The sequence below is a fragment of the uncultured Campylobacter sp. genome, from assembly GCF_938045625.1.
Lineage (GTDB): Bacteria > Campylobacterota > Campylobacteria > Campylobacterales > Campylobacteraceae > Campylobacter_A.
In genome coordinates this window covers 1-55,940 of sequence record NZ_CALIAV010000055.1, presented here as the reverse complement: position 1 = coordinate 55,940, position 55,940 = coordinate 1, and the positions used below count along the sequence as shown (strand labels likewise).

The 55,940-nt window shown below is 46.4% G+C and carries 58 protein-coding genes, 1 tRNA gene and 1 pseudogene (1 of these 60 running past the window's edge); 22 read left to right on the top strand and 38 right to left on the bottom strand.

What is annotated here, in order from left to right; all coding sequences use genetic code 11:
* Positions 1-394 carry the 5' portion of a glutamate--tRNA ligase gene (gene gltX / locus Q0386_RS05675; RefSeq protein ID WP_299028309.1) on the bottom strand. 908 nt of this gene lie to the left of the window's left edge, so only the first 394 of its 1,302 coding nucleotides appear in the window; its start codon is at positions 392-394; its stop codon lies off the left edge, out of view.
* Positions 395-519: 125 nt separating this feature from the next.
* Here gltX and mscL point away from each other — a divergent pair, with 125 nt between their 5' ends.
* On the top strand, positions 520-927 hold the full coding sequence (gene mscL, locus Q0386_RS05670; protein WP_299028306.1) for a large-conductance mechanosensitive channel protein MscL: 408 nt from the start codon (positions 520-522) through the stop codon (positions 925-927).
* 9 nt (positions 928-936) lie between these two features.
* Positions 937-1,575: a Crp/Fnr family transcriptional regulator gene (locus Q0386_RS05665; protein WP_299028303.1), complete on the top strand. Its 639-nt coding sequence runs from the start codon at positions 937-939 to the stop codon at positions 1,573-1,575.
* A 96-nt stretch (positions 1,576-1,671) separates the two neighbouring features.
* On the opposite strand, the gene mrdA is transcribed toward Q0386_RS05665, so the two are convergent.
* The 13 genes from mrdA to Q0386_RS05600 all read right to left on the bottom strand — a co-directional run bounded on the left by mrdA (position 1,672) and on the right by Q0386_RS05600 (position 13,401).
* Entirely contained in the window at positions 1,672-3,516 is a 1,845-nt protein-coding gene (gene mrdA / locus Q0386_RS05660) for a penicillin-binding protein 2 (protein ID WP_299028300.1), read from the bottom strand.
* Positions 3,513-3,998, bottom strand: coding sequence for a hypothetical protein (locus Q0386_RS05655; protein WP_299028297.1), 486 nt, complete (start codon positions 3,996-3,998; stop codon positions 3,513-3,515). Before Q0386_RS05655 ends, mrdA begins: the two co-directional genes overlap by 4 nt.
* A gap of 136 nt (positions 3,999-4,134) precedes the next feature.
* Positions 4,135-4,758, bottom strand: a complete 624-nt coding sequence (gene yihA, locus Q0386_RS05650) for a ribosome biogenesis GTP-binding protein YihA/YsxC (protein ID WP_299028294.1) — start codon at positions 4,756-4,758, stop codon at positions 4,135-4,137.
* Complete coding sequence (lptA, locus tag Q0386_RS05645; RefSeq protein WP_299028291.1) at positions 4,755-5,231, bottom strand: lipopolysaccharide transport periplasmic protein LptA; 477 nt, start codon at positions 5,229-5,231, stop codon at positions 4,755-4,757. Before lptA ends, yihA begins: the two co-directional genes overlap by 4 nt.
* A gap of 8 nt (positions 5,232-5,239) precedes the next feature.
* Positions 5,240-5,767 (bottom strand): LPS export ABC transporter periplasmic protein LptC, encoded by a 528-nt coding sequence (lptC, locus tag Q0386_RS05640; protein ID WP_122874194.1) that lies wholly within the window; start codon positions 5,765-5,767, stop codon positions 5,240-5,242.
* A complete protein-coding gene (locus Q0386_RS05635) occupies positions 5,758-6,246 on the bottom strand; it encodes an HAD family hydrolase (protein ID WP_299028281.1) in 489 nt (162 codons plus the stop codon). The genes lptC and Q0386_RS05635 overlap by 10 nt, the downstream gene beginning before the upstream one ends.
* The gene (gene hisB / locus Q0386_RS05630) at positions 6,243-6,806 is read right to left on the bottom strand and encodes an imidazoleglycerol-phosphate dehydratase HisB (RefSeq protein ID WP_299028279.1); all 564 of its coding nucleotides are present in this window, start codon (positions 6,804-6,806) and stop codon (positions 6,243-6,245) included. Before hisB ends, Q0386_RS05635 begins: the two co-directional genes overlap by 4 nt.
* A gap of 1 nt (position 6,807) precedes the next feature.
* The gene (locus tag Q0386_RS05625; RefSeq protein WP_299028338.1) at positions 6,808-7,674 is read right to left on the bottom strand and encodes a septal ring lytic transglycosylase RlpA family protein; all 867 of its coding nucleotides are present in this window, start codon (positions 7,672-7,674) and stop codon (positions 6,808-6,810) included.
* Positions 7,658-8,869 carry a lytic transglycosylase domain-containing protein gene (locus Q0386_RS05620; protein WP_299028276.1) on the bottom strand — a complete coding sequence of 404 codons (1,212 nt, stop codon included), beginning with the start codon at positions 8,867-8,869 and terminating at the stop codon, positions 7,658-7,660. Before Q0386_RS05620 ends, Q0386_RS05625 begins: the two co-directional genes overlap by 17 nt.
* A 12-nt stretch (positions 8,870-8,881) precedes the next feature.
* Positions 8,882-9,667: a TatD family hydrolase gene (locus Q0386_RS05615; RefSeq protein ID WP_299028272.1), complete on the bottom strand. Its 786-nt coding sequence runs from the start codon at positions 9,665-9,667 to the stop codon at positions 8,882-8,884.
* Complete coding sequence (locus tag Q0386_RS05610; RefSeq protein WP_299028269.1) at positions 9,667-10,920, bottom strand: diguanylate cyclase; 1,254 nt, start codon at positions 10,918-10,920, stop codon at positions 9,667-9,669. Before Q0386_RS05610 ends, Q0386_RS05615 begins: the two co-directional genes overlap by 1 nt.
* Before the next feature lie 71 nt (positions 10,921-10,991).
* Entirely contained in the window at positions 10,992-12,515 is a 1,524-nt protein-coding gene (locus tag Q0386_RS05605) for an AAA family ATPase (RefSeq protein ID WP_299028266.1), read from the bottom strand.
* Complete coding sequence (locus tag Q0386_RS05600) at positions 12,508-13,401, bottom strand: NAD(+) kinase (protein WP_299028263.1); 894 nt, start codon at positions 13,399-13,401, stop codon at positions 12,508-12,510. The genes Q0386_RS05605 and Q0386_RS05600 overlap by 8 nt, the downstream gene beginning before the upstream one ends.
* A gap of 93 nt (positions 13,402-13,494) precedes the next feature.
* Between Q0386_RS05600 and aspS the strand changes: the two genes are divergently transcribed.
* The 5 genes from aspS to Q0386_RS05575 all read left to right on the top strand — a co-directional run bounded on the left by aspS (position 13,495) and on the right by Q0386_RS05575 (position 17,980).
* The gene (gene aspS / locus Q0386_RS05595) at positions 13,495-15,246 is read left to right on the top strand and encodes an aspartate--tRNA ligase (protein ID WP_299028260.1); all 1,752 of its coding nucleotides are present in this window, start codon (positions 13,495-13,497) and stop codon (positions 15,244-15,246) included.
* Between the two features lie 298 nt (positions 15,247-15,544).
* Positions 15,545-16,111 (top strand): adenylate kinase, encoded by a 567-nt coding sequence (locus Q0386_RS05590; RefSeq protein WP_122874202.1) that lies wholly within the window; start codon positions 15,545-15,547, stop codon positions 16,109-16,111.
* Between the two features lie 137 nt (positions 16,112-16,248).
* Positions 16,249-16,590 carry a YgiW/YdeI family stress tolerance OB fold protein gene (locus tag Q0386_RS05585; RefSeq protein ID WP_299028257.1) on the top strand — a complete coding sequence of 114 codons (342 nt, stop codon included), beginning with the start codon at positions 16,249-16,251 and terminating at the stop codon, positions 16,588-16,590.
* Positions 16,591-16,838: 248 nt separating this feature from the next.
* The gene (gene ppa / locus Q0386_RS05580) at positions 16,839-17,357 is read left to right on the top strand and encodes an inorganic diphosphatase (protein ID WP_295142531.1); all 519 of its coding nucleotides are present in this window, start codon (positions 16,839-16,841) and stop codon (positions 17,355-17,357) included.
* 89 nt (positions 17,358-17,446) lie between these two features.
* Positions 17,447-17,980 (top strand): DUF937 domain-containing protein, encoded by a 534-nt coding sequence (locus Q0386_RS05575; RefSeq protein ID WP_299028253.1) that lies wholly within the window; start codon positions 17,447-17,449, stop codon positions 17,978-17,980.
* A gap of 271 nt (positions 17,981-18,251) precedes the next feature.
* Here the strand turns inward: Q0386_RS05575 and mnmC are convergent, their stop codons facing one another.
* From mnmC to Q0386_RS05510, 13 genes are all read right to left on the bottom strand, one after another.
* Positions 18,252-20,348 (bottom strand): bifunctional tRNA (5-methylaminomethyl-2-thiouridine)(34)-methyltransferase MnmD/FAD-dependent 5-carboxymethylaminomethyl-2-thiouridine(34) oxidoreductase MnmC, encoded by a 2,097-nt coding sequence (gene mnmC, locus Q0386_RS05570; RefSeq protein ID WP_299028250.1) that lies wholly within the window; start codon positions 20,346-20,348, stop codon positions 18,252-18,254.
* Positions 20,345-22,066, bottom strand: a complete 1,722-nt coding sequence (locus Q0386_RS05565) for an N-acetylmuramoyl-L-alanine amidase (RefSeq protein ID WP_299028247.1) — start codon at positions 22,064-22,066, stop codon at positions 20,345-20,347. Before Q0386_RS05565 ends, mnmC begins: the two co-directional genes overlap by 4 nt.
* Positions 22,050-23,141 (bottom strand): nitronate monooxygenase, encoded by a 1,092-nt coding sequence (locus Q0386_RS05560; RefSeq protein ID WP_299028244.1) that lies wholly within the window; start codon positions 23,139-23,141, stop codon positions 22,050-22,052. The genes Q0386_RS05565 and Q0386_RS05560 overlap by 17 nt, the downstream gene beginning before the upstream one ends.
* Positions 23,141-24,349: a tyrosine--tRNA ligase gene (tyrS, locus tag Q0386_RS05555; RefSeq protein ID WP_299028241.1), complete on the bottom strand. Its 1,209-nt coding sequence runs from the start codon at positions 24,347-24,349 to the stop codon at positions 23,141-23,143. Before tyrS ends, Q0386_RS05560 begins: the two co-directional genes overlap by 1 nt.
* A gap of 17 nt (positions 24,350-24,366) precedes the next feature.
* Positions 24,367-26,565 (bottom strand): RelA/SpoT family protein, encoded by a 2,199-nt coding sequence (locus tag Q0386_RS05550; protein WP_299028238.1) that lies wholly within the window; start codon positions 26,563-26,565, stop codon positions 24,367-24,369.
* Complete coding sequence (locus Q0386_RS05545; RefSeq protein ID WP_185898514.1) at positions 26,549-26,767, bottom strand: DNA-directed RNA polymerase subunit omega; 219 nt, start codon at positions 26,765-26,767, stop codon at positions 26,549-26,551. The genes Q0386_RS05550 and Q0386_RS05545 overlap by 17 nt, the downstream gene beginning before the upstream one ends.
* Before the next feature lie 15 nt (positions 26,768-26,782).
* Positions 26,783-27,502: a UMP kinase gene (pyrH, locus tag Q0386_RS05540; protein ID WP_299028235.1), complete on the bottom strand. Its 720-nt coding sequence runs from the start codon at positions 27,500-27,502 to the stop codon at positions 26,783-26,785.
* 71 nt (positions 27,503-27,573) lie between these two features.
* Positions 27,574-28,824 (bottom strand): peptidoglycan DD-metalloendopeptidase family protein, encoded by a 1,251-nt coding sequence (locus tag Q0386_RS05535; RefSeq protein ID WP_299028232.1) that lies wholly within the window; start codon positions 28,822-28,824, stop codon positions 27,574-27,576.
* Positions 28,821-29,630, bottom strand: coding sequence for an FtsX-like permease family protein (locus Q0386_RS05530; RefSeq protein WP_299028230.1), 810 nt, complete (start codon positions 29,628-29,630; stop codon positions 28,821-28,823). Before Q0386_RS05530 ends, Q0386_RS05535 begins: the two co-directional genes overlap by 4 nt.
* Positions 29,617-30,288, bottom strand: a complete 672-nt coding sequence (locus Q0386_RS05525) for a cell division ATP-binding protein FtsE (protein WP_299028227.1) — start codon at positions 30,286-30,288, stop codon at positions 29,617-29,619. The genes Q0386_RS05530 and Q0386_RS05525 overlap by 14 nt, the downstream gene beginning before the upstream one ends.
* Complete coding sequence (gene trmB / locus Q0386_RS05520; RefSeq protein WP_299028224.1) at positions 30,272-31,447, bottom strand: tRNA (guanosine(46)-N7)-methyltransferase TrmB; 1,176 nt, start codon at positions 31,445-31,447, stop codon at positions 30,272-30,274. The genes Q0386_RS05525 and trmB overlap by 17 nt, the downstream gene beginning before the upstream one ends.
* The gene (locus Q0386_RS05515) at positions 31,447-32,664 is read right to left on the bottom strand and encodes a hypothetical protein (protein WP_299028221.1); all 1,218 of its coding nucleotides are present in this window, start codon (positions 32,662-32,664) and stop codon (positions 31,447-31,449) included. Before Q0386_RS05515 ends, trmB begins: the two co-directional genes overlap by 1 nt.
* Positions 32,594-33,610, bottom strand: coding sequence for an RluA family pseudouridine synthase (locus Q0386_RS05510; RefSeq protein ID WP_299028218.1), 1,017 nt, complete (start codon positions 33,608-33,610; stop codon positions 32,594-32,596). Before Q0386_RS05510 ends, Q0386_RS05515 begins: the two co-directional genes overlap by 71 nt.
* A gap of 52 nt (positions 33,611-33,662) precedes the next feature.
* Here Q0386_RS05510 and Q0386_RS05505 point away from each other — a divergent pair, with 52 nt between their 5' ends.
* Entirely contained in the window at positions 33,663-34,769 is a 1,107-nt protein-coding gene (locus Q0386_RS05505) for an FtsW/RodA/SpoVE family cell cycle protein (RefSeq protein WP_299028215.1), read from the top strand.
* A gap of 246 nt (positions 34,770-35,015) precedes the next feature.
* Here the strand turns inward: Q0386_RS05505 and Q0386_RS05500 are convergent.
* Positions 35,016-35,092: transfer RNA gene (locus tag Q0386_RS05500), tRNA-Ile, on the bottom strand.
* A 110-nt stretch (positions 35,093-35,202) separates the two neighbouring features.
* Between Q0386_RS05500 and Q0386_RS05495 the strand changes: the two genes are divergently transcribed.
* Together Q0386_RS05495 and Q0386_RS10195 are read left to right on the top strand one after the other, a co-directional pair.
* The gene (locus Q0386_RS05495; RefSeq protein WP_299028212.1) at positions 35,203-35,619 is read left to right on the top strand and encodes an SseB family protein; all 417 of its coding nucleotides are present in this window, start codon (positions 35,203-35,205) and stop codon (positions 35,617-35,619) included.
* A gap of 217 nt (positions 35,620-35,836) precedes the next feature.
* A pseudogene (locus tag Q0386_RS10195) lies at positions 35,837-36,565 on the top strand (CbrC family protein).
* Positions 36,566-37,322: 757 nt separating this feature from the next.
* On the opposite strand, the gene Q0386_RS05485 reads toward Q0386_RS10195, so the two are convergent.
* Together Q0386_RS05485 and putP are read right to left on the bottom strand one after the other, a co-directional pair.
* A complete protein-coding gene (locus tag Q0386_RS05485; protein WP_299028209.1) occupies positions 37,323-38,570 on the bottom strand; it encodes a DUF2130 domain-containing protein in 1,248 nt (415 codons plus the stop codon).
* Positions 38,571-40,061 carry a sodium/proline symporter PutP gene (gene putP / locus Q0386_RS05480; RefSeq protein WP_299028206.1) on the bottom strand — a complete coding sequence of 497 codons (1,491 nt, stop codon included), beginning with the start codon at positions 40,059-40,061 and terminating at the stop codon, positions 38,571-38,573. It lies immediately after the preceding gene.
* A gap of 140 nt (positions 40,062-40,201) precedes the next feature.
* On the opposite strand from putP, the gene Q0386_RS05475 reads away from it, so the two are divergent.
* The 8 genes from Q0386_RS05475 to Q0386_RS05440 all read left to right on the top strand — a co-directional run bounded on the left by Q0386_RS05475 (position 40,202) and on the right by Q0386_RS05440 (position 46,020).
* The gene (locus Q0386_RS05475; protein WP_002948422.1) at positions 40,202-40,912 is read left to right on the top strand and encodes an amino acid ABC transporter permease; all 711 of its coding nucleotides are present in this window, start codon (positions 40,202-40,204) and stop codon (positions 40,910-40,912) included.
* A complete protein-coding gene (locus Q0386_RS05470; RefSeq protein ID WP_002948421.1) occupies positions 40,905-41,633 on the top strand; it encodes an amino acid ABC transporter ATP-binding protein in 729 nt (242 codons plus the stop codon). The genes Q0386_RS05475 and Q0386_RS05470 overlap by 8 nt, the downstream gene beginning before the upstream one ends.
* Before the next feature lie 12 nt (positions 41,634-41,645).
* Positions 41,646-42,467, top strand: coding sequence for a transporter substrate-binding domain-containing protein (locus tag Q0386_RS05465; RefSeq protein WP_299028202.1), 822 nt, complete (start codon positions 41,646-41,648; stop codon positions 42,465-42,467).
* 60 nt (positions 42,468-42,527) lie between these two features.
* Positions 42,528-43,244 carry a basic amino acid ABC transporter substrate-binding protein gene (locus Q0386_RS05460; RefSeq protein ID WP_299028199.1) on the top strand — a complete coding sequence of 239 codons (717 nt, stop codon included), beginning with the start codon at positions 42,528-42,530 and terminating at the stop codon, positions 43,242-43,244.
* The gene (locus Q0386_RS05455) at positions 43,244-43,978 is read left to right on the top strand and encodes a hypothetical protein (RefSeq protein ID WP_299028196.1); all 735 of its coding nucleotides are present in this window, start codon (positions 43,244-43,246) and stop codon (positions 43,976-43,978) included. The genes Q0386_RS05460 and Q0386_RS05455 overlap by 1 nt, the downstream gene beginning before the upstream one ends.
* A gap of 44 nt (positions 43,979-44,022) precedes the next feature.
* Positions 44,023-44,781 carry a hydroxymethylpyrimidine/phosphomethylpyrimidine kinase gene (locus Q0386_RS05450; protein ID WP_299028193.1) on the top strand — a complete coding sequence of 253 codons (759 nt, stop codon included), beginning with the start codon at positions 44,023-44,025 and terminating at the stop codon, positions 44,779-44,781.
* On the top strand, positions 44,774-45,376 hold the full coding sequence (thiE, locus tag Q0386_RS05445; protein WP_299028190.1) for a thiamine phosphate synthase: 603 nt from the start codon (positions 44,774-44,776) through the stop codon (positions 45,374-45,376). The genes Q0386_RS05450 and thiE overlap by 8 nt, the downstream gene beginning before the upstream one ends.
* A 92-nt stretch (positions 45,377-45,468) precedes the next feature.
* On the top strand, positions 45,469-46,020 hold the full coding sequence (locus Q0386_RS05440; RefSeq protein WP_299028186.1) for an NAD(P)H-dependent oxidoreductase: 552 nt from the start codon (positions 45,469-45,471) through the stop codon (positions 46,018-46,020).
* Here Q0386_RS05440 and Q0386_RS05435 read toward each other — a convergent pair.
* The 6 genes from Q0386_RS05435 to Q0386_RS05410 all read right to left on the bottom strand — a co-directional run bounded on the left by Q0386_RS05435 (position 45,983) and on the right by Q0386_RS05410 (position 50,100).
* Positions 45,983-46,120 (bottom strand): hypothetical protein, encoded by a 138-nt coding sequence (locus Q0386_RS05435; protein ID WP_299028183.1) that lies wholly within the window; start codon positions 46,118-46,120, stop codon positions 45,983-45,985. The two genes, Q0386_RS05440 and Q0386_RS05435, sit on opposite strands and share 38 nt — an antisense overlap.
* Before the next feature lie 156 nt (positions 46,121-46,276).
* Entirely contained in the window at positions 46,277-47,152 is an 876-nt protein-coding gene (locus Q0386_RS05430) for a hypothetical protein (RefSeq protein WP_299028180.1), read from the bottom strand.
* A gap of 28 nt (positions 47,153-47,180) precedes the next feature.
* Positions 47,181-47,681, bottom strand: coding sequence for a hypothetical protein (locus Q0386_RS05425; protein ID WP_299028177.1), 501 nt, complete (start codon positions 47,679-47,681; stop codon positions 47,181-47,183).
* A gap of 194 nt (positions 47,682-47,875) precedes the next feature.
* Positions 47,876-48,019, bottom strand: coding sequence for a hypothetical protein (locus tag Q0386_RS05420; protein ID WP_299028174.1), 144 nt, complete (start codon positions 48,017-48,019; stop codon positions 47,876-47,878).
* A 159-nt stretch (positions 48,020-48,178) separates the two neighbouring features.
* Positions 48,179-48,811 (bottom strand): hypothetical protein, encoded by a 633-nt coding sequence (locus Q0386_RS05415; protein ID WP_299028171.1) that lies wholly within the window; start codon positions 48,809-48,811, stop codon positions 48,179-48,181.
* Entirely contained in the window at positions 48,808-50,100 is a 1,293-nt protein-coding gene (locus tag Q0386_RS05410) for an aminotransferase class V-fold PLP-dependent enzyme (RefSeq protein ID WP_299028168.1), read from the bottom strand. Before Q0386_RS05410 ends, Q0386_RS05415 begins: the two co-directional genes overlap by 4 nt.
* 328 nt (positions 50,101-50,428) lie before the next feature.
* Between Q0386_RS05410 and Q0386_RS05405 the strand changes: the two genes are divergently transcribed.
* The 4 genes from Q0386_RS05405 (at position 50,429) to Q0386_RS05390 (ending at position 53,811) form a co-directional block, all read left to right on the top strand.
* Positions 50,429-51,031 (top strand): DUF234 domain-containing protein, encoded by a 603-nt coding sequence (locus tag Q0386_RS05405; RefSeq protein ID WP_299028165.1) that lies wholly within the window; start codon positions 50,429-50,431, stop codon positions 51,029-51,031.
* A complete protein-coding gene (locus Q0386_RS05400) occupies positions 51,028-52,026 on the top strand; it encodes a PAS domain-containing sensor histidine kinase (protein WP_299028162.1) in 999 nt (332 codons plus the stop codon). Before Q0386_RS05405 ends, Q0386_RS05400 begins: the two co-directional genes overlap by 4 nt.
* 135 nt (positions 52,027-52,161) lie before the next feature.
* Positions 52,162-52,833 carry a cysteine hydrolase family protein gene (locus Q0386_RS05395; protein ID WP_299028159.1) on the top strand — a complete coding sequence of 224 codons (672 nt, stop codon included), beginning with the start codon at positions 52,162-52,164 and terminating at the stop codon, positions 52,831-52,833.
* A 255-nt stretch (positions 52,834-53,088) separates the two neighbouring features.
* A complete protein-coding gene (locus Q0386_RS05390) occupies positions 53,089-53,811 on the top strand; it encodes a DUF6683 family protein (RefSeq protein ID WP_299028157.1) in 723 nt (240 codons plus the stop codon).
* A gap of 316 nt (positions 53,812-54,127) precedes the next feature.
* Here the strand turns inward: Q0386_RS05390 and Q0386_RS05385 are convergent, their stop codons facing one another.
* Together Q0386_RS05385 and Q0386_RS05380 are read right to left on the bottom strand one after the other, a co-directional pair.
* Positions 54,128-54,763, bottom strand: coding sequence for an NAD-dependent epimerase/dehydratase family protein (locus Q0386_RS05385; RefSeq protein ID WP_299028154.1), 636 nt, complete (start codon positions 54,761-54,763; stop codon positions 54,128-54,130).
* Positions 54,764-55,013: 250 nt separating this feature from the next.
* Positions 55,014-55,775: an SDR family oxidoreductase gene (locus Q0386_RS05380; protein WP_299028151.1), complete on the bottom strand. Its 762-nt coding sequence runs from the start codon at positions 55,773-55,775 to the stop codon at positions 55,014-55,016.
* Positions 55,776-55,940 lie beyond the last annotated feature (165 nt).

The window sequence follows — 55,940 nt, the reverse complement described above, 5'->3', positions numbered from 1 at the left end:
TATTTAGCACTTCGTTGTCGCTTAGGTGCTCGCATGTGCCGTCGTAGCGGTAGGCTTCACCTCTAGCCTTTGCGGCTTCTTTTTTAGCCTCCAGCTCGCTTTCCGTGCAAAAGCACGAAAACGCCTTTTTATCTATCAAAAGCTTTGCAGCAAACTCGCGGTGAAATTTTAAATTTTTACTTTGATAATAAAGCGTGTCCCATTTGATACCGAAAAGCTCTAAAATTTCTAAAATTTCCTTGTCTTTTCCGGGGATATTGCGCTCCTTGTCGGTATCCTCGATGCGGATGATAAAGCCGCTTTTATCCTGGAGCGAGCAGACGTAGTTTAGGATCGCAACCCTCAAATTTCCCAGATGCATATCGCCTGTCGGCGACGGCGCAAAACGATACATTTTTGCTTCCTTATTGATTTTTAGGGGCGATTATAGCATTTTAAGCATTTAACTTGGCTTTTTTATCTTTTGTGAAGCTAAAATAAATATAATTGATATCTAATTTTAAAATGCAAAGGAAAAAGATGAGTTTCATCAAGGAATTTAAAGAATTCGCGATGCGCGGTAACGTCATCGATATGGCTGTGGGCGTCGTGATCGGTGGCGCTTTCGGTAAGATCGTTAGCTCGCTAGTGGGCGACGTTATCATGCCAATCGTAGGCGTACTAACGGGCGGGGTAAATTTTTCCGACCTAAAAATCACCCTAAAAGACGCGGTCGGCGATACGGCTGCCGTAACCGTAAACTACGGCTCATTTATACAAACGATGGTCGATTTTACTATTATCGCGTTTTGTATTTTCTGCGTCGTTAAAGCTATAAATTCGCTCAAAAAACCAAAAATCGAGGAGCCAAAAGCCGAAGAGCCTGCGCCGATACCTGAGGACGTTGCACTTCTAACCGAGATCAGAGATCTTTTAAAAAATAAATAAGAAAAGCAAATGCTAGAGCAAATCCCGTTTTTTCAGGGGCTAAACGAGGCCGAGTTAAAAAGGCTAGAAGATATCAGCATCCTAAAAAAGTATAAAAAGGGCGAGTTTTTATTTATGGAGGGCGAGGAGTCAAAGTGGCTCCACCTCCTCATAAAAGGCTCGCTCAAGCTCTATAAAATCGGCCCCAAAGGCAAAGAAATTTTTATGCATCAGTTTAACGGGATTAGCTTCGTAGCCGAACTTGCCAACTTTGAAAATATCAAATTTCCGGCGACTGCGATATTTTTAACGGGCGGCGAAGTGCTAAAAATAGACTACGATAAATTTTACGCCGAGTTTTTATCAAACCCGCGCGTATCGCTACAAGTCATCAAATCGCTCTCACAAAAGCTAAAAATCGCAAGCGAGCTGATACATCAAGAGCTTGTACTAAACTCCGAGGCCAAGGTCGCGAGATTTCTCGTTAATCACGCCGATCTTTTTGATGAGCTAAAACACATCAAAATTGCCTCCATCCTAAACATCACGCCAGAGACATTTTCGAGGATTTTGGCGAAATTTAAAACCCAAAATTTGATCGAACTAGACTCAAATAATAAAATCGTAAATATCGCTATAAACGAGCTTTCGGAGATGTTTGAGGGATAGCTGCGGCTACTTGCTCATTTGTTAAATTGAACTCTCAATTTGCTCAAATCTTAATCAAATTTGACACTATTTAACGCCAAATTTAAGCACAGATTTTTAATTTTTCTTCTTTTGCGCAGCTTCGGTATCTGCTATAGAAGTGATTTCGTATTTTTGATCGATGTAGCCCATTTCTAGTAGCTTATTAAAGATTTTAGCCGTTAGAGGTCCCGCAGCCAGACCGCCGTGTCCGCCGTGCTCGATGATAACGGTAACGGCATATCTAGGCTCTTCGTACGGCCCGTAGGTAGTCACCCATGCATGCGAGCGGCGCAGATACTCCATGTCCTCTTCTTTCATACGCTTTTTTTCAGCCTGCGAGATACCCACGACCTGCGCTGTACCAGTTTTTGCCGCTAGCGTGAGTTTTGCTTCTTTAAAATACTTATGCGCGGTGCCTTTTTTGTGATTTACGACCTCATACATCGCTCTTTGGATGTACGGTAGCTGCTTTTTCTCAAACGGCGTTAGTATATCGTCGGCAGGCTCAAATTTAACCTCCTCGCCGTTTACGCTACGTAAAAAATGCGGAACGATATTTTTCCCCGTCGCTAGTATGCCCGTATAACGCACCACCTGCATCGGCGTTACGAGGAAGTTGCCCTGCCCGATCGATGTTATGAGCGTCTCGCCCTGATACCACGGCTGAGCGTACTTTTGCATCTTCCACTCGCGTCCAGGCACGATACCGACAAATTCATTTGGCAGATCCACTCCGCTCTTTTGCCCAAACCCCAGCCGCTCTAAAACCGGCGAGATGGCGTCTATACCGACTTTTAAGCTGCCCTTATAAAAATAATCGTCGCAGCTCTCGCGGATGGCCGAGTTCATATCTATAAAGCCGTGCCCGTAGACGTTCCAGCAGCGAAAATTTCGCCCTCCAAGCTCAAATGAGCCCGAGCAAAAATATCCGTCGGCGCGGCTCATCTTGCCAGTATCCAAAAACGCCATCGCTACGCCCATTTTTATAACCGAGCCCGGCGGATAAAGACCGTTTACGAGCTTGTTCGTAAACGGATGATCGATACTCTTAACGAGCTCGTCCCATTTAGCCTGCGAAAGACCGGTCACAAACGGGTTTAGATCATACTCTGGGAAGCTGCCCGCAGCCAGTATCGAGCCGTCTCTCACGTCCATCACGATGATGACGCCCGCGTTATTACCAAAAATTTCCTCGATATACCTTTGCATCTCAAGGTCGATCGTGAGCGAGATGTCCGAGCTTTGAGGATAGCTCACCGAGATCTCCTCGACCTCCTGATTTAGCGCGTTTACTTTTACCTTTCGCACGCCCTCTTGACCCTGCAAGACGGAGTTATAAAAGCGCTCCGTGCCGCTTCTGCCCGTGTGATTGGTTAGTTTTGCGACGGGATCGGACTCGACGTCTTGCTGATTTGCGCGGCCGACGTAGCCGATGATGTGCGAAGCTAGGTTATTGTATGGATAGTGGCGCTTGGAGGCTGGCTTGACCTCTAAATTTTCTCGCAGCGAGAGTTCGGCGATGCGCGGTATCATCTTATCGTAGTCCATAAAATCGATAATCTGAATAAAATCCTGATTATAAGGCGAGTCGGCTTTGATGTATTCGCGCTTTAGCTTCGTGACGTTTAGGTCCTCGAATAAATTTTGCAAATTTGCAAGCTCAGCGTCTAAAATCTCCGCCCTTTTTCCGTTTAAGTGTGGCTTTAAAGCAACGGAAAAGCCGAGGCGATTTACCGCCATCGGACGGCCTTTGGCGTCTAAAATCAGTCCGCGCACAGGGGCTAGATACTGCGTTTTTACCGCATTTTGCTCGGCGATCTCCTCGTAAAAATCGTTTGATTTGACGCTAAGGTAATAAACGCGCACCAGCAAAAGCACCCAGACGCTAAATATGATGCCAAAGACTATGCGCATCCTCATAGGCGCCCCCTAAACAAAATCACCGCCAAAACAGACTCTACGCCCACGTAGATCAGGTACTCGTAGTCAAATTTGAGTATAGGCAAATTTGCCGCGTAAGATATAAAAGAGCTCGTCGCGCACGTCCAAACATAGCCGCTGGCGACGAATCCCGCTGCCAAAAGCTCCCTTGATTTTAGCGTAACGATGAGCCAGTCGGACATAAAATGATAAAAAAGCATAAACGCAATCACCGCCGAAAACAGCGAAAACCCGTGCGCCTGCTCGGCAAAAGTGAGGTAAAACAGACAAAAATACCACTCCTTGCCAAACTCCTTGAGCGTCTTTTGTTTCTGCAAGGTTAGCATGATCATATAGGTAAAAAATATCCCGATAAGAGGCGGCAAGTACGCAAATATAGTCGTTAGGCTCTGATAAAAAATGAGAAACGCAACCCAAACAAGCTGCTTTAAAAATCGCTTCTCTGCTCCCAGTCTTCGCATCGCCGCACTCGTTTGCATTGTTATATGTTTTTGGCTAAATTTGCAAATTTAGCCTTGGCGGCGCTTAAATTTGTAAATTTACTTAGAAAATTTGATGATAAAAATGCCAAAATTTGCTTGCGGCTTTTTGATTTCATTACAGCCCCAGCGCGTTTAAATATATAAGCTCGTTTGCCTTTTCTACGCCTGTTTTTTTAAGCGCCGAAACGAAATGTGCGCCCGGATAGACCTTTAAAACCGCGCTTTTTTGGCTTTGATTTAGCTTGTCTGATTTGGTGAGGAAATTTAAAATCTTTTGATCGGGGCGCAAGAAGCTTTGCAAATAGTCGTTTACGTCTTTATCTATCTGCATATCAAACTGGCGCGAGTCGATGAGATGTACGAAAAGCTTGATGTTGGCTCTAAATTTTAGATATTCGTCAAGATTTTTTCTCCACTGCGCATGCATGCTTTTAGCCACTTTGGCATATCCAAAGCCCGGTAAATCAACGAAGGTCAAATTTGCCCTCTCCTCGCTTAGCTCGCCTTGCTCGTTTTTGATGCCGCGCGCATACTCGACCTCGAAAAAATTTATGAGGCGCGTTTTGCCTGGCGTCGAGCTGCTCTTGGCCAGGCCTTTTTGATTTACGAGAGCGTTTATGAGGCTGCTTTTGCCCACGTTTGAGCGCCCCAGAAACGCCACTTCGCTAGAGTTTGCAGGCGGAGCTAGCGAGATGTCGGGCGCTGAAACTAGAAATTTTGCGTTTAAAACGCGGATCACTTTTTGTCCTCAACCTGGAATATAAATTTGACCGGCTCTTTTTTGCCGCTGTTTACGTTGTACGTGCCGCTGTTTTGATTGACCGTGATCTTTTCGCCATAGACTTTTTTATCAGTCTCTATCTCGTGCAAAAAGCCGTTGCCGTTTATCGTATATAAATTTGGCGCAGGTTCGTAAATAAGCTCGCTACCGCTACCGTCGTATGTTTTATTTTTGATAAATGCTCTAAATTTGGCATTGCCGGAAGCGACGTATTTTAGCGGATTTCGCTTTTTGTCGAAATATATCACTACCAAATTTGCAGTGAGCGTATCCTTGCCTTTTTTAATATTTACATTGCCTTTAAATTCGCTTATTTGTTTGCCTTCGTCAGCATAAAACTCGTCCGCTGTGATCTCCACCTGCTCTGCTAAAAGCGGTAAAGCGCTAAGCGCCAAAACTAAAGCCACTTTTTTAAAACCAAAATTTATCATTTTCCGTCCTATCTTTTTCTATCTTGCTCTATCAAAGCAAAGGCCTTTTTGATATAAGCTTTTTTTAACTCAAAGTCATAAACCAGGGCTTTGCCGACTATTTTATCTTCGTTCTTCGTTAGCGTAAAAGGCGTTTGCGTAGTAGCTACTTTAGTGGCAGTACTATAAATGACCTCGTCTGATAAAAAGGTCAAATTTTCATTATTTGCATAGCGCGCGTTACCCTTAAGTATAATTCGACCGCCGTTATAAAACGCTTTATCGGAGCTCACGTTATGCTCTTTGTTATCTTTAAAAATTTCCGCTCTAAATTTGATAAATTCGTCAAATTCCGAGTATCTATTCCACGTATCGGCTTCATATCTAGCATTTACTACAGTAGCATTCATCTCGTAGTCAGTGACTGCGTTCATCTGCATGTTTGTAGTCACTTCGCCGCCCTTTAAGAGCTCGCTATAGTAAGGCTCCTCAATCGCCAAATAAACCATCGCCACGCTAAAAACGCTGACGACTAGGTAAAAAATCCTTATAACCAACGCTTAGCCCACTCTTGCATTAAGCCCTCGCTGCGGATAAGTATCTCTATCATCTCGCGCACCGCGCCGTTGCCGCCTTTGTAGTTGAGCCTCGTTCTTACTTCAAGCTCTTTGATCGCATTTTTCGGTTTAAAGCTCCATCCGACGCTTTTTAGTAGCTTGTAGTCGTTGTAATCGTCACCTATTGCTGCTGCATTTTCAAACTCGAGTCCTTCAAATTTAAGTATCTGTTTTGCGGTTTCAAATTTATCGCTAATGCCTTGATAGACGTGCGTTATCTTTAGATCCTGCGCCCTTTTTTCGACGATAGGCGAGCTTCTGCCGGTGATGATCGCGACTTTTTTACCGAGCTTTAGCCAGCTCTCGATAGCGTATCCATCCTTAACGTCAAAAAATTTAAGCTCGTCGCCGTTTGGGCCATAAATGATCTTGCCGTTGGTTAGGCACCCGTCGACGTCTAAAAATATAATCTCTATCATAGCACGCCTTTCGTGCTAGGCACGCCGACTCTAGCGTTTTTGGCTAGAGCTCTTCTTAGCGCGACGGCACAGGCTTTAAAGCTCGCCTCCAAAATATGATGAGAGTTTCGTCCGCGGATTTTAGCGATATGCAAGGTAATTGCGGCATTAAACGCTAGGGCTTGGAAAAACTCATTCGCTAGCTCTATGTCGAATTCGCCGACTTTGCCATCGCTTATGCTTTCGTAGACCAAAAACGGGCGATTTGAAAGATCAAGAGCGCAGTTTACCGCCGCCTCGTCCATCACCACCGTCGCCTCACCAAATCTCTCCACGCCGCTAAGCGGATAAATTTTCTCGCGCAAAGCTAGCCCAATAACGATACCCACGTCCTCAACGCTGTGATGAAAATCCACGTGCAAATCACCCTTGCAGACAAGCTTCATATCAAAAAGCGCGTGCTTACAAAAGGCCTCAAGCATGTGGTCAAAAAATCCTATGCCAGTGCTTATCTCGGATTTGCCACTGCCGTAAATTTCAAGCTCTAGGCTGATATCCGTCTCTTTTGTCTTTCTTTGCATCTTATTCCCTCACGAAAAATGCGCCCGAGATATGCCCTGCGCTTATGAAGTCTTTTGCTTCCTCTTCGCTTCTAAAGCCGCTTATAAATACCCTGTAAATTTTACCGCCGTCAAGATCATACGACTTTATAACAGTATCATAGGCACCGTTGCCGTATTGTCCAGCGTGCTGCCGTTTATGAGCGTTTGCGCCACTTAAATTTTTAAATGCGCCGATTTGCACCATAAAAATACCGCCGACAAAAGACTGTTGTTGCGGTTGCGCTTTAGTTTGAGTGCTCGTTTTTAGCGAGCCGCTAGGTTGTTTTGAGCTAGGCTGAGAGGATGCTACAACAGCTCCGCCGACGTTGCCGTTAAAGCCAACGACCTCTAGTAAAACGGGGGCTGTGCCGGCGTTAAATACATCAAGCTTAACCGCGCCAGTTTTTGACAAATCTATCACGCGACCTGCCATGAAAGGGCCTCGGTCGTTTATACGCACGATGATGTTTTTACCGTTTTTTATATTCGTCACGCGCACCATAGTGTTCATCGGCAGAGTCTTATGCGCCGCCGTCATAGCGTGCATATCGTAAGTCTCGCCGTTTGACGTTTTTTTGCCGTGAAAATCCGGACCATACCAACTGGCTATACCGCTAGCCCTATCACCGACCTTGACTACGGTCGGATAATAGGTTTTTCCGTTTATGGTATACGGGCGCATAGTAGCCTCATGCACACCTTTTGAACTATTTATTTTGCCGCTCTTCTTTGAGCCGCCGCTAGCGGTAATACCGCCGGAAGGCGAGGTCAAGAACGAACAGCCGCTCATAAAAAATATGAAAAATAGACTAAAAAATATAAATTTAGCCCTACTCGGTTGCGGCAAGTTTGGCTCCAATCGAGCTGTTTGAGCTCATAAGAGTATTGGCTTCTTTTAAATCCTCAAGCGCTACATCAAATTTCTGTGAAACTTCTCCGAGCGTATCGCCGCTTTTTACCATATACTCAGCTAGATAGTTTACGTTTTGCTCACTTGGGATAACTAGCTTTTGACTAGGCTTGATCTCGTTTGAAGCAAGTCCGTTGTACTCTTTTATGATCTTATGATTTACGCCGGTTTTTTCCGCTATAGTTAGTAGCGTATCGTTCTCTTTGGCAGTATAAATTTCAAATTTTCTATTTTGCGCTACTTCGAAATTATCGCTAAACATTTTCTTTTTGTTTAATGGAATATAAAGATAATAAGGTTTTTCCGTAGGCGGAGTATAGACGAATTTTAGATGCATATTGTACTCCTTCATCTTTTTTAGACTAAGACCTATGCTGTCTCCTACCTCCATTAGCGTTGTACCACCGGGGACGTCTATCTTTGATAGCTCTATACCTTTCGTTTCGCTTAAGGCCTGCGTTTTAGCCAGCAAATTTTCCTGCTCTTTTGCTATATGTGCAATGACTAAAATTTTCTTGACAAAATTTTTAGTTTCTTTTGGAATATAGCTTTTTTTATCGTCTAGCAATGTTGCCAGATCGGTAGTTCCGGCTTTTTTAATGCCTTCCCTTAATCTAGTGTCGCCGCAGTTGTAAGCCATCATTGCAAGATACCACTTACCAAAGTCATTTTTTAGACTCTGTAGGTATTTTGTAGCTGCAAGGGTAGCCGCCATCGGGTCTTTTCGCTCGTCGGTGTATTTATCGACTCTAAGACCATAAAGTTTTGCCGTAGACTCCATAAACTGCCAAATTCCGATGGCTTTTTTGCTAGAAACTATGTGATTTGAAAAACCGGACTCCGTCATAGCAAGATACAAAAACGACTCCGGGATACCTGAGTCTTTTATAATCTTTTGAAGCATTGGGATATGTTTATAGCCGCCTTTAACGGTATCTATAAACTCTTTTCTTTTACTATCTTTAATGGAATTTTTTATAGAAGCATAGTGAGAGCTTTGTAAAAATTTAGCATCTATGTCAAATTCTTTTAATATCATCTTTTGGGTTTGCTCTGCGTCGCTGCTAGCCGCGGTCGCAAAAAGCCACCCCGTACATGCTAGACACAGCATTATTACTCTAAAGATTTTCATTTTTCTCCTTGATTACGTGTTAAATTTCGTAAAAATTTTCTTCGCATTTTTCGTAGTTATTTGCATTACCTCTTCTTCTTTTAAATTTAAAATCTCAGCCATCTTTGCCGCAACCAACCGCGTAAAAGCAGGCTCGTTTCTTTTACCTCTAAAAGGCTCGGGCGTCAGATACGGCGCATCGGTTTCAAGCAGCAATCTATCTCGCGGAATTTGGGGTAAAATTTGAACCAAATTTTTCGCGTTCTTAAACGTCAAAACTCCACCGATACCAAAATAAAATTCGCCCATTTTAGCAAGCTCTAGAAGCAAAGGCGAAGCGTTATAGCAGTGCAAAACCGCTCCGACCAATCTACTTGCGTACTCTTTTAAGATATTAAAACTATCTTCGTTTGCATCTCTAATATGCAAAATAACCGGCAAATTTAACTCTACCGCCATATCAAGCTGCGCTCTAAATACGCGCTTTTGTTCCGCTTTTTCAAGCTCTTTTTCATTTTCGTCTTTAGGCAAGCGGAAGTAATCAAGCCCGCACTCGCCCACGGCAACGCACTTTTCGTCTTTTGCAAATTTATAAAGCACGTCCTTGTCAAATCCATCCTTATCATACGGATGAACTCCGACGGCAAAAAATACATTTTCAAATTCGCGGGTTATTTTAGCCGCTTTTGGTAAATCATTAATATCAGCACCCGGTATTAGCACTCCGTCAACGCCGTTTTCTCGGGCATTTGCGATAACTTTTACCAGATCGTTATCAAAGCTTTCATCGTCCAAATGACAGTGAGTGTCTATTATCATCAGGCTATTTCTACCCTATTTCGACCGTTTTGCTTAGCTCTATAAAGAGCCTCGTCAGCAAGCTCCAAAATCTCGTCGACGTTATAATCGCTTTTACCGAAAGTAACGCCTATGGAGACCGAAATTTTAACCGGTTCGTTTTTCATATTTATCGGATTGGCTGCTATTGCGGCTCTTAATCCGACAAAAAATTTAACCGCGTCTTCTTGCGATACGTTTTTTAATAAAACACAAAATTCTCCGCCGCCGAATCTGGCCGCTATATCGCTACTTTTGGTGTCGTCAATTAATTTTTTAGCCAGTAGTTTCAAAATTTTATCGCCGCTATCTTGTCCGTATTTATCATTGATATTTTTAAGCCCGTCTACGTCGATCACAGCTACGGCGTAAGGCATAGGATTTTCTTCCAAACTAGCTAAATATTCTTGCATACCGTCGTAAAAATACCTTCTATTAAATAATCCTGTTAGAAAATCTTTATTGGCGAAATTTGCGATTTTATTGATATTTTCCATATTTTCTATAGTATTATTTACGCGGCAAATAAGCTCTTCTTTTAAAAACGGCTTAGCGATAAAATCATTAGCTCCGTTTTTTAAAAATACCGCGCCGCTAACGTTTTCGTTTGCGCTAGTCATCATTATAACGCCTAGTTCGTTTTTATCTTTTTGCTCTCTTAGCTCTTTTAAAACCGCCAAACCGTCTTTTACCGGCATGCCGTAATCGCAAACCACGAGTTTTATATCGGGATTATCGGCAAAATAATTCATCGCCTCTTCGCCGTGAGCCGCCGTAAATACTCGAAACTGCAAATTTTGCAATATTTTTTTTACGTCATTTCTAGTCTGCATTACGTCTTCTACTACCATGACTTTATACTGCTTGTTGTTTTTTAGCCTATCTATCATATGAAATATATAATTTACGTCGCTCATATTTCCCTTATAGACGTAGTCCACGATGTCCTTGTCCATAAAAGTCTCTCTAGTCTTATCGTCCATACTACCCGTTAAAACTATAATCGGTAAGCCCTTAGACGCTACGAAATCGACCACTTCGCCGTTTGGAGCATCGGGTAAATTTAAATCGAGCAAAGTTATAAAATAATCCTTAGCTTTCGTAAGAAACGCCTGAGCTTCGGCTAAGCTGTGAGCGATGTCCACTTGCATTTCGGTATTATCTTCCATCTTTTTAGCGATTAGCTTTGCCAGGGCTTTGTTGTCTTCTACTATTAAAATTTTACTTTTTTCCATAAATATCCATTTGAAAATTTTCGAGAATATACCATTACTTTTCTTTTTTCAACCTAAATTTTAAGCCAAACTTAAACAACCAAAAGCTGGCGAGCAAAATTTATCGCCTCGTCGGTTATGCGTTCGCCGCTTATCATTCTAGCCAGCTCAGATACGCGCTCATCACCCTTTAGCTCCCTTACGCTCGAGGTTTCGCCGCGCTTTTCGACTAGAAAATGCGAATCGGCCTTAGAGCTTAGCTGCGGCTGATGCGAGATAGCAAAAATTTGATAAAATTTGGCCAAATTTAGCAGCACGTTTGCGATGCTCATCGCTTCTTTTCCGCTTAGATTCGCGTCTATTTCATCTAGGATTATGACACCCTCGCCGCCTCCCGTGATCTTGCTTTCGCTCGCGATAAAAGCTAGCCTTAAGCGGTTTAGCTCGCCCGAGCTTAGATTTTTTAGCGCCGTGTCGTTTAGGCTCAAATTTACCTCGTCCCTACCAGCGGCGTCTAGGGTTTTGCTATTTATCTTTAATGAAATCTCGCTCATATAAAGCTCTTTTAAAAACGAATTTATGAGTGACTCAAGCTCCTTTAAATTTGCCGCACGAGCCTGGCTGATTTTGTCTGCCAGCGCGTTTACTGCGGTTTCATTTTGTTTAAATTTACGCTCCAGCTCGCTTTTTTCAAAGCTTATGTTTTCGTATCTTGCTAGCTCCGCCTTGCGCGTTTTTAGCGTCTCCAAGGCCTCCTCCTCACCGCCATAGCGACGCACGAGCGAGTTTATCGCCTCGATGCGGTCTAGTACGCCCTCGATATCTACGTCTTCTAGCTCGTCCATGTTTAGATTTTCGCGCGCTACTCGCAGCTCGTTCATCGCCTCCTCAAAAAAGCTACTATCGATATCGCTGATGTTTAGCGCATCTACTACGGATTGCTCGAAATTAAAAATTTGCTCCGCCCTATTCCACGCTTCTAAAATTTTATCCTTTTTGCTTAGACGCTTTTTTAACTCCATCAGCTCGTCAAATTCGCCGATTTTCGGGCTCACGCTTTCTATTTTATTGATTTCAAAGGAGGCAAATTCTTTTAGCTCCTCCACTCTTTTTTCTTCGTCGATTATTTTTTTCAGCTCGCGCGAAATTTGGCTAAATTCGTCAAATTTGAGCCTAAATTCGCTCAAAATTTCGTTAAATTTAGCGTCTTTTTTCGCTTGCAAGCTATCTAGCAAATTTAAAAATCTCTCGTTTTCAAATTCGTTTATTTCCTTTGCGGATAGGTATTTTACATGCTCTTTGGCGATGCTGGCTAGATTTTTTTTAGAAACGGCTTGCGAGTTTATAAAGTAGCGCGTCGTTTTGTCGCGAAATAGCTTAAAAGTATTTATCTCCTCGCTCTCAAGGCCAAATTCCTCAAGGTCAAATTTATGCGAGACGTCGGCCTCGATGAGCTTTGCTTCGCTATCTTTTAGCCCCAAAACTGCCATTATCGAGCCCATCAGGACTGATTTGCCAGCACCGCTCACGCCCGTAAAGACGCTAAGTCCGCGCCCGAAATTTAACTCGACGTTTTCAAAACTCAAATTTTGCTTTATCAAAATCCGCTCAATCATTATAACCCCAATGCAGCTTTTCTTTTAAAATTTGAAAATAATCTCTCCCGACGTGGCGGATTAGCCGCGCCGTGCTGGCGCTTAGCGTCATGCTCACGCTCTCAAGCTCGCCCATTTTGTACCGCTCCTGTCCGTCGATAACCAGCACCGCCGCGCTTGCGGTTTTAAATTTGATCTCAAATCCGCGCGGAAGCACGACTGGGCGCTGCGTGAGCGAGTGCGAGCAAACGGGCGTAACCAAAAACACCTCGCTCAAAGGGTAGGTTATCGCCCCGCCCGCGCTCATGTTATATCCGGTTGATCCAACCGGCGTAGAGACGATGACGCCGTCGCCAAAATACGCGTTAAAGTATTTTTCGTTCCAAAAGGCCTCCACGTGCGTCATGGAGCCTACCTTTTCGCCCACGATTACCGCGTCGTTAAATGCGATTTTATGTAAAATTTCGCCGCTTTTTTTGTGCAAAAAAACGTCGAGCATAAAAGGGGTCTCGACCTCAAATTTACCCTCAAAAAACTCGGCGAAAAATTTCTCGCATTCATTCATCGTGATATCTGTTAAAAACCCTAGCCTACCCGCGTGAATGCCTAGCACATATGGCGAAATTTCGGCCGCGTTTCTACAAAGCGAGATGATCGTGCCGTCGCCTCCGAGCGAGATCAAAAAATCGCACTCCTGCGCTAGCTCGCGCACCTCAAATCCTTGTAAATTTGAGCCCTCTTTTAAATTTAGATGTTTAGCCGCCGCGTTTTCAAACAAAATTTGAACGCCGTACCTGGCTAAAATTTCGCGTAAAATTCGCATGTTTTTGACCGCGTCGCCGTTGATTTTCGCGACTAATCCGACCGTTTTTATCTTGGAAGGAAGCAATAAATTCTCTTTTTTCATAGGGCGGATTTTATCACATTTTGTTTTAAAAAAGCTGGGAGCAAGCAAATTTCTAGTATAATTGGCGCGTTAAAAACAGCAAAAGGAGTGAAAATGCGTAGCCATTACTGCACTGATTTAAGCAGTGCCGACATAGGCAAAGAAGTTACGCTTTGCGGTTGGGTAAATACCTACCGCGACCACGGCGGCGTTATATTTTTGGACCTGCGCGATCGCACGGGACTGATCCAGATCGTCTGCGATCCAGCAGATAGTAAGAGCTCTCACGAGGCCGCGTCGCACGTTCGCGACGAGTACGTACTAAGGATAAAAGGCAAAGTCCGCGCTCGCGGCGAAGGCCTGGTAAATCCGCGCCTAAAAACGGGCGAGATCGAAGTAATCGCTAGCGAAGTGATCGTCGAAAACCCGAGCGAGACGCTACCTTTCGTCATCGGCGACGAGAGCGTAAACGAGGACATCAGACTAAAATATAGATTTTTAGACCTTAGAAACGAAAAACTTCAAAATATCTTTAAAATGCGCTCAAAAGCGGCGATTGCAGCTAGAAACAGCCTAGATAAAATGGGCTTTATCGAGTTTGAAACGCCGATTTTAACGCGTGCTACGCCTGAGGGTGCGAGAGACTATCTAGTGCCTAGCCGCGTATATCCGGGCCAGTTTTATGCCCTGCCGCAAAGCCCGCAGCTTTTTAAACAACTTTTGATGTGCTCTGGCTTTGATAAATACTTCCAGATCGCAAAATGCTTCCGCGACGAGGACTTGCGCGCCGATAGACAGCCGGAATTTACGCAGATAGATATCGAGATGAGTTTCATCGAGCAAGAAGATATCCTAAATATGGCCGAAAATATGCTAAAAGACGTATTTGCCGCCTGCGGATATGATATCCAGATACCTTTCCGCCGCATGAGCTACAAAGAGGCGACAGAAAGCTACGGTAGCGATAAGCCCGATCTGCGCTACGATCTAAAGATGATCGACGTTATCGACATTTTCGCGCGCTCTAGCAACGAAATCTTTAGCAAAATCGCAACCGAACCTAAGAAAAACCGCATCAAAGCGCTAAAAGTACCAAACGGCGATAATATCTTTAGTAAGCGCGAGATGAACCGTTTTGAGGAATTTGTCCGCAAATTCGGCGCTCAGGGCCTTGGCTACTTCCAGATGAAAGAGGACGGACTAAAAGGACCGCTTTGCAAATTTTTCGAGCAAAGCAACCTCGACGAGATCGTGGCTCGCTGCGAGCTAAAAGTCGGCGACGTCGTATTTTTCGGCGCCGGCAAGAAAAAAGTCGTACTTGACTACATGGGGCGATTTAGGATTTTCCTCGCAGAGCAAATGGGCATCATCGACCAAAACAAAATGGAGTTTTTATGGGTGCTTGACTTTCCGATGTTTGAGCAAAACGACGACGGCAGCTACTCAGCCATGCACCATCCGTTTACCATGCCTAAAAACATCGACGAGCCCGATCTCGAGGACATCCTCTCGGTCGCTCACGACGTCGTGCTTAACGGCTATGAGCTTGGCGGCGGTAGCGTGAGGATACACAAAAACGACGTTCAGCAAAAGGTATTTAAGCTACTTGGTATCGACGAAGCCGAGCAACGCGAGAAATTTGGCTTCTTGCTTGATGCATTAAGCTTCGGCGCGCCTCCTCACGGCGGTATAGCGATCGGCTTTGACAGACTAAATATGCTAGTAAATAAAACCAGCTCGATCCGCGACGTCATCGCCTTCCCTAAGACTCAGCGCGCTCAGTGCCCGCTAACAAAAGCGCCGAGCGAAGCTAGCGGCGAGCAGTTGAGGGAGCTGGGGCTAAGGCTGCGAGAAAAAGAAAAATAAGTGTAGAAGCGTCGTCTTGCCGCGCTATACGTCGTTGGTTTTAAAATTTTACGCTCCGCAGACTACATGCCTAGCGTACGCTTAAATTTTAAAACCGCCTAGTCTAGCTTGGCGATACTTCCGCTACAAATTTATTGAATTTTATTTTTTATTTTAAAGAAAAAGGCGAAGTATTTTTCGCTTAGACGAGGCGGATTTTAAATTTTAAGCGCAGATAGAACACGTAGCTCATCGAGCTTAAAATTTAAAATCCAACGAAGTATAAGTAGAAAAAGGCAAGCCGTTTAAAGGAAAATTTATGAAAAAACTATTTTTAATCATCGGCGCTCCAGGCTCCGGCAAAACCACCGACGCATCGCTAATCGCGCAAGAGGACGCCAAATTTGCGCACTTCTCAACGGGCGATCTGCTACGCGCAGAGGTTGCCAGTGGCTCAGAGCTAGGCAAACTAATCGACGGCTTTATCTCAAAGGGCAATCTAGTCCCGCTTGACGTCGTCGTAAATGCGATCGTCTCAGCGATCAAAAGCTCGGACAAATCAAACGTCATCATCGACGGTTACCCGCGCAGCATCGAGCAAATGACCGAGCTAGACAAGGTGCTAGCCGCGCAAAACGAGATCGCGTTGAAAGGCGTGATCGAAGTGGACGTTAGCGAAGCCGTCGCACGCGAGAGAGTACTCGGACGAGCGCGCGGAGCCGACGACAACAACGAGGTTTTCAACAACCGCATGAAGGTTTATCTAGAACCGATCGAGGCGATACGTAAATTTTACAAAGAAAAAGGCCTGCTCCACGTCGTAAACGGCGAGCGCGCGATCGAGCCTATCGTAGCCGACGTCAAAGCTCTCGTAAATAGCCTATAAACATTAATTTTAGAGCCTCAAGCTAGGCTCTAAAATTAAGCTTTCCATAAATCCAAATTAACAAAAAATTCACGAATTATCATTAAAATCCGCACTATATTTTCACGAAAATCACATCAAATTTTAAAGGATACATAATGTTTAAAAAAATAGTTTTATCAGCGGCTCTTGCTAGCGCGATGTTTGCAGCAGGCGGATTCGTCGGCAAAGGCGCCACGAGCGCAAGCACGGTGAAACAAGCCCTAGCGCTACCAGATGACGCTCGCGTCGTGCTTGAAGGCAAGATCGTCTCCGAGTTTCGCCCTGAGCACTACCTATTCGTCGATAAAAACGGCGACACGATCGAAGTCGAGATCGATAACAATGACTGGAGAGGCGTAACCGTCGATGAAAACACGCCCGTGCGCATCCAAGGCAAGATTGATAAGGACCTTATGAAAACCTCTATCGACGTAAAAAGCATCGAAATAATCAAATGATTTTAGGGCGGTTCGCCGCCTTAAATTTCCCCCAAATTTTAGTCCCCCTCAAAAAAAATTTACAAATTTTACTTTTTAGCATCAAATTTACCGCCGTAATGTCCATCAAATTTTAGCCTGCCCTAATTCTCGTTTTACTCCAAATTTAGCCGAGATTTTATATAATCTCTTACTCAAATTTCAATGCAAGTATCTCAAAGCGTTTTGCTACAAAACGCCACGTGATAGGAGCTTTACAAAGGATAAAAATGGACGTTTCAAAAATCAAAGCAGGCTCAAACCCGGACAAAATCAACGCCGTGATCGAGATCCCGTACGGCTCGAACATAAAATACGAAATCGACAAAGATAGCGGCGCGGTCGTAGTCGATCGCGTACTCTACTCGGCAATGTTCTACCCGGCAAACTACGGCTTCGTGCCAAACACGCTCGCAGCAGACGGAGATCCTGCCGATATCTTGGTGTTAAACGAATACCCTCTGCAAGCTGGTAGCGTGATCCCGTGCCGTCTCATCGGCGTGCTCGTGATGGAAGACGAAGCAGGCATGGACGAGAAACTGCTAGCCGTACCGGTTACCAAGATCGATCCGCGATTTGACGGGATCAAAAGCTATAAAGACCTGCCTGAGGCCACTCTAAATAAGATCAAAAATTTCTTTGAAACTTATAAAATTTTAGAGCCTAACAAATGGGTCAAGGTTAAAGAATTTAAAGACGCCGACGCCGCAAAAGAGATCCTGGACGCGGCGATCAAAAACTACAAATAAGTTGCTGCTAGGCTTGCCGGCCGCCACCTCGTTAAACCCAAACAAGCGGCGGTCAAATTTAAACTCACGCAAAAATCAAAAGGATAAAAATGGATATACTAAAGCTACTTTTGAGCAACTCCGGCGGTATGTTAGATGCGATGTCGCAAAAAAGCGGACTGGGCACAAACGACGTAGAGGCCGTGATTTCTAAGATCGCGCCGATTTTCATGCAAAGAGCCAATGAGAATTTTAAATCTGACGCAGATTCGTCAAATTTTCTAGAGATGATCCGCCGCTCAAACCTTGGCGAGATTACTGGAACCCCGCAAAACATCAACGTCGCCGAAGGCAACGAGCTACTAGGCGTACTAACGGGCTCGAAAGAAAACAGCAGGGCTCTAGCTAGCGACGTGGGTTCGCAGCTAGGCATCAGTGCAGACTCTATCAAGACTCTGCTACCGATGATCGCGCCGATGATCGCCGGCATGCTAAACAATCAGCTAAAAGCCTCAAATTTGCAAGACTCCGCGGACAACGACTCCATGATGTCGATGCTTACGCAGTTTTTGGATCAGAACAAAGACGGCTCGATCGTAGATGATATCTTTAGGATCGCAGGCGACTTTTTCGGTAAAAAATAGGCGGATTTCGCCTATTTTAGCCGTTTTGGCTTTGACGCTCGTCTAAATTTGAGCTTTATCCATACTATGCTTTTTGCGCCGCAATGCGCATTTTTCTACTCTTAACAATTTTTGATATACGCCTGCAAACGGCACTCATGCTACTTTAACTAGAACGGCTAAATTTATAAAAAATAAAATTTGATCAGTACCAGCCGCTGCCTCAAATTTATGCCGAATTTGACGTAAAAATAAATAACGTAAAATCAGACTTTAAAATCCAACTTTATGCCTACTTTAGCCCTTTTTTGAGTTTCCTAACGAGAAATCTCGCCAAGTGAAGCTCGCCAAAAAGCGATTTTTCGATGCAAAGCGGGCGGTCAAAAATAAGATCGCAGATGAGCTCGGCGCCAAGCACGGCAGTACAGAGCCCGCGCGAGCCGTGAGCGGTGCTAACGTAGACGTTTGGCACGTATTTTGGATGCGGATTGGACTTGCCCTTCGTCCAAAGCAGCGACTTATAGGTATCTTTATAAAAATCCTCGTTGTAAAGCCGCCCGATGAGCGGAAAACGGTCGCCGCTATAGCTGCGGTAGCCAACTTTTGAGCCGATTATTCGGACGTTTTGCGGTATTTTAGCCGCGATGTTTGAGCTTTTTTCAGGTGCGGTCAAATTTGACGCATCTTGCGTCTGCGCCGAATCATCAGTAGTCTCGGTACGCAAATCCGTATTTTTACTCAAATTTATATCGTTCCTACTCGTTTCCAAACGATTTAAATTTTCAGCAGCGCCGTCTGGGCCGGTAGTCAAATTTAAATCCTGCCCGCTTAAATTTAGCCGCTCGCTTTTAGCAAATTTACCGTCCAAAAACTCGGCAACGTCGGCTAAATTTTTCTCATCGTCACTAGAGCGCGGCTCGTCCAAAAAAAGATTTCTATCGTAAGTCGCGCCGATAACCTGCACGCCCTCGGCAGGCGGGCAGACATAGCCTTTAGCGCTAAAAGGCGCAGACGTCAAAACGGCGGGCTCGATATGCGTGACCTGGCCGCGAACGGAGCTAAGCCTGATGTCGTAGTCCGCAAAGAGCTCCATACTCTCGCTACCGATAGCAAGTACAAGCACGTCGGCGTTGATGGTTTGCCCGTCTTTAAAATGCGCCCTAACCGCGCCACCCTCAAGAGTCTCAAAGCCCGTAAATTCGCAGTTTAAAAGCGTTTTTATGCCCATGCTTGCCGCCTTGCACATCTTTCTGGGGCGAGCTTTTGCGCCATTAAAAATAAACGCGCTAGCGTAAGGCTCGTCATCAAATTTTAGCTCAAAAATGCCGTTGTCCGCGTCAAATTTGTGCCACTCGTAAAAGCGCTCCAGCGTCTTTTGCTCGTACGCGTAGTCCATCGCGCCGCAAAACTCTATCTCCTCAGCACCCAGATTTCGCTCATAAAAGCGCGCCGCCTGCAAAAACGCGTTCATGTGCATGCGGCCTAAATTTACGGTTGGCTTCGTGATAAGCGGCATCAAAATACCGCAGTGATTTCCAGAGCCGTTTAGCGCGATATCGCCACGCTTTTCGGCGATCGTGACATCTAGTCCGCGCTGACGCAACTTAAACGCGCAAACGCAGCCAGCCACTCCGCCGCCGATCACTAGCGCACTCTTTGGCGTAGCCCTGCTAGCTGGATCAAATCTGCTAAACCAAATTTCACCCTCAGCTTGCCGCTCGCCGGTAAATTTAGCGCGCAACATCTCTCGCTTTTTGCCGTAACCTTTTAGCAAATTTACTTCAAAACCACTATTTTGCAGTGCTCTTTTTAACGCGCCCGAAGCCGAGTACGTACAAACGCTAGCGCCCAATGCACATAAATTTGCGATTTTAGCGCAAACCAGCTCGCTCCACATCGCTTCGTTTTTAGCCGGCGCAAAGCCATCCATAAAAACAGCATCCGCAATAAAACTAAGCTCATCCAAAACCTCAGCCACGTCGCCAAAGCACAAGGTAAGCGTAACGTTTGGAGCCAAATTTAACCTATGAAATCCGCGAATAAGCGGAGGATAGGCATCCAAAAGCTCTCTCGAAACATCCTCAAGCTCGCTAAAATTCGCGTAAATTTTAGCTAGATCGTCTCTGGCGATCGGCGCTTTTTCGATACTGACGAAATTTAAAAATTTATCCGTGTTTTTAAATCTTTTAAAGGCGCAAAGAAAATTTAGCCCCGTGCCAAATCCAGCCTCAAGCACGTTAAATTCACTCTTTTTGTTCCAGATTTCGTCAAAAACGGAGTTAAAAACATACTCGCTCTGGCCGATAGGGTCGTCTGCGTTAAAGTAAATGTCGTCAAATTCGGGATTAAACGGGATGCCGCCCTTTAAAACGACTCGCGCGCTTTTCATTGCTGGTTTGAAAAATAGACGTCTATGCCGTCTGCGAGCCCCTTGGCTAGGGCGTCTTGGTATTTTGAGTTATTTATGAGATCACCTTCGCTAGGGTGAGTGATGTAGCCGACCTCAAGCAGCACCGCAGGCATCAGCGCGCCCACTAGCACCCAAAAAGGCGCCTCGCGAACGCCGCCGTCGGAGGCCTTTGAGCTCACTGATTTTGCTCGCGCTAAAACTTCGCGTTGAACGTCGATGGCGAGCTTGTTTGAGGCGATGATTTTCTCGCGGTTAAGGAAATTTAAAAATGTCTGCTTAGAAAAATAGTTCATCTCCTCGATGTCGGATTTATTTTCCAGGGCAGCGGCGTTTTTGCTACGCTCAGAACGAGCCGGCGAGAGGAAAAACGTCTCTATGCCGCGCATAGTCGCTGCCTTGGTTTTGCTCGGCGCGGCGTTTGCGTGGATGGAGATAAAGAGGTCTGCGGCCTTGTCATTGGCGTATTTCGTGCGGTCGCGAAGGTTGATAAATTTATCCTTACTACGAGTGTAATACACCTTGTAGCCGCGTCCTTGCAGCTCCTTGCCGGCCTTTTGCGCGATACTTAGCACGATATTTTTTTCTTTTAGCGATCCGTTTATAGCCCCCGGATCATCGCCGCCGTGTCCTGCGTCAAGGACGACAACCTTACCTTTAGCGCTTGTGATTTTTTTAGTGCTTGTCGTTTTTACGGGCGCCAGCACAATTTCTTGCTCATCCTTTTCGGTGGTGCTTTGGGTACTTTTAGCATCCGTCTTGGTCTGCGCGGCAACTTTTTCTTGCTTTTGCTGAGCGAGCTTTTGATTTTGACCTTGATGTTGAGTTGCTTTTTGCTGTTGTATTTGAGTTATTTCAGATTTCGAATTTGCAGCGATTTTGGGGAGCTCTTTCTTGATAGACGGTTGATGATTTTTTTGTTTACTGTTTTGACTCGTTAAATTTTGGCTTTGCGTGGGCTTAGCCTTTGAGAAAATTAAAGACTGATTATCGACTCTAAGTTTTAAATTTGGCTCGAATTGACTTACGAATACCACCCTAACGGTTTTTTCGTCAAACTGACTTATGCGGATCTCATCCACCAGGTAGTTCTTAAATCTTTGCAGTTTTCCGCCACTCCAAATTCCTTTAAATTCATATATCGTCTTATAAGACCCTTTTTGATTTAGGTCAGTTTTTTTGATATCGTTACCGTTTAACTGGCGGCTAAATTTTAGCTCGAAATTTCCGTCGTTATCCAAAGCTTCTAGAAGCTGCAAAGTTTGATTTTTGACGGTTTTGGCATTTTGGGCGGCCAGCGGAGCCGAGGATAGCTGGCTCAGTTTTACTTCTTTTTGCTTTGGCTCTTGTTTTTGTTGTTCTTTTTTGACCTGCTTTATTTCTTGTTTTGGTTTTTCTTCGCTTGGCTTTGTAGACTGCGGTATGCTCGCGAGCTCTTTTTCATACGGTTTGGTATCTAGCCCTAGGGCTTTTGAACTTTTTATAAGTCTAGTTAGGCTTTGGACTCTTAAATTTACGTTATTTTCCATTATGGATTTTACGTAAAGAGTCCTTAGCTCTTGATGCATTGCGATCTTTTCTTTATTGGCTGCGCTATCAAAATTTTTATCGAATTTATCTAAACTCGATAAAGCGCTTGCGCAAACCGCACTATTCAAAAAAAATAGAAGTATTAAAAATAATTTAACTATCTTCGCCATTTATCAGTTTTTCAAATAGTTCTTTCACGCTTATTATCTCGTTTAGCTTGTATCCGTTGGCGCCGGTAAAAAACAGCCCCGTGTCCTTTCGTCCCGCGAATGCGTCGTAAAGACGGTCTGCGATACAGTAGCCGACTTCTTTGGCTTCCTTGCCGCGCTGGCACGGGCTTACGCAGTTGCTTACGCAGCTGATTTTTGGACCCTGGCGCTTATCGACTAGGTTTATTAAATTCGTCCTAACGCCGCGCGCAGGGTAGCCTACCGGGCTTTTGATCAGCTCGATGTCCTCTTTTTTGGCCGCTAGCAACACTTGCTTAAACTCCTCACTAGCGTCGCACTCGTGCGTACCGATAAAGCGAGTGCCCATCTGTACGCCGTTTGCGCCAAGCGAGATAGCCTTATCGATATCATTTTTATCCCAGATACCGCCCGCCGCAAATAGCGGAAAATCGCCCCACTGCTTTATCTCTTCGCTAACTGGCGTTATCAAATTTTCCAGGCTGTACGCGGGATCGATACACTGCTCGTATGTAAATCCCTGGTGCCCGCCGCTAAGAGGCCCCTCGAGCACCACCGCGTCTGGAAGCCTGCCGTAGCGCCCTTGCCAGCGTTTGCAGATGATTTTTAGCGCCTTTGCCGAGGACACGATAGGAACCAAAGCCACGTCTGGGTAGTCTACTGTAAATTCTGGCAAATTCGTCGGTAGCCCAGCGCCCGTGATGATCACGTTTATGCCGTGGTCGCAGGCGTCTTTTACGATACGCTCGTAGTCGTTGCTGGCGTACAAAATATTGACCCCAAGAGGCCTATCGCCGCAAATTTTACGCGCATTATCAATGACGGCTTTTAGCCCCTCTCGCGAGTAGAAATTTCCGCTGCCGTAGGGCTTTGCGTTTAGCTCTTTGGTGATATATTTTCGCCCTTCGTAGTAGCCCGTTCCTACCGAGCTTATGACGCCTAGGCCACCTTCTAGGCTGACGTTTCCAGCGAGCCTATCCCAACTGATACCAAGCCCCATTCCGCCTTGGATTATCGGGTATTTTATATCGTATTTTCCGATTTTTACGGGTTGCATCAGGTTACCTTTAGTTTTGCAAATTTACGCTTGCCGACCTGCAAGACGTATTCGCCAGCGCCCAGCTTTAGCTGCTCGTCGGCGATCTTTTCTTGATTTAGGCTGACGGCGTTTGCCGCGATGTCTCGGCGCGCCTGAGAGCTGCTAGCGCATAGTCCGCAGTGAGTGAGCGCTTGCACGATCCAAGCGGGAGCCAAGAGCTCAAACTCGTCCATCTCGGTCGGGATCAAATTTTGCGAATGCACGCGGTCAAATTCGGCCTTTGCCTCTTTCGCCACCGCCTCGCCGTTATATCTAGCCGTGATTTCTAGCGCGAGAGCCTCTTTTACGGCTTTTGGGTGAGCTTTGCCGCTAGCTACGTCCGCTTTCAAATTTGCGATTTCTTCCGTGCTTTTTTCGCTAAGAAGCTCGTACCAGCGCCACATCAGCTCGTCGCTCACGCTTAAAACCTTAGCAAACATATCGTTTGGCTCGTCGGTCACGCCGATGTAGTTTCCTAGGCTCTTACTCATTTTATTTACGCCGTCAAGCCCCTCTAAAAGCGGCATCATGATGACGGCTTGTTCTTTGCCGACGTTGTAAACTCGCTGCAAGGTTCGCCCCATTAAAAGGTTAAATTTCTGATCCGTACCGCCCATCTCGATATCGCACTTCATCGCGACGCTGTCGTAGCCCTGAAGGAGCGGATATAAAAATTCGCTAATCGAGATCGAGGCGCCGCTTTTATATCTTTTTTCGAAATCATCGCGCTCAAGCATCCTAGCCACCGCAAAGGTGCTAGTTAGTTCCACGATGCCCGCGGCTCCCAGCTCGTTTAGCCACTTGGAGTTAAACATTATCTTAGTTTTTTGCGGGTCTAGGATTTTAAAAACCTGCTCCTCGTAGGTTTTAGCATTTGCCGCCACGGTCTCGCGGTCTAGCTTTTTTCGCGTCTGACTTTTGCCGCTAGGATCGCCGATTTGCCCCGTGAAATCGCCTATCAAAAACTGCACTATCGCTCCATGCTTTTGCAAAAGAGCCATCTTTTGAAGCACTACAGTGTGGCCCAGGTGTAGATCCGGAGCCGTCGGATCAAAACCTGCTTTAACGTAGAAATTTTCGCCCTTTTCATAGTAGTTTTTTACTAAATTTTCGACGCGCTCCTCGTCTATCATCTCGGCGACGCCTTTTTTTATATCGCTCATTATTTTGTTCAAATTTTCGCCCATTTTCTCTCCTAAATTTATTAATGTCCGTATGCGTCGTCAAGCGACACGAAGTCGATGATCTTGTAGCGATCTCTTAGTCGTTCTTTTATCTCGTTTACGTTCAAATTTTCGCCAAGCTCGATCGTCAGCTCAAAAAAGTCCGCCGTCGCCTCTCTAGTTTCGGTGAGGCTGATAGTTACGAGATCGACCTGCATTTTTGCCATATATGTCAAAAACTCCGCAAGCGACCCGCGTCTGTTTTCTAGGCTCAAGATAATCTTAAATCTATGCGGAGCGACTCGCGTCCATTTGACGAAAATCATCTCGTTTTTTTCTTCGGCTAGCTTCATAAACCGCTCGCAAAGCTTGTGGTGGACGGTGACATGGTGATAGTTTCTAAATCCCACGATATCGTCGCCGCGCTTTGGATTGCAGCAGTAATCAAACTCGATGCTGTTTATCTTGTGATTCGAGTAGATCACGATGTTTTCAAATTTTTGCTTTTTGACGTTATATTTATCCGTCATCGCGATAGCAAACGGACGGTCTCTTTTTACATATTTTTTTAGCGCATTGACCACATCTTGTAGGTAAACCGAGTCAAACGCGGCTCTAAAAATTTTCTTGGTCAAATTTTCAGTCTCTAGCCACTGCTCGATGGTTGTTGAAGGTACCGCGAAAATGCCGCTTAAAATTTCGATCGCGACCATATTGTTGATATCTCTTATCTTTTGCTTGCAGTACGATCGAATCGTGGCTCTAGCCTTACCGGTTTTTACGCTGCCTAGCCACGAACAGCGGTATTTTGGCTCATCTCCGGTTACGATACTCACGATATCGCCGTTTTTTAGCTCCGTTAGTAGCGGCACGCGCACGCGGTTTACGTAGGCTTCTTTAGCATGCAAGCCTACGTGCGTGTGTATCTCGTAAGCGTAGTCAAGCGCCGTTGCGCCGCGCGGTAGCGTAAATATATCGCCCTTTGGCGAATAAACCGCGACGTCCTCGACGTAGAGGCTGTCTTTTGCGTATTCGTAGAGCTCCTCGGGGTTTTCGCTTGCTTCCTCCATGCCGTTTTCTATGCCGCTGATATCGCTTAGCCAGTCAAGTTTCGGGTTTAAAAAGCCGCCGCTTTTATATTTCCAGTGCGCCGCGACGCCGTACTCTGCGGTTTTATGCATGTCAAAAGTACGAATTTGAACCTCAAAGATGCTTTTGTTATCAAATATCGTAGTGTGTATCGTTTGGTAGCCGTTTTGCTTCGGAAGCGCGACGTAGTCTTTAAAACGCGAGATTAGAGGGTTAAAATTTATATGCAAATTTCCAAGTACCAAATAGCAATCCTGCGGCTCTTTAACCAGTACGCGCGCAGCTAGCAGGTCTAGCACCTCCTCGATCGAGATGCCTTTTCGCTGCATTTTTAAGTAAATCGAGTAGTGATGTTTGATACGTTTTTGTATCTCAAAGTCGTTTTCGCTAAAGCCGTTTTTGAGTAAAATTTGAAAAATTTTATCGGTAAACGCGTTTAGCTTTAGCACAAGTTGCTGTTTGTGCTCGGTTAAGTAGTCGTCGATTTTTTTGTACTCTTCTGGCAAAGCATACTTAAAGCTAAGATCCTCAAGCACGTTTTTGATCGACGAAATGCCTAGCCTATGCGCGATCGGAGCATAAACCATCAGCGTCTCTTCAGCGATTCGCTTTTGCTTTTCAGGACGCAAAGCTTGCAGGGTTAGCATGTTGTGTAGCCTATCGCAAAGCTTTACCACGAGCACTCTCACGTCCTCGATAGATATTAGCAACATCTTGCGAAATGTCATCGCAGACGCCGCCAAACGCTCGTTTGACTCCGAGCTTGCGAGCTTATCTTCTCTGATGGCTACGATTTTTGTTAGTCCCTCGACTAGCTTTGCGACCTCTTCGCCAAAGTCCTCTCGCACGCTCTCTATCGATCTATCCGTATCCTCAACCACGTCATGAAGCAAGGCGGCGATAATCATATCCTCGTCCCCGCCCATGTGCGCCACGATGCAGGACACTAGGATAGGGTGTATAGCATACGGTTCGCCGCTTTTTCTAAACTGTCCGGCATGCGAGATAACGCAGCACTCGATCGCTCGCTCTAAATTCGGCGTAAAAATTATCAGCTCGCTAAGTAACTGCCTCGCCTGAGCGACGTCCTTGCAAGCGGTTATATCGTCGATTAATTGTTCTAGTAAAAATCCGCTATTTAGCTGCTTCAACTATACCCTCTAAAGCTATCTTGCCCTCAGCTATCTCGCGTAGGGCGATATCGGCAAATTTCATCTTAGTAACGTCGATATCAAGCAAGCTTTTTGCGCCGCCGGCTAGAGCCTCGGCCCTTTTTGCTACGACTAGAGCCAGCTTATATCTATCGTCTCCGACGAGTTTTAGAGCCTTTGCCGCTACTTCTTCAGATCTCATTTATTCTCCTTAAATTTAATTTCTTACGATAGAGCAAAACGCACTCTCGTCGCCTTGTATGATTTTGAGCAGGTTTCCGTCTTTAAACATATTGCACACCAAGATCGGTAGCGAATTATCCTTAGCTAGCGCGATAGCAGTATCGTCCATCACTTTGATATCATCACTCATAGCAAGCTCGTAGTTTAGCTCTTTTAGGAGCTTCGCGTTTTCAAATTTATGCGGGTCTTTGTCGTAAACGCCGTCTACTTTCGTAGCTTTGATTATCATATCTGAATCTATCTCGATAGCGCGCAGTGTAGCCGCCGTATCAGTAGTGAAAAACGGATTTCCTGTTCCCGCAGCAAAGATCACGACGCGACCTTTTTCAAGGTGTCTGTTCGCGCGTCCGACAATGAAGGTTTCACAGATGGCTTCCATCTTTATCGCGCTTTGTACGCGCACGTCCAGACCTACGCTCTCTAGCGCTTCTCTCATCGCGATAGAGTTTATCACGGTAGCTAGCATGCCCATGTGATCACCGCTGGTGCGCTTTATGATGCCGTCTCTAGCCGCGCTAACGCCGCGTATGATGTTACCTCCGCCGATGACGATGCCCACCTGGATGCCCTTTTCGACTAGCTCTTTGATCTGTTTTGCGATAAATTTAAGCACCGCGTTATCTATGCCAAAGCCGCTGTCTCCAGCTAGCGCCTCGCCTGAAAATTTAACTAAAATTCGCTTTTTTCGCTCCATTTTTCATCTCCTTAAATTTTCGGATTCTAGCTAAATTTGCTTTAAATTTTGCTAATCTCGGCGCGCAGGTGCTATTTTAGGCTGATTAGCTCAAGGGGGTCTATGTGGTAGTTTTTCTGCGTAACTTCAAAGGTTAGATCTCGCTGCACGCGCCCGATGACGTAGCCTTTTTGCACTTTTGCGCCCACTTTTACGGTAGGGGCGATCTGGCTAAGGTGCGCGTAGATCGTGTGGATGCCGTTTGGATTTTCGATGATGACTACTTTATCTAGCATCGCAGTTTCTTTAGCAAAGACCACTTTGCCGTTAAAGACGCTTTTTACCTTTGCGTCGGCCGAATTTGCGCTAAGCACGACCGATTCGTTAAAAATTTTGATGTTATAGATGGGATCTACATAGTTGCCGAATTTTTGTTTAACCGTAAAGCCGTCAAGCGGCGCGATAGTCTTTTCACCGCTGTATTTTTTAACAAGACTCGTTTGATAGCTTGAGCCAAACTGCTTCACGTCGCCCTCAGATGCGCTTGCCACGGCCTCGCCTTTTTTATCTTTCTTATTTTTTTGAGCTTTAGCCTCAGCCGCTCTTTGTGCAGCCAGAGCTTTTTTGGCCTCCTCGCTCTCTCTTTTTGCGACGATTTTTAGCTCTTCTAGCGTCTTTCTGATTTCGTCCTGTTGAGCTTGCAGGCGAGAGAGTTGCTTTTGATAAATTTCCTTATCCCGCTTTAAATTTGCCAGCGTTTTCATCTGCTTATCTTGCAAGGAAACGAGCTCAGCTTGCTTAAATTTAAAGGTTTTTAAATTTGACTTTATCCCGTCTATCTTATCGTTTTGGGTTTTTATCAAATTTTGCGTGCTTTCGTACTGCTTGGCTAGCTCGTTAAAATCATCCTTTAGCACCGAGTTTAGCTTGCTTAAAATCTCAGTCGCGATGATGCTATCCACGCCCTCCTCGTACTCTTTTGGCATTATAAGGTCGAAAGAAAACTCGTCCGAGATGATACGCACGATACTTTTTTGGATATTTTTTTGACTTTGCGTTAGGTCTTTGTTTTGCTTTACTAGCTCGTCAAGCTCGCCGCTAGCGCTTTTTGCGCTATTTTCCAGCTGCGCTATTTGGACGATGAGCTCTTTCATCTTGTCGTCGGTTTGCTTGACGCTTTTTTCGCCGCCGAGTATGTCGCCGGCCAGGTCGTCGAGCTTTTTGTTTAGCTGCTTTTCGAGCTCTTTTGAGGACTCGAGATAGGTCGTTTGATTTTTTATCTTTTCGCCCGTGCTCGCGTTTAAGCAAATCATGGCGGCCAGCAAAACGTAAATTTTTCTCATATCGCCGTTGCTTTTCTGGTTACGAGATAAACGGCTAAAAAACTAATCACAAGCGAAACGCCTAGCAGTACTCCGCCCTCGTAAAGCAGATCAATCGCTGGCAAATTTATATTTAGATCCGCAGCGACCTCTTTAACGGGCTGCAAATCCGGCAAGATAATGTAAAAAACCGCCACCAAAACGGTCGCTATAAACGAATCAAACAACGCGTTTTTGTATAACGCGCCCGATTTTAGCCACGACGGAGCTCCCAGTAGCGTCATTATCTCTATGCGCTCCTTGTGCTCGTATAGCCAAATTCGCATCTGTTTTGCGATGAGCATAAGCCCGATTAACCCGATTAACCCCGAAAATATCGCCGAAATATTTTTAATCAGCTGCATGATTTTATAAATTTTATCATGCGTTTTTGAAAATGTCTCAACCCTGCTCACGCCGTTAATCTTTGAAATTTTATCCTTTATCTCTTGCATATATTGGGTGCTTGGAAAGGCATTTAGCTTTAGCGAGTAAAATTTAGGCAACGCATTTTGCAAAACGGCGATATTTTTTGATGAAATATCTTTAGAGAGCTTCTCTAGTACGGGCTTTGAACTAAGCGGTTCAAGAGATTCAAACGTATGAATGAGCGGCTTTACGTCGGTAGCGTTTAGCTCGTTTTGACTTACGATGATGATGTTGTAGTCTTTATTCATCACGGACTCGTACTCGTCCACCACTCGCCCGACTAGCAATATAAACTGAATGCCCACGAGTAACGCCATAAGCGGAATTATAGTGCTTAAGTGGTTTTTAAGGAATTTCATATAGGCGTCCATTTTCTATAGCAAGATGTCTATAGGGTACTCTTAGCGAGCTTGGCACCCTGTGCGTGACGACCACGATGCAGGTACCCAAAAACTCCTTAGCCGAACGCAAAAGTCCCCAGATAACGTCGCTTGAGTATTCATCAAGGCTACCCGTCGGCTCGTCGCAAAGTAGCAAATTTGGATTATGCGCGAGTGCCCTAGCCATCGCGGCTCGCTGCTGTTCGCCGCCGCTTAGCTCGTTTGGATATTTGTGCGCTCTGTGGAGCAAATTTACGTGCTTTAAAAGCTTGGTCGCCTGATTTTTACAAACGTTAGCGCTAAGACCTTTTATCATCAGCGGCAGCATCACATTTTTTTCGATATTCCACTCGCTTATCAGGCGGTAGTTTTGAAAAACTACGCCGATGCGCTGCCTTAGTTTATCCAGATTTTGCCCGCCTAGATTCATCATATCGGTTAGGCAGACGTTTAGCGAGCCAGCACTTGGTTTTATCTCGCCGTAAAAAGATTTTAAAAGCGTCGATTTGCCGCTACCGCTTTGCCCGGTGATAAAAACGAAATCATTGGCGTAAATGTCAAATTTTGCGTCCGTTATGAGCTTTTCGCAGCCCTCGTATCCTAGGCAAAGCCCGCTTGCGCTAATTATTTTTTGCATCCGCCAAATACTCCTTCAACGCAAGATGCGCCTTTAAATTTTCAGCCGTAACGAGCGGCTTTTTTATAAAATATTCCGCGCCTTTTTCGCCGAGCAAAACATAGCAGTGCTCGGGCGCGTTAAATGCGCCAAACGCGGTGCGAATCAAAATTTCGCCGTCTTTTTCGTATTTTTCTTCCAAATGCAAGAAAAAATCATCTTCTTTTATCGTTTGGTTGCTAAATTTAGCCGCGACCTTGCTCGCGTCGTAGCCGTTTTCAAATTTTAGCTCGCCCTGATCAGCTCTTGGTTCGCTTTGCTTTTCGCAGGTAAAGATAACGTCGTAAATATCTTTTTGGTGCCTTTTCCAGCGGTCTTCATATTTGCTACTTACTTTTAGATCGCGGTTTTTATAAATTTGCACGTCGGCGTCGCTCAAATTTAAAATTTGAGTCAAAGTAAAGTCCGCATACTCGCGGCTATCGGTTCGCAGCTCAAATTTGCCGCCTACTTTTAGAGTTCGCTCGCACTCCAGGGCAAATTTAGCCGACGCCACACGCCTATGAGGAGCGTCGTCCCAAGGCACTGGAAAATGAAGGAAAATTTTATCTATAAAATTTGACTCCACAAGCGATAAAAGTAGCCTCGCGTCGCAGTTTACGAGCATGATGTTGTTTAGATTTTTGGCTTTTGCCAGCTTGGCTACCTGCTCGAGCGAGGGCTTGTAGACCTCGATGCCAATAACTAGCGTATTTGGGTTGTTTTCAGCCTGAAATAGCAAGTGTCTGCCCGATCCAAATCCGATCTCGATAAATTTGCTCTCAAATTCACTCTGATTTAAATTTTCAAGCAACTCGCTCACGCTAAAAATAGCTGAGTCTTTTTGAGTGAGGCGCGTATTTTTTACCGCGATAGCTTCGCTTAAAATTTGATCGCAATAAAGCTCTTTAAATTTCACCAAAGCATTTTGCAAAAGCCCTATTTTCGCAGGCTTCGTTAGCTTTTCGCCCTTTACGACCCAGTCGTTTTCGCGCTTTTTTAGCGTGATAAAAAACTCCTCGCTAGAGCTTTTTGTATAAACGAGACTAACGCCCTGTCTGCCGTGAGCCTCCCACAAAAAGCTTATCTCGCCGCACTCTTTTGGAGTAAAATTTACGTTTTTAGCTATAAAATTGGGCATTATTCGACGGCTATCTCGGCTTTAGCAGAAGCGTCGGAGCTTATGCCGTATTCATCCACGGCGATAACTTTGTAGCTATATTTTTGCCCGTAAGCAACGCTATTATCGACAAATTCATTGCCCGTTATATTTGTAAATTTCTGCTCGCTTCCGCCGCCGTCTCTTATAACAGTAAAGCTTCTAGCCTTATCAGAGGCATTCCACGCTAGCTTAACCGCCGTGCTGTCGGCCACGATAGAGGATACGACCGGCGCGTCGATAGCTCCTAGCGTCATACCGATGATAGGCTCGCTAGGCTTTTTAGACTCTAAGCCGTCTTTATCGACGATGGTGATTTTATAGTACCTAGTCGCGCCGTTTTCGTTTATGAGATCCTCGTAGCTATTAGACGTGGTTTTCACTAGGTATGTATACGGCATAAATTTGCTTGACGCGCTGTAAATTTTATAGTAGCCAAAGTCGTCGCTAGCCACGCTATCCCACGTCAAAATAATCTTTTTAGGCACGTCTTTAGTAGCCTGCGCATTTACGACCTCGCTTGGTAGCTGCTTTGTCGTAGAGTCCACGATCTCGCTAGGTTTTGAGATCGTTCCACTGGTAGTTTTTACGAAAACTCTATATTTGTAGCTTCTGCCAGGCTTCACATCATCATCGATATATTCGGCGTTTAGTCTGCCTTTTACCTCGGCGATTTGCCTCCAGTTTTCTTTATTTATATCGGCTTTTTCGACGACGTAAGACGCCACGCGAAGGTCTGGATGAGGTCTCCAGATGAGTTTCACGCGCTCGGGTAAATTCGTAAGCGCTCTAACAAAAGGCACGGAATCCATAAGCGCCTTAGTAGTGGCGCTAACGATCATGCCTGGGCCTGAAATTTGCTTGCTCACGTTGTACGTTCTCATCTCGTAGGTATATGTTGTCTCCGGAGCTAAATTTGCGTCCACGTAGTGGCTGGCAAAGCGGTCTTTTATGTCGGCTACGACCTTCATTTTGCCGTTATTTTCGTTTGGATTTGAGCGGTATAGATAGTAGCCCGCGACGTTTGATGTCGGAGTCGGCGTCCACTCAAAGCCAACTTCGGTCATATCGCTGATGGTTTTTAGGCTCTGGACGGTCGGCAAATTCGGATTTACTTGCGCAGGGCCGCTAGAGGATACGCATCCACTCATCACAATGGCTAAAGAGCTCGCTAAGCCCCATAAAATCAATCTTTTCATCTATATTCTCCTTGCTAAATTTGCTAAGTAAAATTTCACTAAAATCATCCCAGACTGGCGCTACGAAGCTCATTTGCTCGCCCGTGCGCGGATGCGTGAAATATAGCCCGTAGGCGTGAAGCATTACTCGGCCGATTTTATCCTTTTCGCTCTTAAAACCGTATAAAGCATCGCCCAAAATATGGCGGTTTAGGCTAGCTAGATGCACTCTGATCTGATGAGTCCTGCCTGTAAAAAGCTTTGCCGCGATCAAATTTACGCCCGCGTTTTTGTCCCGCACGGGGCCGTCAAATTCGCTAAAAAGTAAATTCGCAAAGGCGCTTTTTGCCGCGCGGCCGTCCGAAACGATCGCCTTTTTTAGGCGGTTAGCGGGGTTTCGTCCGATAGCTCGCTCGACGATGCAGTTTTGCTTGAGCGGCATATCGGTTAGCGCTAGATATATGCGCCCCATGCTTTTGTCGCTTAGCTGTTTTGAGAGCGCGGCGTGAGCGGCGTTATTTTTAGCCACGACGATAGCTCCGCTAGTGCCTTTATCTAGCCTGTGCACGATGCCCGCCCTACTTTGCCCGCTTAAATTTGACAGCAAAAATCCCTTTGCTCCCAGCCAGTCCACAAGCGTGGGCTCCTTGACGCTAGGAGCGGGATGGACGACTAAATTTGCCGGTTTATTTAGCACGAGCAAATCCTCATCCTCGTAGATGATCGGCACTTCAAATTCCGCTTCAAATTTAGTCGTATCAGGCTCGCTTTGCTCAAATTTGATCCTCAAAACATCGCCCAAATTTAGCTTTACGGAAGGCTTGTTTAGCGGCTTGCCGTTTAGGCTAACCGACCCGCTTTTTATCAAATTTAGCGCTTGATTTCTAGCGACGTTTAGCTCAGCGGCCAAAAACGCATCCGCCCTCGTCTGCACGCCGTCTAAAATTTTGATCTCTTTTTCCGTCATTTTTAGATTTGTTTCCTTTAAAATGCTATAATCGCTCAAAAAAGGCAAATTTTTGATAAGACTCGATAGGCGAATTTTAACCCATTTTGACTTCGTTCAGCCGTTTTTGATACTTCCTATTATTATTTTATCATACATTTTGGTTTCTGAGGCAAATTCTATCCTGGCTGGCAAGCAGCTTGTATATTTTGGCGTCGGTTTAGCATTGTTTTTATTTTTCTTTTTGCTTCCCATTCGCAAGATCGCCTGGCTCATACCGCTATTTTACTGGATTTGTATCGTGTTGCTTATTAGCGTAGATTTGTTTGGCACCAGTAAACTGGGCGCAAAAAGATGGCTCGAGTTTCCTTTTATCCACTTTACGCTTCAGCCCTCAGAGATCATGAAGCCGGCGCTTCTTTTGATGTTAGGCTACCTCATCAAACAGCGCCCGCCAGAAGAAAACGGCTACGGTCTCAAGGACTTTTTACGTCTTAGCCTTTATATCCTTTTGCCTTTCGTGCTGATTTTAAAAGAGCCCGATCTGGGCACCGCGCTGATACTGCTTATCGTGGGCTACGCCGTGCTTTTTATCATCGGAGTAAATAAAAAAATTTGGGTCGTAATATTTGCCGGGGTTTTGCTCTCTGCGCCTGTGATCTACGAAAATTTACACGATTATCAAAAAAAGCGTATTACCGATTTTTTAAGCGAAGAGTCCAACTATCACGTGCGCCAGAGTATCATCGCTATCGGTAGCGGCGGACTAAAGGGCAAGCCAAAAGACGAAGCTACGCAGACGCACTTTAAATTTTTGCCGATTTCTACTAGCGATTTTATTTTCGCGTACACGATAGAGCGATACGGATTTTACGGAGGGCTCGCGCTACTTAGTTTTTACGGCGCGCTGATAGCTCATCTGCTCAGCCTAAACTACGGGCTAAAGGATGATTATTTTACGCAGACGATGGCGTCGGGGATCGGGATACTTATCTTTATCTACGTGAGTATAAATATCATGATGACGATCGGCTTTGCGCCTGTGGTGGGCATTCCGCTGCCGTTTTACAGCTACGGTGGCAGTAGCTTCGTTACTTTTATGTGCCTTTTTGGGATTTTGCAAAATTTGCTTGCGTTTAGGTTTGATCCGACGTATAGGTTGGTTAAATTTAAAATTTAAACATAAAAACTTTACTAAATACATACGTGAATTTTGATTGAAATAATTTTCAATCAAATCCCAAATAGAATTTGAAGTTTTTAAATATTAACCGCATTTGTTGTTAGGTCACTTTATTAGCGACGTTTTTTGACAGCCTGCCCCGATCGTGCAAGCACAAACCTAAAAATGTTTTATATGTACCGAACAAACTTATAATATAATCAGACGATGTACTTTAAAGTATTTGATAAAGATGAATTGAAGTGGTGGGTTCACCAGGACTCGAACCTGGGACCATCCGGTTATGAGCCGGATGCTCTAACCAACTGAGCTATGAACCCGCCAGCTGAAGTGAGGTTGTGATTATAGCAACGCAAAGCTTATTTACTGCTAAATTTTGATTTAAAAACGCAAAAATGTATAATATGCCAAATTTAATCCAAGGCAAAAGATGAACGAAAATTTAAGTGATTTCATAGACGCGTTTTTACTAGACGGCGGCGAGCAGAGCGAAAAGGCGCTAATAGCAGCGCTAAAAAAAGCAGAGTTTTTAGCCCCCGTGCTCATAAACCAAGCCCTAGCAAAACCCGATGGTAGCGCGGTTTACGAAGAAGAGGGCTCAAATATCAAATTTGTCCTATTAGAAGACGAGGGGAGCGGGCTTAGCTATTTCCCGGCATTTTCCAGCAGAGCAGAGATGATGAGATGGCGAAACGACGCCGAACAGGAGGCGATAAATCTGCGCCTAAAAGACTACGCCGCGATGCTAGAAAGCGCTGATGGCAAATACGCCGGAGTCGTGATAGACGCGTTTTCGCATAGTTTGATCTTAGATTTAGCAAAGCTAAAAGCAATCTGCGCTGAGTAAAATTTGATCCAAAAATAGCATGCCCGCTCAGTAAAATTTAAAGGATAATCCCACCCGCAACCGCAAATTTGAGGGGAGAAAATGGATAAGCTTAGAGAAAAATATATCGCGCTTCAAAAGGCGTTTTTGGGATTCAGACGGCGGCGCGGCGAGTATTTTGGCGCTGTACGAGTTCAAAGACGAGCTCGAAAAATGCGATAAAAAAGAGGCAAAGCTCGTGCTCGTGGACGTTTATGAGCTACTAGGGCTTAAAAAGAGCGCTTGCGAGCTTTTAGCCAAAATTTGCGATCCGAAGGACAAAAAGCAACTCAAAAAGCTCGGCTATCTAAAGCAGTATGCGCAAAACGGCGACGCGGGAGCGATAAAGCGCCCTAAAACCGCTAGCGAGGCGGCGCACCAAAGTAGAAAACTAAAAAGCCTGCCTCATTTTCGCTACCACCCGGATCCCTTCAAAACAGGCGTATTCAAGGACGATGTGAGCGTGGTTTGCGAATGCTGCGAGCAGGCGACTGACGTGTATTATTGCGGTAGCGTTTACAGTGTGGAGGACGTGAACTACCTCTGTCCGCACTGCATCGCTAGCGGCGCGGCTGCGGCGAAATTTGACGCCGGCTTCATCCAGGACGCCGACCCTCTGCCGGACGGCGCTGCGGACGCGCATGGCAAAACCGAGGAGTTGTTTCAAAGGACGCCGGGGTATTTTAGCTGACAGGGGGCGCATTGGCTCACGTGTTGCGACGATTACTGCGAGTTTTTGGGCGATGTGGGCACGAAGGAGCTGCAGGAGATGGGCATAGCGGAGGGGGTGTTTGCAGACTACGCCTTGCGCGGGGAATTTGCAGTAGAGGACGTGCGTGACTACCTAGTCGCAGGAGGCGATATGGCGGGCTATCTGTTTCGTTGCGCCCGCTGCGGCAAATATCAAATTTATGTCGATGCGAGCTAAATTTGAGAGAAAACTTGAAAAATTTTACTCGCCTAGCCCCGCATCTTTAAGACGTAAAATTTGAGTTAGCTAAATTTGATGCTGTTTTGCTTTTATGTTGAGGGGTTTTAAACTACGCTTTGCTTCGCAGTTGTGAGTGTAACGATGCAAAAGAGCCCCATTTTTATTTCCAATTTTTCCTTTCTTTTGGAGAGGAAGGGGTTCTACTTACGAAGCGTCGCCCCTTCCTCTCCAAAGCCCTCTCCAGCCCCACTGCACGTTAGAAGTTGCTGCACTGCGTGTAGGTCTAGATTTGGCGCTTACGCGCTACACATCTTTTTAATTTATAGCAGACGCAAATTTGCGAATTTAAAAACCTAACGACGCTTTGCGTCAGCAAAGCTATGTCGCCACCTCTCACGTCGTAGGGGTTGGGGGATTGTTAAGGAGGAAGGGAGCTCTTTTGCTTCGGCTTTGCCTCGCAACTGCTAGCAGAGCGTAATTCAAGCCCCTTCCCCCTTAACAAAGAAACAAGATAACCGTAGACAATCATTTTTGTTTTTAAGAAATTTAACACATAGCGTCAAATTTGAAAACCAAATTTAGCGCCTTAAAAATACGGGTCTTGGCAGATAAAATTTACAAATTTAGGAATATATGAGACAAATATTCCAGACAGAATAGGCGTAGTTTAAGTAAATTTTTCTTGCCCGCAAAGGAGCGGACTAGTCGTGCGTGACTGCAGGGGCGCAGAAAAATTTATTCTAAAATCCACCGTTTATGGGGAATCAAAATCTCCCGCATCAAACCCCAACTCCAGCGTCTTTATCTCCCCTATCGCATTTCCCGCTATCCCCTTTATTGAGCCAAACATCTCGATCGCGTTGTCGCGCACCTTTTCGATCTGCTTTTCGCGGCTCTTCCAGATGCGTTTCATAGCGTTTTTCTCGCGCTCTAGCTCCTCGCTCATCGCAGAAAAACCCTCCACGATGGCCTCAATACGCATCTTAAACTCATTGCTGACGAGATACGAGTAGAGCATCTCCATCTTGTTTGAGCGATTTTGCGCGGAGTTCCTAGCGAAATTTAGCTCTACGACGCCCTGCCTTAGCACGAAACAAAGCGCCTTAAACTCCTCGTAGTTGCACACCCATACGCCATCAACCAGCCCCATGCGCTCTAGCTCCCGCGGCCGAGCCTCGCTAACTAGCACTCCGACGTCAGCGCCTGATGCGCGCATATCGGCCTTAAATTTTTCTATCCATTCGTTTGAAAAATTTTTCGTGCGTTTGCTCTCGTAGTAGATTTTGCCGCAGTTTTGCGCCTCGCGGGTATTTACGATCTGCATCACGTCCGCGCCGTTTGCGCCCTTTTTGACCTCGTCTATGGTGTCAAATACGAACTTCTCCCGTAGCCACGCCTCGATGGCGAGCTCTTGCGTCTCGCCTTGTAGTTGCTCGCTACCCTGCTCTATGCGCCTTTGCGCCTCGTTTAGCTGCTTTTTTAGCGCTTCTAGCTGCTCGTCTTTTTGCTTAAATTTTAGCTCGTTTTGCTCGGCTAGAGCCTTGCCCAGCCGCTCTTTTTCCTCGTTTAGGCGTTTGCTTAGCTCGGCCTCGGTTTTAGCCATCAGCGCGCTTTCAAACTCGCTCTTTTCTCGTTTTAGTTTTTCTATCTCAAGCGTCTTTAAATTTAGCTCGTTTATCTGCTTTGACTTTGCTTCAAGCTCGTTTTTTAGGGCATTTACTATGTTTAAATTTTCGCCCTCGAGCTTTGTTTTTATTTCGTTTTCAAGCTCGGTTTTTTTAGCGTTTATGGCTGCGGCAAATTTAGCGTCGAATTCTTTCTCCTTCGCGTTTAAAGCATCTAAATGCGCCTTGTATTCAGCCCTCTTAATCTCGATCTCTTTATCAAACTCTCGTCTAGCCGCCGCCATTTTTTGCTTCATTTCAAGCTCAAGCTCGGTTTTTAGAGCCAAATTTACATCGACCTCGGCGCCGCAGTTACCGCATTTTACGCTACTTTGCATTTACAGCCTCGTTTTCATTTTTTCAAATTCGTCCTGCACAGTGGCCGAGTTTGGCTCGTTGCTCATCTTATCTATCGCGTCACCGTAGAGGCTGGTTAGATAAATCACGATGCAAGAGACCGCAAAGCCAGGCAGTATCTCGTAAACGTAAGAATTTAGCCCAAGCGCTATCCACGCGATCACCGTCGCTCCGCCCGTTATCATGCCTAGAAGCGCCGCCAGCGCGCTCATCCTGCGCCAATAAAGGCTAAAAAGCAGCACCGGCCCAAAGCTCGCGCCAAAGCCCGCCCACGCATAGCCCACGACGTTTAGCACGCTTTCGTTAAAGCTAAAAGCAAGCGCGGTAGCCACGAGCGCGACGGCCACGACGGCGTATCTGCCGGCTGCGACCTGGGCTTTTTGCGAAATTTCTTTTTTGTAAAAGGCAAACACAAAGTCCTGCGTCACCGAGCTTGCGCTAACCAAAAGCTGACTAGAAATCGTACTCATGATAGCTGAAAGCACGGCCGAGATAATAATACCCACGAAAAACGGATGAAACAGCGTTTCGCCAAGCTGCAAAAAGACCTTTTCGGGGTCAGCCAGAGGCAAATTTAACTCGCTGTAATACACAAAGCCGATCAGTCCGCTCATCATCGCTCCAGCAAGCCCTATCGTCATCCAGCCGATACCGATGCGGCGCGCTTGGGCTAGCTCTTTTGAGCTTCGTATCGCCATAAACCTAACGATGATGTGCGGCTGTCCGAAGTACCCAAGCCCCCACGCCATGAGTCCCAAGATGCTTAAAAAAGTCTGATCGTAAAAGACGTTTAGGTGGTTTTTGCCGTATTTTGACACCTCGTTCCAAAAGGTAGCACCGTCTGGCAAATTTAGATTACAAAACGCGACTACGGGTACGGCGACAAGTACCAAAAACATCAGCATGCCCTGAAACGCGTCCGTGATACAAACCGCGCGAAAACCGCCGAAAAACGTGTAAAAAACGACGATAGCCAGCGTAAAAATCGCACCAAATTTAAAATCTAATCCAAAAAAGCTCTCAAAACTCTTGCCACCCGCTATTATGCCGCTACTAACGTAAAGCGTGAAAAATATCAAGATCAAAAGGCCCGAGACTATGCGTAAAATTTTAGTCTCGTCTTTGAAGCGGTTTTGTAAGAAATCGGGAATCGTGATGCTGTCGCTCGCAACCTCGGTATAGACGCGCAGACGCTTTGCTAAAAATAGGTAATTACAATACGCTCCTATAACAAGCCCCAAAACCATCCAAATCGTAGCCAGCCCCGTGGCATATAGCGCGCCCGGCACGCCTAGCAGCATCCAACCGCTCATATCGCTAGCTCCGGCGCTTAGCGCGGTTACAACCGGCCCTAGGCGGCGGTTGTCGAGCAGATATTCGCCCATATTGGCGTTTTTGTTATAAGAGTATCGCCCTACGAAAAGCAAAAATCCAAAATACAGCGCGATGGCGATATAGCGTGCATAGTCCATTAAATTTCCCTCGGTTTTTTAAATTTGAGTTACGATAATATGATAAATTTGTTTAAAAGATAATTTTTTCGCGTAAAAAAGGTTAAATTTATATTTTTTTCCGTATTATTAACCCTCATTACACTTTTAAGGTTTAAGAAATGCTAAACGAAAAATTTTTCAGGGCGCTGTTTTTCGTCGTCATCGTCTCCGCGGGCGTTTACTATTTTTATCCGACGGAGCTAAACGAGGCGCAACGTCTAGCTTACCTTAAAAGCTATGGCGTGACGCTGGGACTCACCATAGGCGGCACGGCTATCGGCGTGACTTTGGGCTTTATTTTGGCGTTTTTAAAGTTTTTAAATATCAAAATTTTAAGCTTTCTCATTGACGAATACGTAGATATCCTGCGCGGAACGCCGATTATTTTGCAGCTTCTTATATTTTCGGTCGTGATTTTCGCAACCTGGAGCGATAACTTTTACGTCGCTTTAATCGCGCTTGGGCTAAACAGCTCCGCCTACGTCGCAGAAATCGTGCGTAGCGGCATAAATAGCGTCGATAAAGGGCAAATGGAAGCCGCAAGGGCGATGGGCCTAAACTACTACGTCTCGATGCGCGAAGTGGTGTTCCCGCAGGCGACTAAAAACATATTGCCTGCGCTTGCGAACGAATTTATCTCGCTGTTTAAAGAAACTTCGGTCGTAGGCTACATTAGCGTCATCGACATCACAATGCAAAGTAAGAGCCTACAAGCGGTATTTTATAGCCCAGAGCCCGTCATTTTCACGGGTATAGTTTACTATGTCAGTGTGAAGTTCTTTACGTTTTTGGTTAAAATTTTAGAGAGGAGACTAAATCGCCATGATTGAGATTAGAAATTTGAGTAAAAATTACGGCGATTTACGCGTCCTAGACGATATCAGCGTAGATATCAAACAAGGCGAAATCATCGCCATCATAGGTCCTAGCGGCGGCGGCAAGAGCACGTTTTTGCGCTGCATAAACCGCCTAGAAGAGCCAAGCGGCGGGCACATAAAGATAAACGGCGAGGATATAACGGACAAAAAAACTGATATAAACAAAATCCGTCAAAAAGTGAGCATGGTTTTTCAGCACTTTAACCTTTTTGCAAATAAAAACGTCTTGCAAAATTTAACCCTAGCTCCGATAAAAGCGGGAATTTTAGATAAAGAAAGCGCGGAAAAAAGAGCCGACGAGCTACTAAAAAGCGTGGGCCTAAGCGATAAAAAGTATGCATTCCCGCACAAGCTCTCGGGCGGTCAAAAACAGCGTATAGCAATCGCTAGAAGCCTTGCTATGAATCCCGAGGTCATACTCTTTGACGAGCCAACGAGTGCGCTAGATCCAGAGATGATCGGTGAGGTGCTAGACATCATGAAGGACGTCGCAGCAAAGGGCATCACGATGCTAGTAGTCACCCACGAGATGGGCTTTGCTAAAAACGTGGCCAATAGGATATTTTTCATGCACGGCGGTAAAATAGCCGTGGACGACACGCCTAAAAATGTTTTCGAAAACCCTAGCAATCAGCGTTTGCAGGATTTTCTAGGTAAAATTTTAAACCACTAAAAGGAGGTCAAAATGTCACAAAACATCGTTGCGGCTTTGTCCGCCGGCAAATTTAAAAAACTTTTCGTTTTCGTAGCCGCCGCTTTGATGATTTCAGGCTGCGGTCAAAGCTCGAATGAAAACGCGAGCAAAGACGCTGCAGTAAAAAACGAGGCAACCCCCGTAGCGGTACAACAAACGATAAAAGTAGGCTCGAGCGCGGACTATCCGCCGTTTGAGTATATCGACGAGCACAACAAAATCGTAGGCTTTGAAATCGATATGATAGAGGCCGTCGGCAAGAAAATCGGCGTCAAATTTGACGTGCAAAATATGAGCTTTGACGGGCTAATCCCCGCTCTAAAAACAGGCAAGATAGACGCCGCGCTAAGCGGTATGAGCGCGACCGAGGAGAGAAGAAAATCGGTCGATTTTACGAAGCCTTATTATTTTTCGGATAATCTTTTCATCCGCAAAAAAGGTACCGACGTAAATGCGACCAATATGCACCTCAAAAAAATAAGCGCGCAAATAGGCACCTTGCAAGAGGCCGCAGCTAAATCCATCTGCGGCGACTTAGCCGTACCTGCAGAGACCGTAGCGGCTGCGATTTTATCGCTAAAAGCAGGCAAAATCGACGTCGTGCTAACAGATAGCCCGATCGGCTACGAGTATCTAAAGCAAAACTCGGATCTGGAGGAGTTTTTAAAGCTTCCCGACGGCACCGAAGGCTTTGCCGTAGCGTTTAATAAAGGCAAGCACCTAGAGCTAATCGGCAAAATAGACGCCGCGATAGAGGAGCTCAAAAAGAGCGGCGAATTTGACAAGATGATGGAAAAATACGGCCTGAAGTAAATTTACGAGCCCGCACCGCGTTGCGGGCTTAAATTTGAAACCAAATTTAAAGGAGAGAAAATGAAAAAGATTTTTGCGCTGCTTTTAGCGGCTCTAGCTACACTTGGCGCTGCCGAGCTAAAGATCGGTACAGCCGCTAACTATCCGCCGTTTGAGTACGTGGACGAGCAAAACAAGATCACCGGCTTTGACATGGACCTAGTAGCCGAGCTCGCTAAACGCGCGGGTTTTGAGTACAAGATCGTAAATATGAGCTTTGACGGCCTCATCCCCGCTCTAAAAACGGGCAAGATCGACGCCGTAGCAAGCGCGATGAGCGCGACTGACGATAGACGAAAGTCGATTGATTTCACGCAGGCTTACTACGCTACGGAAAACATCTACTTGCGCGCTAAAGGCAACGACGCCATCGCGAGCAAAGACGCCCTAAACGGTAAAAGAGTGGGCGTACAACAAGGCACCGTCCAAGAGATCGCCGCTAACGCTATCGCAGGCGCTAAAGTCGTGCCTGCCGAGGATCCGGTTCCGCTAATCATGGGGCTAAAAAAAGGCAAGATAGACGCGGTCGTACTTGATAGCTCGATCGGCTACGGCTTTTTAAAGAAAAATCCGGAACTTGAGGAGTTTTATAAAGAAACCGACGGTAGCGAAGGCTTTTCTATAGCATTTGACAAAGGCAAACAAGCCGATCTAGTCACTAAGATAAACACCGCGCTTGACGAGATGAAAAAAGACGGCAGCTACGACAAACTGCTAGAAAAATACGATCTGAAATAATGAAAAAAAGCGCATTTTTTACTCTGATTAAATTTTGCGCTTTAGCCTTGCTGTCGGTAAATTCGGCTGCCGAGTTTACCGACATGCAAATAACCCAAACGACCAAATCCAAACGCGAAAAAGTCACAAAAGAAGTCCTTTTTTTAGAAAAAATTTTAGACTACGATACATTTATCTTTAGGCTAAACGCCGCCGTGATCGCCCCTTGTAAGCTTGCAAACGTCAAATTTTATAACGGCGCAAAATGCATAAAAGAAAAAAAAGAGCTGGAAAATTTCACCAAATCCTACGACAAAGAGATCAATAAGATATTTCGTCCGGGTCGCAACTACTACGTGCTCACGCTAAAAAATCTAGGCGATAGATGGCTATGCGAAGTAAGCGACGAAAGCAGAATCCTAAACAAAACCCTAGTTAAAAACGGCCTCGCCCTGCCTACTAGCAAAGAGTATCAAAAAATCGAGGTCAAAGAGGACTGGGCAAAGAAAAATCACGCGGAAATTTACGAGTGCCTAACCGGCAAAAAGCTAGAAGACGAAAAAGCAAAGAAAAAGCCGAAGAAAGCCGAAAATAATGCCACCAAAAACGTTCAAACCGAGCAAAATCCTGCGAGCGAGCAGCCTACGCAAACGCAGTCGCAAACTCCGCCGATACCGATGGAGTCGCAAGGAAACGGCCCCGTAAATTTAAAGGAGCTAGGCGTCGAGTTTGGCAAGGATTTCGGTGACAAATAAATTCGACCAAAGACAAATTTAACAAAACCGCTCAAGGCAAAACAATGAAAAATCCTAAAAAAAATATCCTAATCATCGCAGGCAGCGACAGCGTCGGGGGTGCCGGCGTGCAAGCCGATATAAAAACCTGCGAGGCCTACGGCAGCTACAGCGCGACCGCTATCACGGCTCTAACCGCGCAAAACACGAGCGGCGTGAGCGCGGTAATGCCCGTAACGCCCGAGTTTTTAAACGCGCAGCTAGAAGCAGCCTGCGCCGAGCTAAAATTTGACGCCGTAAAGATCGGCATGCTCTTTAACAAACAGCTCATAGCCTGCGTCAAAGCCTGGCTAGAGCAAAACAGCGGCATACCAGCCGTGATAGACCCTGTCTGCGTGGCAAAATCAGGCGCGAAGCTCCTACAAGATGGCGCCATAAACGCGTTAAAGGAGCTTTTAAGCCTCGCCCGCATCGCGACACCAAATTTAGACGAAGCGCGCATTTTGGGGTTAAATTTGAGCACCGATCTGCCCTGCGACGTCGTGCTAAAACGCACGCGAGCGAGCGAGATTTGCGAGGATACGCTTTATAAAAAAAGCGGCGAAATTGTTAAATTTGGCGAGCCGCTAGAGCGTCCCACAATCATGCACGGCGCGGGATGTAGCTTTGCCACGGCTATCGCATGCGCCCTAGCTTGCGGGGCAGACGAGGTAACGGCAATCAAGAGCGCCAAAGCCTTCGTCGCAAACGCGATTAAAAACGCCCACGGCTCAAATTTCGGCGTGCGGCTACTAGATCACAAAGCAGCGGGCGAAAATGTCTGAAATTTACGCTATCACGGATGATATCCTAACGCCAGAAAACAGCGTGCTAGAGCAAACTCGCGAGCTGCTAGAGTGCGGAGTGAAGCTTTTGCAGTACCGCACTAAGCTTGAGCCAAAAAACGAGCGCGTAGCTCTTGCGCTAAAAGAGCTTTGTGAGCGTTACGGCGCAAGATTTATCGTAAACGACGACGTAAAATTTGCAGCCAAAATAGGCGCTAACGCCGTGCACATCGGCAAAGATGACGGCGGAGTAAAGGCCGCTAGAAAGATCTTAGGCGAGGACGCTTTCATCGGCGTTAGCTGCTACGACGATCTAAATTTAGCGCTAAGGGCGCAGGACGAGGGCGCTTCTTACGCGGCATTTGGCGCCCTGTTTGCAAGCCCGACCAAACCGCACGCCCCGCTTTGTAAATTTGAAACGATCAGGCGCGCAAAGGAAATTTTACGTATCCCGATTTGCGTGATCGGCGGCATAAACGCAGCAAATATCGCGCAAATCGCCGCGCTAAATCCCGACTACATCGCCGTTATCTCGGCACTCTACCGCCCCGCATCCATAAAAGAAAATCTGCGAAATTTGCAAGCGTTTTTGTAAAAATGCGCTAAATTTGCCTCGCTAAACCGCGCAATGCTCCGCCTAAATTTAAGCCAGGTTCGCTAAAATTTGCTCGATTAAAAAGGAGAAAAATGAAAACCCTAATCATCTTAGCCCACCCCGATATCAAAAACTCAGCCATAAACAAACGCCTGCTACAAGAGGTCCTCAAAGAGCCGCAGCACTTTAGCGTTCATGATTTGACGCAGGTTTACGGGAGAGGCGATATCGACGTCGCGCGCGAGCAAGAGCTCATCAGAGCCCACGACGCCCTCGTTTTGCAGTTTCCACTTCATAACTTCTCCTGCCCTCCGATTTTAAAATCATGGATCGACGCGGTGATGACGCACGGTTTTGCCTATGGGCGCGGCTCGGACGGTATTGCGGGCCGCAAGGTCGCGCTAGCCGTGACTGCGGGCATCAAAAAGAGCGATTACTGCCCGCAAGGACGCTATCATTTTAGCTTGCGCGAGGTTCTTACGCCGTTTGAGCTTGCGTTTAAATACTATTTTCACGCCGACTACCGCGGCTTTTTCGCATTTTACGGCGCCGAGGAGACTCCGGGCGTGGACTACGTATCAAGCCAGGACGATTTAGAGCGCGGAGCTAGAGAATACGCGGAGTTTTTACAAAATTTAGGCTAAATTTGACGGTCGCAGTTAGTCTTGCTACGCATAAATTTGCCTCAATATAAACCACGGAGATCGCGCTAAATTTAAGCTTTATCGCCGCTATTTCTGCCATTTACCGCCCGGCAAAATTTGCAAGCGTTTTTGTAAATTTAAACGCGGGCGAGCGGCTTAAATTTGACGGACTTGCCCGCGTTACTCAAATTGTACGCCGAATTTTAGCGTCAAATTTACGGTGGCGGGCTCAAATTTAAAATCTCCGCGCCAAGGGCTAATCCTTTTTATAAAACACGTTAAAGCTGGCTCCGCCGAGCAAGATTACGATGCCGGCAATCCCCGCAAAAGGCGAAAACCAAAAATCCATCGTCCCCGCATAGAGCAAAGCAAGCCCCATGCAAAGGCTAATCGCGATATCTGCGCTAAACCAAAGCGCCCTCTCAAAAAAGCCTTGAGATTTTTTCGCCGTCAGGTTTTTGCTGAGATTTCGTATCTTTATGACCCTGAAATTTTCGTATTTTACGCTCGCTTCGTCGCCGTTTGCTAGCTCCAGGGCGCGCTTTTTATGGCTGCTACCCCATAAAAACGTATCGCCGACCGTGACTCTAAAATAGCTCTTCTCTTTCGTCTCAAAAATCCTTTTGTCGCGCACCCTGCCGTTAGCCTCGCCGCTAGACTTGGGCTCTTTTGTGGCGCCCAGCATCGATCTAACGCGCAAGCCCAAAGACGCCTCGCGGTGATACTTAAACCAAGCAAAAGCAAGAGAGCCGAAACCAAAAACAAGTAACAAAGTGCTAAAAAGCGGCCACCGTCCGTCAAAACCAGAAAAAATCCCCCAAACGCCGGCCGCGGCGAACAACAAAAATAGCGCGAAAAACAGAGCCGCAAAAAGGAGGCTAGGCTCATAGGCGTACCAGGCCGCGGAGTTTAAAGAGCGATTTTTTAGCCCCAAAACCCGCCCCTTTTTATCGCAAACCGCCAGCATCTCGTCGCCGTCATTTAACGGCAAGAGCGGACTTTGCAGCGAGCGAACGTTTAAAATTTGCCCATCCAAGCTAAAGCTATAATCAAATCCGCTTTTGTCTTTATAGACGCACTCAAGCGAACCCGCGCGGCCGCCGAGCAGTTTTAAACCGTTTTTGGTTTTCATCAAAAATCCCCTTGAATTTGACGCCATTTTACAAATCCATCTCATTTAAAAATTTTCTCAAAGCCAGATACGCCTCGACCGTGCCGCTTAAGCTTTTGCTTTCGCTCCAGTATATGTGCAAAAAGGGTAGCGATAAAAATAAGCAAATAACAAGGGCGAACAAGGCCGTCATGCCTGCAAATTCGGACAAATACTTGCTTAAATAAATTATAGGTATCGCAAAAATCGCACCTAAAATTTTACCGGGAACGATATCAAAGATCGCCGCCCAAAATAGTATAAAATGCGCGCGCCAAGCGTAGTTTTTGAGCCATTTGCCCGAGGTTAAGTTTTTAAAATTCCAAACCTCGTTTTGCTCGTCATAGGCGATAGCTAGGCGGTCGTTTTCGCGAGGCACGAGGCGATCTTTGAGGTTTTTAACGTTAAATTTCGCGCCCGCGATCTCAAAAACGCACTCGTCCGTAGCCGCATTCCATCTCACGTTTTTTACCTCGCCCGCTAAGACCTGAAACTCGCGCGAATCTCGCATCTAATTTTTCTCCAAAGTTTTTGTAAATTCGTAAAAATTAACGCCGCGCAAATTTGAGCCGGGCGTAAAAATACGCCAAATTTGAGCAGGACAAAAACCCGCGCGGGCACATAAATTTAACCGCGCGCAAAAAAGCGCAAGTGAAGGCTTTAAGCCTGACGAGCTAATTTGAGCGCTAGCGGAATTTAGCAAATTTACGCCGTAAAGATACCCGTAAAGCCCGCCAGACAAAACAAAATGCCGCCGGAAGCGAGCCAAATTTGCCCGTAAAAAGCAGTCAAATTTGAGCAAAAGCAAATTATGCACCGCTCGATAAATTTACCAAAAAATCGACTCAAATTTTAGCCTAGCAATCGCCGATGCGTCAAATTTGAGCCGAATAATCTAAATTTACATGAGACGCGAAGCCGCCCGCAAAAAGACAAAAGCGCGGACGGTCAAATTTGACGGATCGCCTGGCCGAAAAAAGCAAATTTATGCCGCAAAAGCCCGCAAATTTAGCGCGCCGCTAGTCCTTCTAGCTCCTTTGCCAGCGAGTTTACCTTCGAGTCGTCCATGCCGTTGCGCTCGACGTCGCTCACGACGATGTCCTCCCACGCCTTGGCAAACTCAGCCTGCGATAGCCCCAGGCCGCCCTCGCCTTTTGGCAGCATGCTGCTAATCACCAGCGCGCGGAAGCACACGTGGCGATCGCCCTTGTAGGCTTTGCACTGCTCTAGCGAGTTTTTAAACTCGGCTCCTAGGTGCTGCGCCACCTTGTCGTCCGGGTATTTTTCCGACGCGCGAGCTATGTCAAGTGCGGCTTCGTAGTACTGCGAGATGGCCTTAAACTCGTCATTTTTGGCAGCGTACTCGAGTAGTTCGCCAGCCCTTTTAGCATCACGCGGCGCGCCTAGACCCGTAACGTAGAGCAGCCCCAGATCGCCGCACGCGTCTCTTAGACCCTCGTCGCAGTATTTTTTGCGAAGCTCGAATTCCTCTTTAAATTTACCGCTTTCAAAGTAGTTGTTCGCGCCCGCCACGGAGTTGTACTCGCGCAGTACTTTTGCGTACTGCTCGGGGCTAAAGGGCTTTGCCTGCGCGCAAACGGCGCAAAGAGCAAACAAGGCTGCGGCTAAAATTTTATTCATTTCTTTTCCTTTTTGGTTTTAAATTTTTTGATAGTTTTTTTGATGGCCTTTAGCAGATAGGCGACGTCTTTTGGCGTGTGCGAGTAGTGCAGGCTCACGCGCACCCAACCGGGCTTTTGATCAAATTTCTGATCGTCTTTTAGCCCGAGCAGATCGTGTCCGTACGGACCGGCGCACGCGCACCCCGCACGGGTCTGCACGCCGTAGTCCTCGCTCAGCGCTTCGGCGAAATCATAAGGCGAAACGCCTTTTACATTAAATGCGAAAATCGGCAGTCTCGGCACTCCGCGCGGACAGTAACTCACGACCTCGGGGATCTTATCCAGTCCCTCGCAAAATAGCTTTGCAAGCTCATCCTCGCGGCTTTTTATGACGTCTAGGCCGACCTCGTTTCGTAGTCTGTATGCTAGCGAGGCTCTAATTAGCCCCATCACGTGCTGGGTGCCGCCCTCCTCGGTGCGCTCGATGCTAGGCGCGAAAAAATGCGAGCTACGGCTCACGTAGCTAACCGTCCCGCCCGCGGCGAAGGTCGGTTTGTCTGATTTTACGAGTTCTTTTCTTATCGCGAGCAGTCCGCAGCTACCCACGCCGCCTAAAAGCTTATGCGGCGAGAGAAATAGCGCGTCGAAATAGTCGGCGTCGAGGTTATCGTGCGAGCTAAAACTAGCCGCGTCAAAGGCCACCGTCGCGCCGTATCGCTTCATCATCACGTAGATTTTTTTGTAGTCGCTGATTATCCCCGTGACGTTTGACGCCGCGCTAAAAGAGCCGATGATCTCGCGCTTTGAGTTGATTTTGAGCAGTTGATCGAGTCTGCCGAAATTTATCTCCCCGCTCTTGCTTAGCGGTATGCGCACGACCTCGCACAGCCCCTCGCGTAGGCTAACCTCGTTTGAGTGGTGCTCGTAGGGCGAGACGATGACGAGGGGTAAATTTGCACCCTTTACCGCCTCTTCGCCTAGGCGGTTTGCGCTCATAGGCGGCAGGTAAAGCCCCATGATCTCTTGAAATTTCTTTATCGCTCCCGTCGCACCGCAACCGGCAGAGATCAGATAAAATCGCTCATCAAGCCCCAGCGCGTCTTTTAGGCTCTGCCTTGCTTTTTCGTAGCGTTTTTGCGTTTTTAGCGCGTTTGAGGCGCTTTCTGAGTGCGTGTTGGCGTAGGTTTTTAGGTATTTTGCGATCTTGCGCTCTATTGGCGCGTAGGCTAGACCTGAGGCTGTGTAGTCAAAGTAGCGCACGCCCTTTTTTAAAATAATATTTTTCCTGATTTCGTCGATGCTAACCAAAATTTTTCCTTATAAAAAAAGAGATTATAACCAAAGTTGTGCTAAAATGGGCTAAAAAGGAGCAAAAATCTACGCCTTAAAATCAAGCTACGCGCGCTTTAAGCACCTTGATATCCTGCAGCTTATTTACTTTCATCTAGTCTTTGACGCGCTCAAATTTGAGGCGAATTATTACGATATTTTCGAGGCGATCGAAAAGGAAATTTTAGATAAATTTGAAGATCTGTCGCTCAAATTTAGCTTTGACGCGCCTTTTGAGAGCGAGCTTAAATTTGCCCTTTGCAAGCTTGCTAAAAACGACCGTAAAAAATATGCTCTAAATAAATTCTTGCCCCGCCCTCTCATCCTAAAAATTTACGCCGCCGCGATAAATTCGGGCGTAGTCAGCATCGAAAAGACACTGGAAAAACCGCGCGTAAAAAGCAAATATCAAAAATCCAAAAAGCTGCCCGAGCGCGATAAGGCGCAGGATAAGGTGGTCTTTAACGACAATTTTACTAGATTTTGGTTTTATTTCATCGAGCCAAATTTGGCCCTTTTAAAAAACGGCGAAAAGGCCGCGCTGATGGAGATTATCAGACGTGAGTTCGACTCGTACGCGGGCTTTGGCTTTGAGCTGCTTTGCCGCGAACTTTTGGCGTTTAGACTAGGCACGGAGCCAGCACGGGTGCGGAGCTTGTGGGCGAAAAATATCGAGATAGATATATTTTTGAGCCTAGACGGACGTATCATCGTTGGAGAAGCTAAATTTAAAGAGCATAAAATTTGCAAAAATGTGGTAAATTTACTCCTTAAAAAATGCGAGCGACTAGGCTTTGAGCCAGACGTCGTCGCGCTATTTTCCAAAAGCGGCTTTAGCAACGAAGTCGGCCGCCTAAAAAACGAGCGAATTTTACTTTTTGATTTAGAAAATTTCGAGGAGCTTTTATGACTCAGATCGACAAAACCAGCGTCCAAGACGGACTAAAAAGCCTGATCGAGCAAACCTATCTGATAGAGCGCGAGTACAAAAATCTGACCGCGTCGTATGCAAATTTGCAAGGCTTTATCAAAGATATCGTGGAGATTTTGCCCAATGCGATCTGGGTTTTGGACGAGGCGGGCGAGATATTTTTACAAAACTCAGAAGCCCTAAAACTGGGTCAAATTTTAAAATTTATCCCGCAAAATGAAGGCGAGATAAGCGCCGCGGGGCAAATCTACCTCATCAAAATTGCCCAAAAAGAGGGCAAAAAAATCATCTCCGCAACCGACATAACGACCGAAAAGCGCACCGAGCGCCTAGCCTCGATGGGTCAAGTCGCCGCCCACCTAGCCCACGAGATACGCAATCCCGTGGGCTCGATCTCGCTGCTAGCCTCCACGCTGATAAAAAAGGCGGATGAACGCGCGCGCCCAGTCGTCGAGCAGATGCAAAAGGCGATCTGGCGCGTCGAGCGCATCATCAAGGCCACCTTGCTTTTCACCAAAGGTCTAACGATAAACGCGCGCGAATTTAACCTAGCCGAGCTAAAAAGCGAGTGCGAAGCGGCGATAGAGTGCTACACATACGGCAAGGAGATCAAATTTAGCCTAAATTTCCCCGACCTGCCCTATGTGGGCGACCGCGATTTGCTGGCGATGGTGTTTCAAAATATGCTGTTTAACGCTATCGATGCGGTCGAGGAAAACGAGGACGATGACGGCTGGGTGCGCGTGGACTACGAGCAGCGCGAGGGCGAGCATAAATTTACCGTGACCGATAGCGGCGTGCCGATCAAAAACCAAGCCATGGTCTTTGAGCCCTTTAAAACAAGCAAACTAAAGGGCAACGGCCTAGGCCTGCACCTATGCCTGCAGATCGTCCAGGCGCATGGCGGCAGTATCGAGATCGAGCTTGAGCCAAAGAGCTTTTGCGTAAATTTGCCCGCAAAGACGCGCGGCTAGGCAGGTGAATTTGATGAAATTTGACGCTTTGGGCGAGATTAAATTTGAACGCGAAATTTAGGGCGGCTCGCGGTTTGAGATTAGCTTCGGCGAGCCGAACAACGAACAAAAAAACAATCAAAACAAGGAGAGAAAATGAAATTTGACGCGAAAATCTTAGAGGATTTGGCGAAGTGGTTTGAGGAGCTAAAGGAGATTAAATTTAGCGAACTTTTAGCGGGCGACGCGGCAAACACCGCATTTATCAGCGTGGATATGATAGAGGGATTTTGCAGCATGGGGCCGCTAGCTAGCCCGCGAGTGGGCGCGATCGCGGACGGTATAGCGCAGACTCTTAGCGCAGCTTACGCGGCGGGTGCGAGAAATCTCGTGCTACTCGAGGATAGCCACGAGGCAAACTGTGCGGAATTTGACGCATTTCCTCCGCACGCGGTCAAAGGTACAGAGGGCGCAAAGACGATACCGCAACTGCGCGAATTGCCGTTTTTTGACGAGATAAAAATCTTTCGCAAAAACTCCCTGAGCACGGCTTACTGCACCGATTTTAACGCATTTCTCGCGCAAAATCCACAGATTGACACCTTTGTGGTGCTAGGCGACTGCACCGATCTTTGCGTCTATCAGCTAGTCTCGCACCTAAAGCTCAGCGCAAACGAGGCAAACATCAGGCGCAAAGTCCTAGTGCCGGCAAGCCTCGTCGCCACCTACGACGCGCCGGGGCACGAGGGGGACTTTTATCACGCGATGTTTTTGCGACATATGCAAACTGGTCTTGGCGCGCAGGTCGTGCGAGGGATTAAATTTTAGCGCCGATTTTGCGGGCGAAGTAGGCGGTAAATTTAGACTGCTAGCGGCGTCAAATTTGAGCTAAAGCGCGAAATTTGACTACTTGCCGTACGTTTGCGCAAAATCTCTTGGATGATAAATTTGCACGCCCTTAGCGTCCGTCTGCGCCGCGGCAGCGTAGAGGCAATCAGAATAAAAAAGATCGTAGCCGCGTTATTTTAGGTATAATGCGGGCAATGCGGCGACGTCGCATAAACTTGTATTAGGAGGCGTTTTATGAAAATTTTAGGCAAGATTCGAGTCGGCGCGGCGGCGCTTGGAGTGGTGATGTGTTTTAGTAGCGCGCAGGCTTTTTTTACGATTGATTTTAACGAGCAGTGGTTGCGGCAGGATGCGTATAACCGCGCTATGAATCAAGCAAGAAAAAATTTAAATCCGCCCGATGATTCCGCCTATGCCAAAGATATCAAGACCGATATACTCTATACGGGTGCGCTGGTACGAGCCGGAGATCATTTTTTGGATATGGACGGCATAGAGCAGATAGCGCAGCTTTTTCCTGCCACGCAGCAAGACGAGGGGCGGCGCTTGCTAGTAGAGGGCATAGATAAGCTAAACGGCAGCGTCGAGCAGCTATACGGCATACCCAAAGAAAACGTGGCGACCGGCATCGTGGCGCTACTAGGAGGCGCTTACGCGGCGTATTTTAATCATCCGATGCCGGACGAAGCCGTAAAGCCCGCATTTTTGCAGATCGCCGAGTTTTTGCGCAAAAAACCGGAGCTGTTTGAGGGAAAGGCTACGGAAATGATGAACTCGTATCAGATATCTATGGGGCTTGGGTTTTTGCTAATGGCAATGCAGCAGGAGTTGCAGCAGCATCCAAATCCCGCGCACGAGGCAGAGCTAAAAGCCGTAGGCAGGCTGGTTTTTAAATCATTACTAAACGTCGAACCAGAGCAAATGGATTTTACCGCATCCGGCATAGTTTTTAAGTAGGCGTTTTGATTTTTGCGCGAGCAAAGCAAAACTGCGTACAGGCTCGCGCTACCTGTTAGGCGGATCGCGGGGCAAAAGCCGTCCTAGCAGCGTTTGAGTGCGACTAAACAAATAGCCAAACATAAACAAAAGCCTCTTTTTTGACACACCCAACTTTTGGCTGCGACCGAGCAAATAGCCAAACCGCGCTCAAGAGCCGAATTTAAATAAGGCCGCACGCCTTGCAAATTTCGGCCGATTTTTTATTTTAAAATAGCAGGCGCATTTTCGGCGTTTTTAAAAGCTTAAAGCCAAAATCGCCTTTACGCTTTCGCTTCTAAATAAACTCTCTGGGATGATAAATTTGCACGCCCTTAGCGTCCGTCTGCGCCGCGGCGATAACGGCGGCGGCGATATCTTTCGCGCTCATCGGGCGGTAATTAGTTAAGATAAATTTCGGCAAAAGCCCAAACAGCCAAACCATAAAGAGCTCGCCCATACGCACCTGCTCGCGCTCGCTTTTTATCGCAGGCAGCCGCGCGATTTGCACGTTCTCGTATTTTAGCGCGGCGATCTTTTTTTCCGCCTTACCCTTTGCGCGCAGATAAAAAAATCTCGACCTCTCGTCCGCGCCCTGCGATGAAATGAGCACAAAACGGCGCGCGCCTGATGCGATACCCCATTTTGCGATATTTACGGGGTAGCTCACGTCCACTTTATAAAACTGCCCGCGGCTGCCGGCTTGCTTCATCGTCGTGCCCAGCGCGCAAAATATCTCGTCTATCTCGCGTGGCGGCATGTTTTTTACGTCGCTAAAATTTACGATCTGTGTCTCTAGCTTTTCGTGGCTAAATTTTAACTCTCGGCGCGCCCAAACGATGATTTTATCGTAGCTTGGACTCTCGCAAAGCCCGCGCACGATCTCGCGTCCGACCGCTCCCGTGGCACCCACAACCAAAGCCGTTTTTCCCATTTTCGTTCCTTAAATTTCTATAAATTTTATCGCGCTTTGCAGTCAAATTTAACTCAGGCGCTACGTTATTCTAAATTTTACGCGTGTATCGTCCACACGGCACGGCTCGTCGTGCGATCTATAAATGCGTAAAATTCAAAGGCGCCTGCCTGCGCAGCTTGTCGCTACGAAGCTAATCAAGTCCTGCTCGCACGTAAAGAAGCAACTTAACAGTGCAAGCTATAAGTGAGCTTGCGCCTCACCCGATCCGCTATTTGGCGGCTGCTATATAATTAAATTTCGGTTCGCTAAGTTTAAATTCGAAGCTAGCCAAATCTACCTCTCCGATGCATGCATCGCTATCGTAAAGCGTGAGCAAAAATTCTGCCGTTTGTTCGCTGCTGTGGTATTGCGAAAACGCCGCATCGTAATCAAATCCGCGCTTTCCCGAAGCTACGTCGCAAAACTCGCTTTTAGTCGCGGCGGGAGCTAGAACTTTAGCCTGCATTTTGGCCTCTTTATCCTGCGCCAGCTCGTGGCTCAAACCCTCGGTGAAAGCGCTTACGAAAAATTTTGTAGCGCAATACGGCACGACGCCGGGCGCCAGAAAATAGCCGCCCACGGAGGAGATGTTTATAAGCTGAGTTTGTTTGCGTTTGTAATCTCGCGTAAATAAGCTCGAAAGTATCGCGAGCGCGGTTACGTTTAGGTCTATCATTCTTACCGTTTTTTGTAAATCCTGCTCTCCCACTAAGCCAAAATCCCCAAAGCCAGCGCTATTAATTAGCGCCTTTAGCTCGTAGCTTTTTAGCTCGTCCCAAAGCGCTAGGACGTTCTCGCTGCGCGCAAGGTCGCAAATTTTAATGGCTACGTCCGATTCGGGCGAAATTTTAGCGATCTCCTCCTTTAAGTTTTGCAGCAGCTCCGCTCTGCGCGCGATTAGGATCAAATTTTCTCCGCGCCCAGCAAACGCCTTTGCTGCGGCCGCTCCGATACCCGAACTTGCGCCGGTGATGACAATATATTTTTTCATTTTCTATCCTTTTTTAGATTCTTTGGCTTGAAATTTTACCGAAGCTCGCCGCGTATTTAGGCGCGCACTCGTCTTAAATTTACAAATTCACCCGCGTTTTGCGAGGCGTTTTATTCGTCGCTTATGGGCGTGCGCTTGGTATCTACCGCTTTGCCGTCCAGATAA

Excerpts from the sequence above, each read along its gene's own strand:
- Q0386_RS05475 (WP_002948422.1), top strand. The coding sequence starts at position 40,202 with ATGCTAAACGAAAAATTTTTCAGGGCGCTGTTTTTCGTCGTCATCGTC.
- Q0386_RS05525 (WP_299028227.1), bottom strand. The coding sequence starts at position 30,288 with ATGCAAAAAATAATTAGCGCAAGCGGGCTTTGCCTAGGATACGAGGGC.
- Q0386_RS05465 (WP_299028202.1), top strand. The coding sequence starts at position 41,646 with ATGTCACAAAACATCGTTGCGGCTTTGTCCGCCGGCAAATTTAAAAAA.
- Q0386_RS05450 (WP_299028193.1), top strand. The coding sequence starts at position 44,023 with ATGAAAAATCCTAAAAAAAATATCCTAATCATCGCAGGCAGCGACAGC.
- Q0386_RS05530 (WP_299028230.1), bottom strand. The coding sequence starts at position 29,630 with ATGAAATTCCTTAAAAACCACTTAAGCACTATAATTCCGCTTATGGCG.
- lptA (WP_299028291.1), bottom strand. The coding sequence starts at position 5,231 with ATGATAAATTTTGGTTTTAAAAAAGTGGCTTTAGTTTTGGCGCTTAGC.
- Q0386_RS05585 (WP_299028257.1), top strand. The coding sequence starts at position 16,249 with ATGTTTAAAAAAATAGTTTTATCAGCGGCTCTTGCTAGCGCGATGTTT.
- Q0386_RS05485 (WP_299028209.1), bottom strand. The coding sequence starts at position 38,570 with ATGCAAAGTAGCGTAAAATGCGGTAACTGCGGCGCCGAGGTCGATGTA.
- thiE (WP_299028190.1), top strand. The coding sequence starts at position 44,774 with ATGTCTGAAATTTACGCTATCACGGATGATATCCTAACGCCAGAAAAC.
- Q0386_RS05430 (WP_299028180.1), bottom strand. The coding sequence starts at position 47,152 with ATGAAAACCAAAAACGGTTTAAAACTGCTCGGCGGCCGCGCGGGTTCG.
- putP (WP_299028206.1), bottom strand. The coding sequence starts at position 40,061 with ATGGACTATGCACGCTATATCGCCATCGCGCTGTATTTTGGATTTTTG.
- Q0386_RS05460 (WP_299028199.1), top strand. The coding sequence starts at position 42,528 with ATGAAAAAGATTTTTGCGCTGCTTTTAGCGGCTCTAGCTACACTTGGC.
- mnmC (WP_299028250.1), bottom strand. The coding sequence starts at position 20,348 with ATGAAAAGCGCGCGAGTCGTTTTAAAGGGCGGCATCCCGTTTAATCCC.
- Q0386_RS05385 (WP_299028154.1), bottom strand. The coding sequence starts at position 54,763 with ATGGGAAAAACGGCTTTGGTTGTGGGTGCCACGGGAGCGGTCGGACGC.
- ppa (WP_295142531.1), top strand. The coding sequence starts at position 16,839 with ATGGACGTTTCAAAAATCAAAGCAGGCTCAAACCCGGACAAAATCAAC.
- Q0386_RS05620 (WP_299028276.1), bottom strand. The coding sequence starts at position 8,869 with ATGAAAATCTTTAGAGTAATAATGCTGTGTCTAGCATGTACGGGGTGG.
- Q0386_RS05425 (WP_299028177.1), bottom strand. The coding sequence starts at position 47,681 with ATGCGAGATTCGCGCGAGTTTCAGGTCTTAGCGGGCGAGGTAAAAAAC.
- Q0386_RS05510 (WP_299028218.1), bottom strand. The coding sequence starts at position 33,610 with ATGACGGAAAAAGAGATCAAAATTTTAGACGGCGTGCAGACGAGGGCG.
- Q0386_RS05440 (WP_299028186.1), top strand. The coding sequence starts at position 45,469 with ATGAAAACCCTAATCATCTTAGCCCACCCCGATATCAAAAACTCAGCC.
- Q0386_RS05635 (WP_299028281.1), bottom strand. The coding sequence starts at position 6,246 with ATGATAGAGATTATATTTTTAGACGTCGACGGGTGCCTAACCAACGGC.
- Q0386_RS05535 (WP_299028232.1), bottom strand. The coding sequence starts at position 28,824 with ATGAGAAAAATTTACGTTTTGCTGGCCGCCATGATTTGCTTAAACGCG.
- Q0386_RS05615 (WP_299028272.1), bottom strand. The coding sequence starts at position 9,667 with ATGATAATAGACACTCACTGTCATTTGGACGATGAAAGCTTTGATAAC.
- mscL (WP_299028306.1), top strand. The coding sequence starts at position 520 with ATGAGTTTCATCAAGGAATTTAAAGAATTCGCGATGCGCGGTAACGTC.
- Q0386_RS05665 (WP_299028303.1), top strand. The coding sequence starts at position 937 with ATGCTAGAGCAAATCCCGTTTTTTCAGGGGCTAAACGAGGCCGAGTTA.
- Q0386_RS05400 (WP_299028162.1), top strand. The coding sequence starts at position 51,028 with ATGACTCAGATCGACAAAACCAGCGTCCAAGACGGACTAAAAAGCCTG.
- Q0386_RS05470 (WP_002948421.1), top strand. The coding sequence starts at position 40,905 with ATGATTGAGATTAGAAATTTGAGTAAAAATTACGGCGATTTACGCGTC.
- Q0386_RS05610 (WP_299028269.1), bottom strand. The coding sequence starts at position 10,920 with ATGGAAAAAAGTAAAATTTTAATAGTAGAAGACAACAAAGCCCTGGCA.
- Q0386_RS05560 (WP_299028244.1), bottom strand. The coding sequence starts at position 23,141 with ATGCAACCCGTAAAAATCGGAAAATACGATATAAAATACCCGATAATC.
- Q0386_RS05605 (WP_299028266.1), bottom strand. The coding sequence starts at position 12,515 with ATGATTGAGCGGATTTTGATAAAGCAAAATTTGAGTTTTGAAAACGTC.
- Q0386_RS05575 (WP_299028253.1), top strand. The coding sequence starts at position 17,447 with ATGGATATACTAAAGCTACTTTTGAGCAACTCCGGCGGTATGTTAGAT.
- Q0386_RS05395 (WP_299028159.1), top strand. The coding sequence starts at position 52,162 with ATGAAATTTGACGCGAAAATCTTAGAGGATTTGGCGAAGTGGTTTGAG.
- Q0386_RS05515 (WP_299028221.1), bottom strand. The coding sequence starts at position 32,664 with ATGAAAAGATTGATTTTATGGGGCTTAGCGAGCTCTTTAGCCATTGTG.
- Q0386_RS05600 (WP_299028263.1), bottom strand. The coding sequence starts at position 13,401 with ATGAAAAAAGAGAATTTATTGCTTCCTTCCAAGATAAAAACGGTCGGA.
- tyrS (WP_299028241.1), bottom strand. The coding sequence starts at position 24,349 with ATGGGCGAAAATTTGAACAAAATAATGAGCGATATAAAAAAAGGCGTC.
- Q0386_RS05390 (WP_299028157.1), top strand. The coding sequence starts at position 53,089 with ATGAAAATTTTAGGCAAGATTCGAGTCGGCGCGGCGGCGCTTGGAGTG.
- Q0386_RS05380 (WP_299028151.1), bottom strand. The coding sequence starts at position 55,775 with ATGAAAAAATATATTGTCATCACCGGCGCAAGTTCGGGTATCGGAGCG.
- Q0386_RS05590 (WP_122874202.1), top strand. The coding sequence starts at position 15,545 with ATGAAAAAACTATTTTTAATCATCGGCGCTCCAGGCTCCGGCAAAACC.
- Q0386_RS05415 (WP_299028171.1), bottom strand. The coding sequence starts at position 48,811 with ATGAATAAAATTTTAGCCGCAGCCTTGTTTGCTCTTTGCGCCGTTTGC.
- Q0386_RS05565 (WP_299028247.1), bottom strand. The coding sequence starts at position 22,066 with ATGGCGAAGATAGTTAAATTATTTTTAATACTTCTATTTTTTTTGAAT.
- Q0386_RS05435 (WP_299028183.1), bottom strand. The coding sequence starts at position 46,120 with ATGGCAGAAATAGCGGCGATAAAGCTTAAATTTAGCGCGATCTCCGTG.
- pyrH (WP_299028235.1), bottom strand. The coding sequence starts at position 27,502 with ATGGAGCGAAAAAAGCGAATTTTAGTTAAATTTTCAGGCGAGGCGCTA.
- trmB (WP_299028224.1), bottom strand. The coding sequence starts at position 31,447 with ATGCCCAATTTTATAGCTAAAAACGTAAATTTTACTCCAAAAGAGTGC.
- mrdA (WP_299028300.1), bottom strand. The coding sequence starts at position 3,516 with ATGAGGATGCGCATAGTCTTTGGCATCATATTTAGCGTCTGGGTGCTT.
- aspS (WP_299028260.1), top strand. The coding sequence starts at position 13,495 with ATGCGTAGCCATTACTGCACTGATTTAAGCAGTGCCGACATAGGCAAA.
- Q0386_RS05495 (WP_299028212.1), top strand. The coding sequence starts at position 35,203 with ATGAACGAAAATTTAAGTGATTTCATAGACGCGTTTTTACTAGACGGC.
- Q0386_RS05545 (WP_185898514.1), bottom strand. The coding sequence starts at position 26,767 with ATGAGATCTGAAGAAGTAGCGGCAAAGGCTCTAAAACTCGTCGGAGAC.
- Q0386_RS05655 (WP_299028297.1), bottom strand. The coding sequence starts at position 3,998 with ATGCGAAGACTGGGAGCAGAGAAGCGATTTTTAAAGCAGCTTGTTTGG.
- Q0386_RS05455 (WP_299028196.1), top strand. The coding sequence starts at position 43,244 with ATGAAAAAAAGCGCATTTTTTACTCTGATTAAATTTTGCGCTTTAGCC.
- hisB (WP_299028279.1), bottom strand. The coding sequence starts at position 6,806 with ATGCAAAGAAAGACAAAAGAGACGGATATCAGCCTAGAGCTTGAAATT.